Source organism: Mycobacterium sp. 29Ha, from assembly GCF_032883055.1.
In the GTDB taxonomy this organism is placed as follows: Bacteria; Actinomycetota; Actinomycetes; order Mycobacteriales; family Mycobacteriaceae; genus Mycobacterium; species Mycobacterium gallinarum.
In genome coordinates this window covers 1-42,645 of the sequence record NZ_JAMQTI010000040.1, presented here as the reverse complement: position 1 = coordinate 42,645, position 42,645 = coordinate 1, and the positions used below count along the sequence as shown (strand labels likewise).

Here is a 42,645-nt window from a genome sequence, read left to right as displayed (position 1 = left end):
TTTCTGATGAGGCAACGAATCACCGTTTCGCGCGCATTTCTGATGAGTCAACGCGATCGAAGGACGTCGACTTTTCGCAGGTATTTTCGGGGACCAACCCATGACCGCGCACGCCCTACGGTGCGGAACAGAATCCGGCTTACAGGCCAACTCATCCTCTTTCCATGGGACCTCACAGCCAGCATCTGTATACAAGAACTCAAGATCGTAGACAGGACACCGCGATGGCATCCGAAAGTTCCGCAGCACGCATCGCCGCACAGCTCAGGGCCGAGATCCTGCACGGGGACGTCGCGCCCGGCGCCAAGCTCGCCCAGGTCGGCCTCGCCGAACGGTTCGGCGTCAGCCGGATCCCGGTGCGCGACGCGTTGGCGCTGCTCGCCAGCGAAGGCCTGGTGCAGCCGCTGTCCAACGCCACCGCGATCGTCACCCGCATGTCGATCGAGGAACTGCAGGAGCTGTACGACCTGCGGCTGTCGATCGAGCCGAAGACCACCGCCATCGCCGTCCCACACGTCGGCCGCGCCGACATCATCTACATGCGAAGGCAGCTGGCGATCATGTCAGAGCCAACCGATGCGCGCACCTGGCTCGCGGCCAACACCGAATTCCACGCCGCGGTCTACCGCCGGTCCAACCGCCCGCGCACGATCGAACTGATCGAGCACTTGCGGCGCTTGACCGATCGCTACGTGTACCTGCACCTCGAGGTGATCGGTCAGACCGGGCACATCGGGAGCGAGCATGCGGAGATACTGGCCGCCGTCGAACGCGGGGATGCCGCCACCACGGCGCGTCTCATCGGCGACCACCTCGCGAAGGCGCACGACCACATACTCGACTACATCGTCGACCATCCCTCGGTGCTCGACCCGCACGCGGTGCTTTCGCCGTGACCGACGGCAAGGTGATTCGACAGGCCATGGCGATGCTGTCGATTCCGCACCGCGAGCTCATCTACCGGGCGTACTACCTCGGGCGCTCCACCGCGCAGATCGCCTCCGAGTACTGCACCACCGAACCCGCCGTGCGTACCGAGCTGCACGACGCGATGCTCGAGCTGCGCCGCATTCTGCACGGAGTCCACGCAACCGTCTGAGTCACGACTCCTAGCGAACGGACTTTCTCAGCTTCTTCAGTGCGGCGCCGAGGCTCTCCTCGGCTCGACGTGCGACTTCGGCTTCAAGCTGATAGAGCACCCCGTAGGTGAAGGTGTCCTCGCCGGCGGCGTGCGCGACGGCGGCCTCCTTGCTGAGGTGATTCCGGCTGACGACGCTGTCCTGATGATCGCCGAGCAACGACTGAATGGCCTTCGCGCGGTCGGACACCTTGTCGTCACCCGTCGCCGACGCCGTATACCGAAGTCGTTTGGCGCGCTTACGAATTCGGTGCAAAGCTTCGTCCCGCTCGGCGTCGGACTCGGCGGTGTCCGCTGCCTTGGCCGCTTTACGGACCTTCTTGTACGCGGCGTCGATGGTCAGCGTTGTGGGCTCTTCGTCACCGGGCGCCGGCGGTGGCGGGGGGGTGGCCACCAACGCCTCGAGAGCATCGAGCAGCCGGAAGTACCGATCGGAGCGCATCGCGATCAGCGATCGCCGGTGCCCCGCGGAGTAGCGCTTCTTCGCGCCGTCGACCAGTCGCTCGCGCACCGGACCGCGGATCAATTCCGCGGGCAGTTCGTCGAGTGCTTTCTCGTACTTCTCGGCGAGCACCTCGGCGTCGCGCGCCACACCCAGCACGGACGCCAGCTGGCGCAGTTCGTCGAGGATCCAGGCGTCGTCGGTGATCCCGAACGCGTCCTCGGACGACTGCAACAGACTGCGGATCTTGCGTGTCGTGACCCGCATCTGGTGTACGGAGTCGTAGACATCGGCGCGAACCGCCCGATCCCACTCCAGCAACTCGTCGACATGTCCGGCCACCGCCCGGTGGATCGGATCGTCCGGCAGCTCCGACGGCTCGGACTCGGCCGTCGATTCGAGTACCCGGGCCAGCTTGGAACCGTGCCCGGCAGGTACCGCGCCGGCATCCAGGAGCCTGTTCGCGAGCCGCTCCAGCAGTTCTCGATCGCCGCCCTCGGCGAGCTCGAGCTCCCATTCGCGCCACCGTTGTTCCGCGCCGTCCAGCCCGGCAGAGGCGGTGACCTGGTCATCGCAGAACTCCGCGAGCGCCACGCCGTCACGTCCGTAGAGCATGTCGACGGTGCGCTCGGTCGAGATCCGCGCCACGGGAGCCAACGGCCGGTCCCGCACGATGGCCAACACGACGTCGCGCAGCGCCTCCGGCACGTCGTCGCCCGAGCTGTCCAGCGGCTCCCGCACCTCGGTGCGGGCGTCGGCACCTGCGGGCAACTTGAGGTGCCATCCGGCGTCGGGGCCGCCGGTGCGCCGGCGCAACGTGATGCGGTGCGCGGCCAGGTCGCGGTTGGGGGTGTCGAAGTAGACGGCGTCGAGTTGCTGCACGGGAGAACGCTTCACCGACGCGACCGCCGAGAGCCCGTCGAATGACGGGGAGACGGTGGAGTCGACGACGTCGAACTTGCGCTCGACCTCCAGATAGCTCGAAGTGGATTTGCCCATGGTGCGGGCAAGACTGCCACATTCAGGTAAACGAGGAGGCCGGGGGAGAGGTTGAGCAGTTGGACAGCGGCGATAAGGTCCAGGGGTGACCGACTACGAGACGATCAAATTCGAGCCGTCCGGTGCCATCACCCGGATCACCCTGAACCGTCCCGACGCCGCAAACGGGATGAACGACACCATGACTCGCGAGCTCGCCGATGCCGCGCGGCGCTGCGACACCGCCGCGACGAAGGTCGTCGTGCTCACCGGTTCGGGTCGCTTCTTCTGCGCCGGAGGCGATCTGAAGTCCTTTGCGCCTGCGCCCGACAGGGGCCTGCACATCAAGGGCGTCGCGAACGATCTGCATCGCGCCATCTCGAGCTTCTCGCGGATGGACGCCGTGCTCATCACCGCGGTCAACGGCACCGCCGCCGGAGCAGGCTTCTCGATCGCGGTGACGGGCGATCTCGTCCTTGCCGCGGAGTCGGCGTCGTTCACGATGGCCTACACCAAGGTGGGGCTCTCGCCGGACGGCAGCTCGTCGTACTTCCTGCCGCGGCTCATCGGCATCACCAAGACCAAGGAACTGATGCTGACCAATCGCACTCTCTCGGCTCAGGACGCCGCACAGTGGGGTCTGATCACCGAGGTGGTGCCCGACGATCAATTGGCCGCGCGTGCCGACGCGCTGGCCGAAAAAATGGCGGCCACCTGCGCCGGGTCCAACGGCTCCGTGAAGGCACTGATGCTGTCGACGTTCAGCAGCGGTCTCGAGGAGCAGATGGAATTCGAGAGCCGGCTGATCGCCGAACGTGCCAACTCCGCCGACGGCCGCGAAGGCGTCGATGCCTTCATGGCCAAGCGGAAGCCGGAGTTCTCCTAGCTCGCGAGCCTGCGCGCCGAGTGTGGACTTGTAACACGCGAATCTGTGTAGATGCGTGCGGGTAACCCACGTTCGCGGGTGAAAAATTAGAAGGAGTGCTCTTCGGCGGGGAACGTCCCGCTCGCGACCTCGTCGGCATACTGCGTTGCGGCGCGGCTCAATTCGGCACCCACATCGCCGAAGCGTTTGACGAACTTTGCGGTCTTACCGCTCGTCATGCCGGCCATGTCCTGCCACACCAGCACCTGCGCATCGCAGTTGGGTCCGGCTCCGATGCCGATGGTGGGAATGGTCAGCTTGCCGGTGATCTGAGTGGCCAGTTCAGCGGGAACCATTTCGAGCACCACGGCGATGGCCCCGGCTTCCTGCACGGCGATCGCGTCGTGGACGGTCTGCTCGGCGCCGTCGCCGCGGCCCTGGACGCGGAACCCGCCCAGGCCGTTGACGCTCTGCGGGGTGAACCCGATGTGCGCGACCACGGGGATGCCGGCCTGGGTCAGGGTCGCGATCTGATCGGCGACGCGCTCGCCACCCTCGAGTTTGACCGCACCCGCACCGGTCTCCTTCATGAACCGGGTGGCCGTGGCAAGAGCCTGCTGCGGGCCCGCCTCATAGCTGCCGAACGGCAGGTCGGCGACCACCAGTGCGTGCGACGCGCCGCGGACGACGCCGCGGACCAGCGGGATGAGCTCGTCGGGAGTCACCGGCACCGTGGTGTCGTAGCCGTACACCACGTTGGCCGCCGAATCGCCGACCAGCAGGACCGGAATGCCTGCATCGTCGAAAATGCGGGCGGTGGAGAAGTCGTAGGCCGTCAGCATGGCCCACTTGTGGCCTTCTGACTTCCATTTCTGGAGGTGAAGGGTACGGACCTTCGTCCGCGGCTTCTCCGCGGCAGCGCCATAGACAATCTGCTCAGACATCGTTGTCCCTCACGGGTTGGTCGGGTCGATCCTCGAGGCCCATCCGGGTCCCCGGGTTCGTCTGACCTGTTCAGTCTGCCACTTCGGGCGCCGAAGTTGAAAGGCGCGTTGAGTGGATTTCCTCACACCGGGCTCAGCCCGGCCTAACATCGGCGGCATGCAACGGTTAAGCGGACTCGACGCCAGTTTCCTGTATCTCGAGACCGCGCAGCAACCGCTGCATGTGTGTTCGATCCTCGAGCTGGACACGTCGACCATGCCGGGCGGGTACACCTTCGACCGTTTCCGCGACGCGTTCGACCTGAGGATCAAGGCGATGCCGCAATTCCGGGAGAAGCTCGCCGACAGCAGGTTCAACCTCGACCATCCAGTGTGGGTGGAGGACAGGGATTTTGACGTCGACCGGCACCTGCACCGCATCGGTTTGCCCGCCCCGGGCGGTCGCCGCGAATTGGCCGAGATCTGTGGGCACATCGCCTCGCTGCAACTCGACCGCAGCCGGCCGCTGTGGGAGAAGTGGGTGATCGAGAACGTCGAGGGCACCGACCCGCAGGACGGCGGGCGCATCGTCGTGATGACGAAGGTCCACCACTCCGGTGTCGACGGGGTCTCGGGGGCCAACCTGATGTCGCAGCTGTGCAGCACCGAAGCCGATGCTCCGCCGCCCGATCCGGTGGACGGTCCTGGCGATGCGAGCTCCCTCGAGATCGCGGTCTCCGGCGCGGTCAAGTACGCCACCCGGCCGCTCAAGTTGATCAATGCGCTTCCGTCGACCCTGTCGACGGTCGTGGACACCGCCCGCCGCGCCCGCGGGGGCAACGCCATGACGGCCCCGTTCGTCGCTCCCAAGACCGCCTGGAACAGCAACGTCACCGGACATCGCAACGTGGCGTTCGCGCAGCTGGACCTCGAAGACATCAAGACCGTCAAGAACCACTTCGGGGTCAAGGTCAACGACGTGGTGATGGCGCTGGTGTCCGGTGTGCTGCGCAAGTTCCTCGACGATCGCGGTGATTTGCCGGAGAACTCGTTGGTCGCCATGGTGCCGGTGTCGGTGCACGACAAGTCGGACCGGCCCGGCCGCAACCAGGTGTCGGGCATGTTCTCCAAGCTTGAGACTCAGATCGAGGACCCAGCGGAGCGACTGAAATCCATCGCCGACTCGAATTCGGTTGCCAAACAACACAGTTCGGCGATCGGGGCGACCCTGCTGCAGGACTGGACCCAGTTCGCGGCGCCCGCGGTTTTCGGTGTCGCGATGCGGGTCTACGCCGCCAGTCGGCTGAGCGGGGCCAGGCCGGTGCACAACCTCGTCGTCTCCAACGTCCCCGGCCCGCAGGTTCCGCTGTACTACCTGGGCTGCGAGGTGGACGCCATGTATCCGCTGGGGCCGATTTTCCACGGCTCCGGCCTCAACATCACGGTGATGTCGTTGGCCGGCAAACTGAACGTCGGGATCGTGTCATGCCCGGAGTTGCTGCCCGATCTGTGGGACATGGCCGACGACTTCAAGGCCGCCCTCGACGAGTTGCTCAGCGCCACGCGATAGCCGCCTAGCCAGCGCGGATGTGCGGTCATGGCAGCATGTGGTGCCATGAGCCTGAAGATCGGCGTCCAAGTGACGGCGTTGATGTTGCTGGTCGCCGGTTGCACGAACTTGGTCGAGGGCCGCGGCATGGTCGCCGTGCCCCCGCCGGGAACGCCGATCGAATGGGGGGAGTGCGAGAACTCGTCCTCCGACGGCGAACCGGCCCCCGTCGGTGCCGAGTGCGGCATGTTGTCGGTTCCCGTGAACTGGGCCGAGCCTGACGGCGAGGTCGCGCGGCTGGCGATGATCCGGTTCAAGGCGACCGGAGACAAGATCGGCTCCCTGATCGTCAACCCCGGCGGTCCTGGCGAGTCGGGTGTCGCGGCGGCGACCAGCATGGTCGGGCTGCTGCCCGACAGCGTCCGCCAACGATTCGATCTGGTCGGCTTCGACCCGCGCGGCGTGGCCGCCTCCACGCCCGCAGTGTGGTGCAACTCTGACGCCGACAACGACCGGCTCCGCGCCGACCCTCAGGTGGACTACACGCCCGAGGGTGTCGAGCACATCGAGTCCGAAACCAAGGCGTTCGTTCAGCGCTGCGTCGACAAGATGGGCGACGAATTCCTTGCCAACGTCGGAACTGCCAGTGTCGTCAAGGATCTCGACGCGATGCGGGAGGCGCTCGGCGACGAGAAGCTGAACTATCTCGGCTACTCGTATGGCACCCGCATCGGCGCGCTGTACGCGGAGGCCTATCCGGACAAGGTGCGCGCGATGATCCTCGACGGCGCCATCGACCCCAACGCCGATCCCACCGAGGCCAACATTCGCCAGGCCAAGGCATTCCAGACAGCGTTCAACGACTACGCCGCCGACTGCGCCAAGGACGCGGACTGCCCGCTGGGCACCGATCCCGCCAAGGCGGTCGACGTCTACCGCAGCATGGTCGACCCGCTGGTGGAAGACCCGTTGAAGACGCGTGATCCGCGCGGGCTGAGCTACTCCGACGCGATCGTCGGCACCATCCTGCCGCTGTACTCGCCGAATCTGTGGCGCCACCTCACCCAGGCCCTCAAGGAGATCAAGCAGGGGGAGGGCGACACGATGCTGGCGCTGTCCGATCTCTACATGGGCCGCGACGAGAACGGCCACTACAACAACTCGACCGACGTCCGCGTGGCGGTCAACTGCGTCGACAAGCCGGCGGTGACCGACCGCGCCAAGGCCGTCGAGGAGGACCGGCGGGCCCGTGAAGCGGCGCCGTTCATGAGCTATGGCGAGTTCACCGGGCACGCTCCGCTCGGCACCTGCGCGTTCTGGCCCGTCCCTCCGACGACCGAACCGCACGAGATCAAGGTCGACGGGCTACCGCCGATCCTGGTGATCTCGACGACCAACGACCCCGCCACCCCGTACGAGGCGGGCGTCGACCTGGCGCGTCAGCTGGGCGGCACGCTGGTCACCTTCGTCGGCACTCAGCACACGGTGGGCTTCCAGGGCGAGGGCTGCATCGACGACATCGCGGCGAAATACCTGGTCGATCTCACGGTCCCGCCGGAGGGCGTCCGTTGCGAGTGAACATCACCGGTGTCACGGTTTCGGATCTGCCGGAGCTGTTACCGATGATGCGCGGCTATTGCGACTTCTATCGCGTGGATCCGTCCGATGAGCGGCTGCTGGCCCTGTCGAACGCGCTGATCGACAACCCAGACGAGGGTGTGCAGCTGATCGCGCGCGTCGACGGGACACCGCTGGGGTTCGCGACGATCTACTGGACCTGGCAGACGTTGTACGCCGCACGCGTCGGCGTGCTCAACGATCTGTACGTGGAGTCGGCGGCGCGTGGCACCGGCACCGGCCGGGCGCTGATCGAGCGGGGTCTGCAGCTGTGCCGCGACCGCGGTGCCGAGAAGTTGGTGTGGGAGACGGCCCCGGACAACGCGACGGCGCAGCGGCTCTACGACGGAATCGGCGCGTCGAAGTCGACCTGGCTGAGCTACGAACTCGACGCCTGACCGTACGCACTGCTGATCGAACCCGCCCGATTTACCTGCTCTTCGCGCAAGCGCTCATCGCCGTAACACAGATTTAACAGCCGGCGCATACCCTGCGGACATGGACCGGCAGAAGGAATTCGTGCTGCGCACGCTGGAAGAACGCGATATCCGCTTCGTCCGGTTGTGGTTCACCGATGTGCTCGGATACCTCAAATCGGTCGCCATCGCACCCGCCGAACTCGAAGGCGCGTTCGAGGAGGGCATCGGCTTCGACGGTTCGGCGATCGAAGGCTTCGCCCGGGTTTCCGAGGCCGACATGGTGGCACGGCCCGATCCGTCCACCTTCCAGGTGCTGCCGTGGACGTCCAGTGCCGGCGACCACCACTCGGCTCGCATGTTCTGCGACATCACGATGCCCGACGGTTCACCCTCGTGGGCGGACTCGCGCCACGTGCTGCGCCGCCAGCTGTCCAAGGCCAGCGACCTCGGCTTCTCCTGCTACGTGCACCCCGAGATCGAGTTCTTCCTCCTCAAGCCGGGTGAGTACGACGGCAGCGTGCCCGTCCCCGCCGACAACGGCGGCTACTTCGACCAGGCCGTGCACGACGCCGCGCCGAACTTCCGCCGCCACGCCATCGACGCACTCGAGCAGATGGGCATCTCGGTCGAGTTCAGCCACCACGAGGGCGCACCGGGCCAGCAGGAGATCGACCTGCGCTACGCCGATGCGCTGTCGATGGCCGACAACGTGATGACCTTCCGCTACGTCGTCAAGGAGGTCGCGCTCGGCGACGGGGTGCGGGCCACGTTCATGCCCAAGCCGTACTCCGAACATCCCGGCTCGGCAATGCACACCCACATGAGTTTGTTCGAGGGCGAGAACAACGCCTTCCACAGCCCCGATGACGTGTTGCAGCTGTCCGATGTCGCCAAGTCGTTCATCGCGGGCATCCTCGAACACGCCAACGAGATCAGCGCCGTCACCAATCAGTGGGTGAACTCCTACAAGCGGCTCGTCCACGGCGGCGAGGCGCCGACCGCGGCGAGCTGGGGAGCGGCCAACCGCTCGGCGCTCGTGCGGGTCCCGATGTACACACCGCGCAAGGCATCGTCGCGACGCGTCGAGGTGCGCAGCCCCGACTCGGCGTGCAACCCGTATCTGACCTTCGCCGTCCTGCTCGCCGCGGGGCTGCGCGGCATCGAGAAAAACTACGTGTTGGGCCCCCAGGCCGAGGACAACGTCTGGAACCTCACCCCCGAGGAACGCCGCGCGATGGGCTACAAGGAGCTGCCGGGCAGCCTCGGTGTGGCGCTGGGCGAGATGGAGAACTCCGAACTGGTCGCAGAAGCGTTGGGGGAGCATGTGTTCGACTACTTCCTGCGCAACAAGCGCGCCGAGTGGGAGAACTACCGCAGCCACGTCACGCCGTTCGAGCTCAAGACGTACTTGTCGCTGTAGCCGTCTGTAATCCAGCCCCTGGAGCTGGTGCGCTAACGTCGAGCCGTGGCCAAACCTGCGACGCAGCGACCGAAGCTGCCCAGCGTGGGACGCCTTGGGCTGGTCGAACCCTCGGCGCCCGCCGACCTCGATCGGCTGGGTTGGAACACCGATTCCCACGTCGAGTTGTTGTGGTCGTTGTCGCGCGCACCGGATGCCGACACCGCGCTCGCCGCGATGGTCCGTTTGGTCGACGCATTGGGCGACGGCTGGAGCGAACTCAATCAGCAACTGCTGACCGACCGCGGTCTGCGCGGCCGGCTGTTCAGCGTGCTCGGGTCGTCGCTGGCGCTCGGCGACCACCTTGTCGCCCACCCCGAGAGCTGGAAGCTGTTGGCCGGACGGGTGACGTTGCCGTCGGCCGAGGAGTTGCGCGCGATCTTCGGTGATCTCGCCGAAAAGGCAACGGACACAAGGGATGCGCTGCAACCGCTGCAAAGCCTGTACCGCGACCGGCTGCTGGTGCTTTCGGGTCTGGACCTGGCTTCGACCGTGGAAAACGAAGCCGTCCTGCCGTTCACGACGGTTGGTGAGCATCTGTCCGACCTTGCCGACGCGGCGCTCGGCGCAGCGTTGGCCGTTGCGCACAAGTCGGTGGGCGGCGAGATGCCACGGCTGGCCGTCATCGCGATGGGCAAGTGCGGTGCGCGCGAGCTGAACTACGTCAGCGATGTCGACGTGATCTTCGTGGCGGAGGGCTCGGCGGACCAGCTCGCGATCGCGACCCGGGTGGCCGGCGAGATGATGCGCTTCGCGGGTGATGCGTTCTTCGAAGTGGACGCCGCGCTACGTCCGGAGGGCAAACGCGGCCAGTTGGTTCGCACGCTGGACTCGCATGTCGCCTACTACCAGCGCTGGGCCAAGACGTGGGAGTTCCAGGCGTTGATGAAGGCGCGACCCGCCGTCGGCGACGCCGAGCTCGGCAAGCAGTACATCGACGCTTTGATGCCGATGGTGTGGACGGCGTGCGAGCGGGAAGACTTCGTCACCGAGGTGCAGGCGATGCGCCGTCGCGTCATCGACAACGTGCCGGCAGGCATGCGGACCCGCGAGATCAAACTCGGCCCCGGCGGGCTGCGTGACGTCGAGTTCGCGGTCCAGCTGCTGCAGCTCGTCCACGGCCGCCACGACGAATCGCTGCACGTGGCGTCGACGGTCAACGCGCTGGCCGCGCTCGGCAACGGCGGCTACATCGGCCGCGACGACACAGCGAACCTGACCGCGTCATATGAGTTCCTGCGGCTGCTCGAACACCGACTGCAGCTCCAACGGCTCAAGCGCACGCACATCCTCCCCGAGGATGACGACGACGAGGCGCTGCGCTGGCTGGCGCGGGCCGCACACATTCGCCCCGACGGCACCCACGATGCTCTCGGCGTGCTGCGCGAAGAGCTGAAGCGGCAGAGCATGCGGGTATCGCGGCTGCACGCCAAGCTGTTCTATCAGCCGCTGCTGGAATCGGTTGGCGCCTTCGGGATTCCGGAGGGACTCAGTGCCGACGCCGCCGAGCGTCAGCTGGCCGCGCTCGGCTATGAGGGGCCGCAGAGCGCGCTGACCCATCTGAGGGCGCTGACGGGCGAGGGCGGCCGCCGCGGGCAGGTGCAGCGGGTGTTGCTGCCGACGCTGCTGGACTGGCTGTCGGATACGCCCGACCCCGACGCCGGTCTGCTGTCGTACCGGCGGATCAGCGAGGCGCTGTCCGACGCGCGGTGGTACCTGTCGACACTTCGCGACGAGGGTGCGGTGGCCAAGCGGCTGATGCAAGTGCTGGGCACCTCGGCCTATGTGCCCGAACTGCTGATGAGGGCCCCTGAGGTCATCCAGCTCTATGCTGACGGCCCCAGCGGACCCAAGCTGTGCGAAGTCGAGCCGGAAGGGGTCGGCCGAGCGCTTGTCGCCTCGGCGGGGCGCCATGCCGACCCGGTGCGGGCCATCGCCGCGGCACGCACCCTGCGCAGGCGCGAGCTGGCTCGCATCGCGTCGGCCGACCTGCTGGGCATGCTCGAGGTGACCGACGTGTGCCAGGCGCTGACGTCGGTGTGGGTGGCCGTACTGCAGGCCGCGCTGGAGGCGGTGATCCGGGACAACACGGGCGAAGACGGCGCGCCCGCGCGTATCGCCGTGATCGGGATGGGCCGTCTCGGTGGCGCCGAATTGGGCTACGGGTCGGACGCCGACGTGATGTTCGTGTGTGAACCGAACGCGGGCTTCGAGGAGTCGGTCGCGGTCAAGTGGTCGGTGTCGGTGGCGGAGAAGGTGCGCACGCTGCTCGGCACGCCGTCCGCGGATCCGCCGTTGGAGGTCGACGCCAACCTGCGACCCGAGGGCCGCAGCGGTCCGTTGGTGAGAACGCTTGCCTCCTATGAGGCCTACTACGAGAAGTACGCGCAGACGTGGGAGGTGCAGGCGCTGCTGCGCGCGCACCGGGTGGCCGGCGATCCCGATCTAGGGGAGCGCTTCCTGTTGATGATCGACAAGACGCGGTATCCCGCGGGCGGTGTCTCGCAGCAGGCGGTCCAGGAGATCCGGCGCATCAAGGCGCGCATAGATGCCGAACGACTGCCGCGCGGCGCCGACCCGAATACGCACACCAAGCTCGGCCGCGGCGGACTCGCCGACATCGAGTGGACAGTGCAGCTGATACAGCTGCGGTACGCCCACAAAGTTCCTGCGCTGCACAACACTTCGACGCTCGAGGCACTCAACGCGATCGGCGCGGCCGAGCTGATCGCCGAGGGCGATGTCGAACTGCTTCGGCAGGCCTGGCTGACCGCGACGCGGGCGCGCAATGCGCTGGTGCTGGTGCGCGGGAAGGCGACCGATCAGCTTCCGGGGCCGGGACGTCAGCTCAATGCGGTGGCGCTGGCCGCCGGCTGGAAGAGCGACGACGGCGGCGAGTTCCTCGACAACTACTTACGTGTCACGCGTAGGGCAAAAGCAGTGGTACGAAAGGTGTTCGGCGAGTGAGCATGGACTTCGGGTTCGACGTGATCAGCGATGCGGAGTACGAGCGCCAACGCGCGCTCTACGGACCGCTGACGGAATCGGTGCGCAGGCTCATCGACGCCGGTTTGCATACCGAGGTCGACGAGGACACCGTGCGCGACGCCCAGGACAAGATCGACGCGTTGACCGCGCTGCTCGAAAGCAAGAAGCGCGCCGTCACGTCGACGCTGCGGCACGAGGCCACCGGGCGGCCGCTGGCGTGGGCCAATCCCGCTGTGGGACTGCGGAATGCGATCGCGCCACCGATGATCATCCACCACGAGGACGATGGACAGTGCTGGAGCGAATTCACCCTGAGCGGCGCCTACGAGGGGCCACCGGGATGGGTGCACGGCGGCATCTGCGCCCTGGTGCTCGACCACCTGCTCGGCGAGGCGGCCAGCGAGGGGCTGACCCAGCCGAAGTTCACCGGCACGATCTCACTGCGGTATCTGCGTGGCACGCCGCTGGGGCCGTTGCGCGCGGAGGCTTTTGTAGAGCGGTCCGAGGGTGTGAAGACTTTCGCCCGAGGCTATTTGAAGGATGCCGACGGCCCGACGGTCGAGGCGGAAGGCGTGTTCATTCGCCCGGCGTGGGCGCGTGACGCCGGATGAAGATCTATGTGAGCGCTGCCTTCCTCGACACCGGCGAAGTCGTCGAGGTCGCCAAGGCCGCCGATGATCTGGGCTACGACGGTCTGGGCATCCCAGACCATGTGATCAACCTCGAGACGCTGAAGACGCCGTATCCGTATACCAAGGACGGCAAGCGGCGGTGGGAAGCCTTCACCGACTGGCCGGACCCCTGGGTGCTGATCGGCGCCCTCGCCATGGTGACGACGCGGCTGCGTTTCGTGACGACCGTCTACCTGCCCGCGATGCGTGACCCGTACTCGGCGGCGAAATCGATTGGCACGTCGGCATTGTTGGCCGGTGGACGGTTGGAACTCGGCATTGGCGTCGGCTGGTGCGAGGAAGAGTTCACCCTCATGGGGCAGCAGTTCGCCCGTCGCGGTAAGCGCACCGACGAGATGCTCGCGCTGATGAAGGAGCTCTGGAAGCCGGGCTGGACCGAGTTCGACGGCGAGTTCTACCAGACCCCGCGGCTGGAGATGGAGCCGACGCCACCGCCCATTCCGATCTACGTCGGTGGTCTCTCCGACATCGCACTGCGTCGCGCCGCGAAACACGACGGCTGGATCGGCGACCTGATCAGTACCGACCAGGCGCTGATACGTGTGGAAAAGCTACGCGAGATGCGGGCCGCGCAGGGATTGTCGATCGACGACTTCGTCGTGATCACGCCGCTGACCGATGCGTTCACCCCCGAGCACTACGACCGCGCGCAGGCGGGCGGAATCGACGGGATCATCACGATGCCGTGGATGTTCTACTCGGGGCCGCTGGCCACCCTCGACGAGAAGATCGACGGTATGCGCAAGTTCCGCAAGGACATGGCGCTGGACTAGCGGCGGCGGAATCGGCTGAGCAGTCCGCCGCGGCGGACGGGCGCACCGGTTGCATGACCTGCCGGCGCGGCGGTTCCGGTGACCACACGGTTCGGCGCCACACCTCCGCCGCGGGCGCGACGGCGGCTGTCGACGGCCCAGGCGCCGCCTCCCGTGGTGGCGAGCAGCAGGAAGCCGAAGCAGTACAGGACGGCCAGTTCACCGCCATTGGCGATCGGCCAGAACGGTTGAGTCGCATCGCCCTTGAGGATGGGCCAGTGTGCATAGAAGTACGCGAATGCCATCTCCCCAGAGGCGATGAATGCCGCGATTCGAGTGAACAGCCCGAGGGTGATCAGGATACCCAGGACCAGTTCGATTAGGCCGGCCCACCAGTACGGGAAGGAGCCCGTTTCTATCGGCGCGGGCGCAGCGATCGGCCAGTCGAACAGCTTCTGCGTGCCGTGCATCATGAACATCAGGCCGAAGACGATGCGGAAAAGGCTCAAGACGGGTGAGGAGTAGCTGGCGAGACGTGCGTCCAGATTGGTCGTCATGTGCTGCAACCCTACGTGAGGACGGACAGGATTTTCACAGCTGAATGCCCAAAGGGCCGGCGGCGCAAACGCCACCGGCCCTTCGGTCAGAGCTCCTTGTTGCGAGCCGACTAAACGTCGTAGTAAAGGGCGATCTCGTAGGGGTGAGGACGGATCTGCACGGGCATGATCTCGTTCTCCCGCTTGTAGGAGATCCAGGTCTCGATCAGGTCCTCGGTGAAAACTCCACCCTCGGTGAGGTATTCGTGATCCTCTTCGAGCTTGTCGATCACCGCGGATAGCGATGTCGGAGCCTGCGGGATGCTGGCGGCCTCGTCCGGCGGCAACTCGTAGAGGTCCTTGTCGACTGGCGCCTGTGGCTCGATCTTCTTCTTGATGCCGTCCAGGCCGGCCATCATCATCGCCGCGAACGCCAGGTACGGGTTGCCCGAGCTGTCGGGGGCGCGGAACTCGAGACGCTTGGCCTTCGGGTTGTTGCCGGTGATCGGGATACGCACCGCGGCCGACCGATTGCGCTGGCTGTACACCAGGTTGATCGGGGCTTCATAGCCTGGGACCAGACGTTTGTAGGAGTTCACCGTCGGGTTGGTGAACGCCAGCAGCGACGGCGCGTGGTGCAAGATGCCGCCGATGTAGTGGCGCGCGGTGTCCGAAAGGCCCGCGTAACCCGACTCGTCGTGGAACAGCGGCTGGCCGTCCTTCCACAGCGACTGGTGGGCGTGCATGCCGGACCCGTTGTCACCGAACAGCGGCTTGGGCATGAAGGTCACCGTCTTACCGGCGGCCCATGCGGTGTTCTTCACGATGTACTTGAACAGCAGCAGGTCGTCGGCCGCGTGCAGCAGCGTGTTGAACTTGTAGTTGATCTCGGCCTGCCCGGCGGTGCCCACCTCGTGGTGGCCGCGTTCGATCTCGAAGCCCGCGTTCTGCAGATTGGTCGTGATCTGATCGCGCAGGTCGACGTAGTGGTCGTACGGTGCGACGGGGAAATAGCCGCCCTTGGGGCGCACCTTGTAACCGCGGTTGGGGGATCCATCGGCCTCGAACGGCTCGCCGGAGTTCCACCAGCCGGCCTCGGAGTCGATCTCGTAGAACGTGCCGTTCATCTTCGAGTCGAAGCTTACGGAGTCGAAGATGTAGAACTCGGCCTCGGCGCCGAAGTAGGCGGTGTCGGCGATTCCGGTGCTGGCGAGGTAGTTCTCCGCCTTGCGGGCCACGTTGCGCGGGTCGCGCGAGTACGCCTCGCGGGTGAACGGATCGTGCACGAAGAAGTTGAGGTTCACCGTCTTGGCGGCACGGAACGGATCGATGCGCGCCGTCTCGGGGTCGGGCAACAGCATCATGTCGGATTCGTGGATCGACTGGAAGCCGCGCACCGACGAACCGTCGAAGGCCAAACCGTCCTCGAAAACGCTCTCGTCGAACGCGGACGCCGGGATCGAGAAGTGCTGGACCACGCCGGGCAGATCGCAGAACCGGATGTCGACGTATTCGACTTCCTCATCCTTGATCAGCTTGATGACGTCGTCAGCCGTCTTATCTGCCACTGAGAACTCTCCTTATATCTGGTAACCCGCGCGTTGACGCTATGGACAGGATGTTGCACCGTCATCAACCTCATGTTGCGCCGAAGTTACGCAATGCCGCAGCGCATATCCTGACAGTATGACCCGTCCCCTGGGGTCCTGGCTGTCGGGTTCGGACCCGAGCGGCGAATCAGGAGCCAACGAATACCCCGGTCAGCGCCTCGGCCTGCCTCCGTCCGGTCCCGGATCGATCGCCGGCTTCGGCAGGCGCATCGCCGCGTTGCTGATCGATTGGTTCATTGCGTACGGGCTGGTCGGTCTTCTCGTCGCGGTCGGTCTGATGAACCAGCAGACCTTCCTCTACACCCCGCTGGGATCCACCTCCATCGCCGTGGTCTGGGTCGTGCTCGGCATCATCTCCGTGCGCCTGTTCGGCTTCACTCCGGGTCAGCTGGCACTCGGCGTGCGGGTGGCCTCCATCGACAATCGGATTCACGTCGGCCTCGGCCGCGCGACCGTACGCGGGATCCTGGTGTTCTTCGTCATCCCGGCGCTGTTCACCGACAGCGATCTGCGCGGCTACCAGGACCGCTTCACGGGCACGGCGGTCGTCAAGCGCTGATGCCTCAGACCTGGTGACGGATCTCGCCGTTCATCATGGTCATCGTGACCCGGGCCTGGTGAATGTCGTGCGGATCGACCTCGAGGATGTTCTTGTCGAGAACGATCATGTCGGCGAGCTTGCCGACCTCGAGCGAGCCCACCTTGTCGTCCAACCGGATCTGGTAGGCGGCACCCAGCGTGTTGGAGTGCACCGCCTCCTCGACTGACAGCCGCTGGTCGGCAGGTGGCAGCACTTCGGCGTCGGGGTCGCCGATCAATTGCCGTGTCACCCCGAGCTGTATTGAATCCAGCGGTTTGTAGGTCGAGTAGTACCCCGCCGCCGGCCAGTCGGTGCCGAACGAGATGCGGCCGCCGGTCTCCAACACGTCCCGCGCGCGGTACATCAGATCCTGGCGGGGCTTGCCGTACCGGGCCGCCATGTTCACCACGGTGTCCGGGTCGGCGGACATCCAGTTCGCGGAGAACTGGGCGACGACTCCGAGCTTGCCGAACCGCTGGTTGTCGGGGTCCTGAACATAGACCAGATGCGCGACAGTGTGTCGGCGGTCCCGGGGCGGGTTCGCCGCGATGGCCCGCTCGATGGAATCCAGCGCGACGCGTGCGGTCCGTTCACCACACGCATGGACGTGCACGTCGAATCCCGCGGCGTCGACTCCGCCGATCAGTTGATGCCACTGGTCTTCGCTGAACGGCGACGCCCCCGCGGAGTCGGGTTTGTCCGCGTACGGGTCGATCAGCCACGCCGTGTATCCGCCCTGCGTACCGTCACCGATGATCTTGACGGCGCCGACCTGGACCAGCTCGGTCGAGATCCGGTCGCGGATGTCGGTCAACTTGGCGGCCGCGTCGTCGACCGGTGGCGATTTGACGCTGTAGGACGCGACGACGCGGAACGGTAACGCGCCCCTGGACTCGGTGGCGGCATAGAGCTCGATCAACGCGCCCTGGTCGTCACCGATGGGTGGCACACCCGCGTCGAACACCGACGTGATGCCCGCCGCCGAAGCCTTCGGCAGCCACGCCTCCATGAGCTTTCCCATGGTCTCGGGGGAGATCGGCTCGATCGCGTTGACCAGACCGAGCACGGCATTGACTTCGAGGACGTAGCCGGTCGGTTCGCCGTTCTCGTCGCGGACGTAGTAGCTGAATCCGGGGATGGGGTCCTCGGATTCGCGGGTGATGCCCGCCGTCTCCAGCGCCTTGCTGTTGGCCCACAGGCTGTGCCCGTCGATGGCGAAGAAGAAGCCGGGACGGTCCGGCAGGACCTTGTCGAGGTGGGCGCGGGTCGGCCCCTCGGGGCCGAACATGTCTACGCGCCAACCGAATCCACGCACCGGGCCCTCGGGGTGGTCCTTGGCGTACTGGGCGATTGCGGCCAATGCGTCGGCTCCGGTCGGCACCTGCAGGTCGACGCCGGTGGTCAGGAATGCCCCGAGAAACGGGTGGATGTGGCCCTCCACGAACCCGGGCATGAGCAGTCGGCCCGCCAGATCGATGACCTTGGTGTCCGGTCCGGCAAGTGCCATCGCGCCCGCTTCGTCGCCGACGTAGCTGATCGCGTTGCCGGTGACGGCGACGGCCTCGGCCCATGGCGCCGCGGTCGACACGGTGTAGATCGGGCCGTTGCGGAACACGAAGTCGGCGTGATCAGGATCGCCGCCGGCCGACGTCTGCGGGGCCTCGGACCCGGGCTGGACCGTACACGCGCTGGCCGCTGTCACCGCGACCGTGACGGCGGCGGCCGTCAGCAGCGTGCGACGCGTCAGGTGTGTGCGACTAGTCCGACCGAAGGCAGCGAAGTGCGGTGCCCAATCGCACGCAGTGCACACCTGTTTCCCCCCGGACCGGTATCACTTCCTTCGGACAGTGCGTTGCACGCCGCGCATCTTGGCCTGTGCCGGCAACGGGCCCTTCGGCATCGCGGCTGGTCCGATCTTGCTGCCGAGCGCCGCCAGCCGCGACTCCAGTGAGTCCATCTGCTTGACGGTGATGTTCGCGGGCAGCTTGTTGAGGTGGCGTTCGAGCTTGGCGAGCGGAACCTCGTCCTCGCCGTTGCCGATCACGATGTCGTAGATCGGGACGTCGCCCACCAGGCGCGCGGTGCGTTTCTTCTCCTGAGCCAGCAGCGGCTTGACCCGCGACGCCGAACCCTCACCCACGAAGATCACGCCGGGACGTCCGATCACCCGGTGCACCGCGTCGAAATGACCGGTGGCCGCGACGCCGGGAGTGACCCGCCACTTGCCGCGCAGATTGTCCAGCGCCCACGCCGCCGCACCAGTCTGCCCTTCGGCCTTGCGGTACACCGACTTCTGCGCCCGGCGGCCGAAGATGATGAACGCGACGAGCGCTCCAAGCACCACGCCCAGCGGAATCATCAGGTACGTGGTGAACCCGCCGGCGAAGATTCCGAGGGCCACCGAGGCCGCCACGATCAGCACGAACGCGCCGATCATGTAGGGCAAGAGCCGCTTGTCCTCTTTGCGCTGAATCTGGAAGGCCTGCCACAGCTGGCTGCGGCGCTGCTTGGAGGCTGCCTTCCGGGCCGCCTTGGCTTCGGCCTTGGCCGCCTTGTTCGCGGCGGTGTTGCGGGGTTTTGCCATTTGTTCAGGATACGGACTGCGATGTCGCCGCCGAGGCGGCTCCGGAAGGCTTCGCGGGCCTTGCCGCGACGGCCTGTGCATAGAGGCGTCCGGCGCGGTACGACGACCGCACCAGCGGGCCGGCGAGCACACCGGCGAAGCCGAGCTCGGTGGCGAAGCCCTCGTGCTCGACGAACTCCTCGGGCTTGACCCAGCGCTCGACGGGGTGATGGCGCACCGACGGACGCAGGTACTGCGTGATGGTGACGAGGTCGCAGCCCGCCTCGTGCAGATCGGTCAATGCCGCGCGCACCTCGTCCGGTGTCTCGCCCATGCCGAGGATCAGGTTGGACTTGGTGACCAGACCGGCGGCGCGCGCCGCGGTCAGCACCGAAAGGCTGCGTTCGTAGCGGAAGCCCGGCCGGATCCGCTTGAAGATGCGGGGCACCGTTTCGACGTTGTGGGCCAACACTTCTGGCCGTGCTTGAAACACCTGAGCCAGCAGTTGCGGATCGGCGTTGAAATCGGGGATCAGCAACTCCACGCCCGTGTTCGGGTTCAGTTGCTTGATGGCGCGGACCGTCTCGGCGTACAGCCAGGCTCCGCCGTCGGGAAGGTCGTCGCGGGCCACCCCGGTGACCGTCGAATAACGCAGTCCCATCGCCTGCACGCTTTCGGCGACGCGGCGCGGCTCGTCACGGTCGAGTTCGGCGGGTTTGCCGGTGTCGATCTGGCAGAAGTCGCAACGCCGGGTGCACTGCTCGCCGCCGATGAGGAAGGTGGCCTCCCGGTCCTCCCAGCATTCGAAGATGTTGGGGCAGCCCGCCTCCTCGCAGACGGTGTGCAAGCCCTCGCGGCGAACCAGCGCCTTGAGCTCCTTGTACTCCGGGCCCATCCTGGCTCGGGTCTTGATCCACGGCGGCTTACGCTCGATCGGCGTCTCGGCGTTGCGCACCTCGAGACGCAGCAGCTTTCGGCCCTCCGGAGCGGCATGGCCGGCGACGTTGGACCCAGGAGCGGTTGTCACTGCGTCAATGCTACCGACAGGCGGCCGTCGAGGGCGGCATCGACGGCCGCGGCTACCGGCTCGATGACGTCGGCGACCCGGATCTGCCGGCCCAACTCGGCGGTCAACGAGGTGACCCCGGCATCGGAGATGCCACACGGCACGATCGCCGAGAACGCGGACAGGTCGCAATCGCAGTTCAGCGCGAACCCGTGCAGTGTCGTCGATCGCGACACCCGGATACCGACGGCGGCCACCTTGCGGGCCGGAGCGGCAGCCGATCTCGAGGAAGACCCACGCACCCACACGCCGGAGCGGCCCTCGATCCTGCAGGTCTCCAAGCCGAGGTCAGCGCACACCGTGATGAGCGACTCCTCAAGGCGCCGAACAAAATTCACCACGTCCAAAGGCTCGGCCAGTCCGATCACCGGATAGCCCACCAACTGTCCGGGACCGTGCCAGGTGATCTTGCCGCCGCGGTCGGTATCGATGACGGGAACGTCGGGCGTGCCGGGTCTTTCACTGGGCAGGGTGCGCTTGCCCGCCGTGTAGACCGACGGGTGTTCGAGCAGCAGCAGTGTGTCGGGGCCGCCTGCGACGCGTGCGTCGGCCAGCTCGCGCTGCAGCTGCCACGCCTGCCGATAGTCGACGGTGCCGAGTCGTTGCACGTCGATGGGTGTCGTCACCGACCGAATGGACACTGGCGCCATGTCTTTGACGGTACGCGTTAGCCGGCCTTCGGCGCGGTGGCGAACGCCAGCGCCTCGCCGATCGTGTTGTGGTGGAACTCGAATCCGGCGCGCTCCAGGGCGGCCGGAATGGCGCGCTGGCCTCCGAGCAGGCCTTCGTCGGCGAACTCACCGAACGCGGCCCGCAACGCGAAGCCGGGCACCATCAGCGGTGTGGGGCGATTCACTGCGCGTCCAAGGGCGGTGGTGAACTCGGCGTTGGTGACCGGCGCGGGTCCGGTCAGATTCACCGGACCCGACAACTCGTCCTTGGTGATCGCGAACAGTATCGCGCGCACCTCGTCCTCCAGGCTGATCCACGGCATGTATTGGCGTCCGTCGCCGAGTCGGGCACCCAGGCCAAGCGAGAACAGCAGTTTGAGGCGGCCGAGCACCCCGCCGGCATCCGTCAGGACCAGTCCACTGCGCAGCAGAACCACCCTGGCGCCGCTACTCTCGGCAGCCGCCACCGCGGCCTCCCAGTCCTGGCTCAATTGAGCCAGGAAGCCGTCGCCTGGGGGCGCGGTTTCGTCGACGGTGCGGCTGCCGGTATTGCCGTAGTAACCCACCGCGCTGGCGTTGACGAGCACGGGCACACCGGCTTCCGCAACCCCGGCGGACAACACCTCGGTCGGCCCGATACGGCTGTCGCGCAGGGCCTGCTTGAACGCGCCCGACCATCGTTTGTCGCCGACGTTCACACCGCACAGGTTCACCACGGCGTCGACCCCGGCCAGCGCGCCCGGGTCGAATTCGCCGGTGTCGGGGTTCCAAAACACCTCGTCGGGGTTGGACGGTGCGCGGCGCACGATGCGCAGCACCCGGCGATCGGTGGCCCGTAGGGCGTACACCAAAGCAGAACCGATGAGGCCGGACGATCCGGCAATCGCAATGACGGCGTCGGACACGACGGACGGCAGTCCTTCCCGGTCTTAGAGACCCAGATCGGCCTCGAACGCGCCGTCCTCGAGACGCCGCTTGATGGTGGTCACGAAACGTCCGGCGTCTGCACCGTCGATCAGCCGGTGGTCATACGTCAACGGCAGGTAGCAGATGGAGCGCACACCGATCGACTCGTTACCCGAATCGTCGACGATCACCCGCGGCCGCTTCACGATCGCGCCGGTGCCCAGCATCGCCGCCTGCGGCGGAACGAGGATCGGGGTGTCGAACAGCGCGCCCTGGCTGCCGATGTTGGTGATCGTGAACGTGCCGCCGGACAGTTCGTCTGGCTTGAGATTCCCCGAACGCGCGCGATCGGCGATATCGGCGATCGCGCGGGCCAACCCGGCCAGCGACAGGTCCCCGGCGTTCTTGACCACCGGCGAGAGCAAGCCCTGCTCGGTGTCCACCGCGAAACCGAGGTGCTCGGCGTCGTAGTAGGTGATCTCCTTGGACTCTTCGTTGTAGCTCGCGTTGACGTTGGGATGCGTCTTCAGCGCGTCGATCACCGCACGCGCGATGAACGGCAGGTACGTGAGGTTGACGCCTTCGCGCTCGGCGAAGTCCTTCTTCGCCCTGGCCCGCAGCGCCACCACCTTGGTCATGTCGACCTCGTGGGTTTGTGTCAACTGTGCTGTGGCTTGCAGGGATTCACGCGTCTTCTTCGCGGTGATCTGCCGGATCCGGTTGGCCTTCTGCGTCGTGCCGCGCAGATGCGCCAACGCGGGTGCCGGTGTGGCCGGCTGCTGCGGTGCGGCCGCCCGGGTCGCAGGCGTTTGTGCGGCCGGCTCGGCCGCCGGTGCCCGCTTGGCTTCGGCGGCGGCGAGGACATCCTGCTTACGGATGCGTCCGCCGACGCCGGTTCCCTTCACCGAGGCCAGGTCGACGTCGTTCTCGGCGGCCAGCTTTCGGACCAACGGCGTCACATATGGCGAGCCGTCACCAGACGGCGCCTCGGACTCGGGTTTCGCCTCCTGCTTGGGCTCCGCTTTGGGTTCTGGCTTTGGCTCGGGCGCTTGCTTGGGTTCGGGCTTTGGCTCGGGCTTGGCTTCTTGCTTGGGTTCTTCCTTGGGTTCCTGCTTGGCTTCTTGCTCGGGTTCGGGTTCGGGCTCCGGTTCGGGCTCGGGCTCCGGTTCGGGCTCAGCTGCTGCATCCGCGTCACCGATCTTGGCCAGCTCGCCGCCGACCTCGACGGTGTCGTCCTCTTCAGCGGTTATCGACACCAGCGTGCCCGCCACCGGCGACGGGATCTCGGTGTCGACCTTGTCGGTGGACACCTCGACGAGCGGCTCGTCGACCTCGACGGTGTCGCCGACCTTCTTCAGCCACCGGGTCACGGTGCCCTCGGTCACGGACTCACCGAGCTCGGGCATCTTCACCGACGTGGCCGAACCTGATGACTTGGCGGCGGGCTTGGATTCGGGCTTGGATTCCGGCTCGGGCGCTTCTTCTTCCTGCTCCTCAGCGGCGGGCTCCTCCGGCGCGGCAGGTTCTTCGGCAGGCTCGGGCTCTTCTTCGGCGGGCTTCTCGTCGGGCTCGGAGTCGGATCCGGAGTCATCATCTCCGCCTGATTCGCCCGCCTCGCCGATGACGGCCAACTCGCCGCCGACCTCGACGGTGTCGTCCTCCTGGGCCATGATCTTCTGCAGCACGCCGGCGGCGGGCGAGGGAATCTCGGTGTCGACCTTGTCGGTGGACACTTCCAACAGCGGCTCGTCCTGTTCGACCGTGTCTCCCTCTTGCTTGAGCCAGCGGGTGACAGTCCCCTCGGTGACGCTCTCACCGAGTGCGGGCATCTGAACGGAGATGGCCATGCGTTTGGGCTCCCTCGAACGGTCTGTCGCAGGTGGTCGATTTATCTGTTCCCATCCTGTCACGTCCGTACCAAGCTTTCGCCGCAGACTCGGTGAGCCGATGCTCTGGCACTATCGAAGGAGGTAGACGAAGGGAGCGCGGCCCGAGGTGGGTTTGTTCGACAGGTTCTCGCGCCGTGCGCGCAGGTCAAAGAGCGGCGGGGACGACCCGGCCGCGGATCTGAAGTACCTCCGCCAGTGGGTCGCCGACCACCACGGAGTCGAAGCATTTGTGGAACCGCGCACCACCGTCACCGACGTCACGGTCGTGCTGGTGGCTGCCGACGGTGAGTGGACGAGGAGACGTGCCGGGGGAGACGCCGGAGCGCGCAGGCTCTCCGACCGCCTCAAGATCCCGGTCTACGACGTGCAGAAGGTCGGATATCCACAACGGATGCGCGACTACGACGCTCGGCGACGGATCGAACGCAAACGTGCCGCCCGCGAGGAGCTGGAAGACCGCTGATGTGGGCCCACGCCCGAAGGGCAGGGACGCTTGCGCGAAGAAGAAACAGCACTGATACGGTACCGGCGGTCCCACTAACTCGCGGAGGTGCCATGAGAGCGACGGCGGAGGCTACTGAACGGCGCGTCGACAGCAGCGGCGGAGTTCAGATCGCGGTCTACGAAGACGGCAACCCCGACGGCCCGCCGATCGTGCTGGTGCATGGCTGGCCCGATTCGCATGTGCTGTGGGACGGCGTCGTGCCCCTGTTGGCGGACCGTTTCCGCGTCCTGCGCTACGACAACCGCGGAGTGGGGAGCTCGTCTGCGCCGAAATCGACATCCGAATACCGGATGTCTTGTTATGCCGACGATTTCGCTGCGGTGATCGGCACCCTCGCGCCCGGCGAGAAGGTGCATGTGCTGGCGCACGACTGGGGTTCTGCGGGCATGTGGGAGTACCTTGCCCGGCCCGACGCGAGCGAGCATGTCGCGTCGTTCACGACGCTGTCCGGCCCCAGCATCGATCACACGAACCGATTCGTGATGAGCAGCCTCAGGCGGCCTTACCAGCCGCGCAGGTTCGCGCAGGCGCTCGGCCAGTTGGGTCGGCTGACCTATATGGGTGCGTTTTCCGTCCCCGTGCTCGCGCCGATGGCTGTCCGCAGAGTCCTCGCCGATCGGGTCACCTGGATGCTGAAGAACCGTGACGGCATACCAGCCGACCAGGTGCACCATTCGCAGACTTACAAGACCGACGCTGTCAACAGCTTGAAGGTCTACCGCGCCAACTACTTCCGCGCATTCGTGCCCCCCAAGCGCGATCCCTATATCGACGTCCCGGTCCAGGTCATCGTGAATTCGAACGACCCGTTCATCCGGCCCTACGTCTATGCGGACACCCACAACTGGGTGCCGCGACTGTGGCGTCGCGACATCGGCGCCGGCCATTGGTCGCCGATGTCGCACCCGGCGACGGTCGCACGGTCGGTGCACCAGCTGGTCGACTTCCTCGAGGGCAAGCCGCCGAACAGAGAGCTGCGGCGCGCGCAGGTCGGCCGTTCCCGTGAACCGTTCGGTGACACGCTGGTGTCGGTCACCGGCGCAGGCAGCGGTATCGGACGTGCTACCGCCCTCGAATTCGCAAGGCTGGGCGCGGAATTGGTAGTCAGCGACATCAACGAGGCGGGCGCCAAGGAGACCGCCGCGGCGATCGTGTCTAGGGGCGGAGTGGCTCATGCGTACGCCCTCGACGTCGCCGATGCCGACGCCGTCGAGCAGTTCGCCGAGGAGGTGTGCGCGGAACACGGGGTGCCCGATGTCATCGTGAACAACGCGGGTGTCGGCCATTCGGGCATGTTTCTCGACACCCCCCGCGACGAGTACGACCGCGTGCTCAACATCAACTTCGGCGGAGTCGTCAACTGCTGCAGGTCGTTCGGTCGCAGGCTGGTCGACCGCGGCGCGGGCGGGCACGTCGTCAACGTCTCGTCGATGGCGGCGTATTCGCCGCAACAGTCGATGAACGCCTACTCCACCAGCAAGGCGGCCGTCTTCATGTTCGGCGACTGCCTGCGCGCCGAACTCGATGAGGCCGGTATCGGACTCACGACGATCTGCCCCGGCGTCATCGACACGAACATCGTCCACACCACGCGTTTCGACGTGCCCGCCAACAAGGCGGCGAAGGTCGAAGCGCGCCGCAAGCAGATCGAAAAGGCTTTTTCCGCAAGGCGTTACGGCCCGGAGAAGGTGGCCAAGGCCATTGTGTCGTCGGTGCGCAAAAACAAGGCGATCCGGCCCGTCGCGCCCGAGGCCTACATCGTCTATGGCGTTTCACGCCTGCTGCCGCAGGTGATGCGGAGCACCGCCCGCCGCAAGGTCCTCTAGCTAGCCTATTCGGTGAGTCAGCCGTTCTCGGCGATGTCTTCCAGGACGGCGAACATCGTCCGCGTCGGGACACCGGTGCCCCCCTTGCCGGTGTAGCCCCACGGCCCGCCGGTGTTGTACGCGGGCGCCGCGATGTCGATGTGCGCCCACTGCACCCCGTCGGCGACGAACTCGCGCAGATACGTTCCGGCGACGAGCATCCCGGCGTAGCGCGAACCGCTCACGTTGGCGAGGTCGGCCACCGTCGACTTGAGGTCGTCCTTGAGCTCCTCGGGCAGCGGCATCGGCCACGCGTTCTCACCAGCCTGCTGGCTGCGTGCGGCCACCCGATCGCGGAACTCCTCGCTGCCCATGACGCCCGGGGTGCGCGCGCCCAGCGCGACGGTCTGGGCGCCGGTGAGCGTCGACGTCTCGATCAGGTAGTCGGGGTTGTCCTCGCAGGCCCGCACGATCGCGTCGGCCAGGATCAGCCTGCCCTCGGCATCGGTGTTGAGCACCTCGACGGTGATGCCGCCGTACTGGGTGAGCACGTCGCCGGGCCGCTGCGCCGTCGCCGACGGCATGTTCTCGGCCATCGGCACCGTGGCGATGACGTCGATCGGCAGCTTCTGCTTGGCGGCCAGCACCACGGTGGCGATGACGGCTGCCGCGCCACCCATGTCAGAGGTCATGTGGTGCATGTTCGCGGCAGGCTTGATGGAGATGCCGCCGGTGTCGAAGGTGATGCCCTTGCCGACCAGCGCGACCGTCTTCGACTTCTTGCCCTTACCCCCGCGGTGGGTGAGCCGGACCAGCCGGGGCGGACGCGACGAGCCCTTGCCGACGCCGATGATCCCGCCGTAGCCCGCCTTGTCGAGCGCCTTATCGTCGAGCACCTCGACGTCCAGGCCCGCTGCCTTGCCCAAAGCCTCTGCGCGCTTGGCGAATTCGGCGGGGAAGAGGTGGCTGGGCGGGGTGTTCACGAAATCGCGCGCTGTCGCGACGGCGGTGGCGATATCCGTTGCCCTGGCCGCGGCCTCCTTGGTCTTGGTCTTCGTGTCGACCGTCAGCGCCGTGATGGTGCGCAGGCCGTTGTCCTTGGGAGAGGTCTTCTCGCTGCGGAAGTCGTTGAAGCGGTATGCCCCCAGGATCAGCCCCTCGATCGTGGCGCCCAGATCGATGTCCGACAGCGTGGTGACGACGTTCTCGACACCGTTCAGTGATCGCGCGGCGACGCCGGCGGCACGCCGGATCGTGTCCGCGGGCCACGCGTCGCGGTTCTTACCGAGCCCGACCGCCAGCACGCTCGCCACCGGCAGTGACGGCGCAACCACCCGGGTGACCTGGTCGGAGGCGCCTTTCGCGCCGAGGGCCTCGAGGGCCACCTCGATCTCACCGACCGCTTCGGCGTCGAGGAACGGGTTGCCGACGACCGTCGCCTTGGCGTCCTCATCGGAGCCGCTGATCACGGCGACGATCAGCACGGTGTCGTCGACCTTGCGTTTGGGCAGCGACGAACTGACGGTGACGGTGGGGACCTGAAAACCGGTGCTAGCTGGGCTCACGAGCGATAACCATATCGCTCACCGGGCGAGGTGCAGGTCGTAGGCCGCGACCGGCTCGTCGAAACCTTTGAGTGTCAACGGTTCCTGAGGAATGGCGGGCCATTCCGGCAGCTGGTCGCGGACGTCGGAGGAGGCCAGGATCTGGCCCGGGGCCGCCGCCGCGACGAGGCGGGCCGCCAGGTTCACCGGATTGCCGAAATAGTCGCCGTATATGCCCAGCACGGAGCCGTATCCGAGGCCGGCGCGCACCTTCAGGCCGGCCTCGCGGGCCCGAGGATGCTCGACGAGGTCCATCGCCACCTTGACCAGTAGCTCTGGTGTCGAGGTCACCCACATCACCTCATCCCCGATGAACTTCACCACCCGGCCACCGTCGGTGTGCACCGTGTCCGACACCGAGCCGCCGAACTCCATGAGCAGGTCGAACAGGTCGGTCGGGTCCATCACTTGCGTCAGTTGGGTGAAGCCGGTGAGATCGGCGAACCCGACGCCACACGTCACATTCGCCGACGCGTCGGTGATGACACCCTCGAAATGTGTTCTGGCACTGATGATGTGCTGTCGGAACACCGCATCGATCAACACGCCGAAGGTTTGGGTGATCTCCGTGATTTCGCGGTATGCCATCGCGGTGGTGAGTTCGTCGTTGCTGATCGCCATCAGCAGGTCGGGTTGCGCCATTCGCACCATCGTCCCGCCGGCCTCGGCGACCCGCGCCATCGCGTTGCCGAGAATCCGCAGAAAGGCGAGCGCCGGGTCGTCGCCGACCAGCTCCTTGATCGCCACCCACGTCGACAGCCCGTCGACGTCCAACTGACTCAGCGTGAGCGCGTCCGGGTCGGCGATGGTCAGTCCCAACGCAGTCCACGCGGTCGCCACCTCAGGCATCGACACGCCCAGCGCGTCGGCGGCCGTTCGCAGACTGTAGATCGGACGACCCGGCCCCTGCAGCGCGTCGCCGGCCAGGCCGAACAGCCGGCCTTGGCGCTCGGCCTCGACCATCTCGTCGGCCGAGAATCCCAGCTTGTTCAGGTAATCGATCAAAGCCGCCCGGCCGCGCGCATTGGCGATTCCTGCGGCTTCGAGCGCGTCGAAATCGACCACTACCCGAGTCTGCCAGCGTCGACGATCCCATTAGGGTGGATTTCCGTGACGAGCGAAGTCTTGCAGGGCCCCCTCGAAGAACGTCATCGCCAGCTCGGCGCCAGCTTTGCCGAGTTCGGCGGCTGGCTGATGCCGGTCTCGTACGCCGGCACCGTCACCGAGCACGCTGCCACGCGCAGCGCCGTCGGGCTTTTCGACGTGAGCCACCTGGGCAAGGCGCTGGTGCGCGGCCCGGGCGCGGCCGAGTACATCAACTCCGCCTTCACCAACGACCTGCGCCGCATCGGACCTGGCAAGGCGCAATACACGTTGTGCTGCACCGACTCCGGCGGCGTTGTCGACGATCTCATCGCGTACTACGTCTCCGACGACGAGATCTTCCTGGTGCCCAACGCGGCCAACACCGCCGCCGTCGTCGCCGCGTTGAAAGATCGCGCGCCTTCCGGGCTCACGATCACCGACGAGCACCGGTCGTATGCCGTGCTCGCGGTGCAGGGCCCCAAGTCGCCCGAGGTCCTCGGCGCGCTCGGGCTGGCCACGGACATGGACTACATGGGCTATGTCGACGCCGAATTCCGCGGTGTCCCCGTGCGGGTCTGCCGCACCGGCTACACCGGCGAGCACGGCTACGAACTGCTGCCCCCGTGGGATCGGGCCGAAGTCGTGTTCGACGCTCTCGTCGACGCGGTCGGTGCGGCCTCCGGAGAGCTGGCCGGCCTGGGCGCCCGCGACACCCTGCGCACCGAGATGGGCTATCCGCTACACGGCCACGAACTGTCGCTCGACCTGTCGCCGCTGCAGGCGCGCTGCGGCTGGGCCATCGGCTGGAAGAAGGACGCGTTCTGGGGCCGCGACGCGCTGCTGGCGGAAAAGGAAGCCGGCCCGCGACGGCTGCTGCGCGGGCTGAAAGCCGTCGGCCGCGGAGTACTGCGGCCCGACCTAACCGTGCTCGACGGCGACCGTCAGATCGGCGTCACGACATCGGGAACCTTTTCTCCGACTTTGAAAGTCGGCATCGCGCTCGCGCTCATCGACACCGACGCCGAGATCGCCGACGGGCAACACGTGTCGGTCGACGTCCGTGGCCGCGCGCTCGAATGTGAAGTGGTGTCTCCGCCATTTGTCAGCGCGAGGACGCGCTAGGCACCCGTTCGTCGAGCCGAAAACTCGGTAGTCAGCGGATATACAATCGCTGCATGACTGACGGCCCCCTCGAGTTCACGGTAGAGCGCAACGCAACTCCGGCGACCGACGAGGTACGGGCATCGATACTGGCCAATCCAGGATTCGGCCAGTTCCACACCGACCACATGGTGTCGATCGACTATGCGGAAGGCAAAGGCTGGTTCGACGCGCGGGTCGTCCCGTACGGCCCGATCGAACTCGATCCATCCGCGATCGTGTTGCATTACGCCCAGGAGATCTTCGAGGGTCTCAAGGCGTATCGGTGGGCGGACGGGTCCATCGTGTCGTTCCGGCCCGAGTCCAACGCCAGGCGGCTTAAGACCTCGGCGAAGCGGCTGGCGATTCCCGAACTGCCCGAAGAAGTGTTCATCGAATCGCTGCGCCAGCTGATCGCGGTCGACGAGCAGTGGGTGCCCGCGGCCGGCGGCGAAGAGTCGCTGTATCTGCGGCCGTACACCATCGCCACCGAACCGGGTCTCGGCGTGCGGCCGGCCAAGGAGTACCGCTATCTGGTCATCGCGTCACCGGCGGGGGCGTACTTCAAGGGCGGCATCAAACCGGTCAGCGTGTGGCTGTCGACCGAGTACGTGCGGGCCTGCCCAGGCGGCACGGGTGCGGCGAAATTCGGCGGCAACTACGCCGCATCGCTGCTGGCGCAGGCGCAGGCCGTCGAGCACGACTGCGATCAGGTCGTCTGGCTCGACGCGGCGGAACGCCGCTACGTCGAAGAGATGGGTGGAATGAACCTGTTCTTCGTGTTCGGCAGCGGCGGATCGGCGCGCCTGGTCACGCCCGAGCTGAGTGGCTCGATACTTCCCGGTGTCACGCGAGATTCGTTGCTGCAGTTGGCAAGCGATGCCGGATTCGCCGTCGAGGAACGCAAGATCGACGTCGACGAGTGGCAGAAGAAAGTGGCGGCGGGCGAGATCACCGAGGTGTTCGCGTGCGGCACCGCCGCGGTCATCACACCCGTCGCCCATGTCAAGCACGCCGACGGTGAGTTCACCATCGCCGACGGTGGTCCCGGCGAGATCACCATGGCCCTGCGCGACACCCTGACCGGAATCCAACGCGGCACCTTCGCCGACACGCACGGCTGGATGGCGCGCCTGAACTGAACGACAGGGGACCCCACCGCAGTGGGGTCCCCGTCGGTGAGAGTGGATCAGCCGAGAGCGGCCTCGTGCTCGGGGCAGTAGGTCGCCACGGCCGCGCCGACGAAGAACGCCGAGTCCTCCTGCACCAGATCGGTGGTGGTGGAGACGGAGTTGACGGCGTCGTAGAGCGAGTCGCCCTCGTCGAACATGACGCAGACGTCGTAGGCGAGGCTGACGGCCTCCTCGGTCGACGGCGGCTGGATGCCCTCGTCGGTGAGCACGCTGACGAACATGTCGTCGGTGGTGGTGGTCGCTCCTGCCATGCCCGCGCCGACGAGAGCGGCGATGCCCAGGCTGGAGGCGGCGGCGGCAGCGGCGATGGCGGCGGTGAGGTGACGGAGGGTGGGCATTGCGGTTCCTTTCGGTGGTCGAGCTTCCTGGTGGGGTAGGAAGAGACTCCGATGCCGCGCTTGACGAATTCTTGTCAGATTCTTGGAGGCGCTAGGACGGCCCGATCGCCAGCCCGACGGCGGCCACCGTTGTCGTGATCTCGACCGCCGCACCCAGCACATCGCCGGTGATACCGCCGAACCGGCGCACGCAGTGCGCGACGAGGGCGGCGCTGCAGGCCAACGCAACCAGCACGGCCACCGGACCCTGCCACGGCCGCGGGCCGGCCACTACGGCGGCCGCCGCGACCGCCACCACCCACAGCCCCGCCACCGCCGTCGGCTGGGTGCCCGCAACCATCCCGCCGAGTGAACTCCCCGCCGCGGCGGGTACCGAACGCCGGCACGCCAGCACCGCGGCGACCCGGCCCGCGGTCACCGCGACGATCACCCCCACGGGACCGCAGGCCGTGAACGCGAATGCCTGCGTCAGGAGGACGACCACCAACGCCGCGACGCCGAACGGCCCGGCCGACCCGTCGCGCATCACCGTCAAAGCCCTGGCGGGCGGGCCGTAGCAGCCGAGCCCGTCGGCGGTGTCGGAGAGCCCATCGGCGTGCAGCCCGCGGGTGGCGAGCAAAAGCACCGCGACCGCGAGCACGCCACCCAACGGATTCGCCGGGCCGAAGGCCCACTCCGACGCCCACACCGTCGCAGCGGCTGCGGCCCCCAATGCGATGCCCACCAGCGGCAGCGCGGTCAGCGCCCCCCGGCCGAACGGCGCCGTCGAACGCACCGGGAGCACGGTCCCGAATGCCAGCGCCCCGGCGACCGAACGGATCACTGCTTCGCGGGTGCCTGGGTGATGCCGGCTTCGTCGAAGGTCGCCATCGACGCCAGCGTCGCCACCGCGGCCCGCACGATCGTCAGCGCGACCGCGGCGCCGGTGCCTTCGCCGAGGCGCATCTGCAGATCGACGATCGGCTCGAGTTCCAGCTTGCGAAGCGCCTGCGCATGCGCGGGTTCGGTGGACCGGTGGCCGGCCTGCCACCACTGCCGGGCGCCGGGCGCGAGCTTGTCGGCCACCAACGCCGCGGCCGTCACCACGACACCGTCGAGCAGCACCGGCGTACGCCGGACCGCGGCCTGGGCGCAGAATCCCGCCATCGCCGCCAGGTCGGCCCCACCGCAGACCCGCAGCAGCGCAACGGGATCGCGTGCACCGCGGCTCCGAAACAATGCGTCCCTGATGGCGGCGGTCTTGCGGGCCCACCCGGCGTCGTCCACGCCGGTGCCCCGGCCGACCACCGCGACCGGTTCGGATTCGGTCAGTACGGCGATCAAAGTCGTTGCGGGCGTGGTGTTTCCGATGCCCATATCGCCGACGATGAGGATGTCCGCGCCTGCGTCGACCTCTTCGTCGGCGATCCGGCGTCCGGCATCGACTGCCGCCGCCACCTCGTCGTGGCTCAGCGCGTCCTCGACGGCGATGTTGCCGCTGCCGCGGCGCACCTTGTGTGCACCGATGGACGGCGCGAAGGGCTCGTCGGAATCGACGGCGATATCCACGACGCGCACGGTCGCGCCCGCCGCTTCGGCGAGGATGTTGATGGCGGCGCCGCCGGCGTCGAAGTTGGCGACCATCTGGGCGGTGACCTCGGCGGGAAACGCAGAGACCCCGGCCGCCGCGACGCCGTGGTCGCCGGCGAAAACCACCACCCGTGCCCGCTCGAACTGCCGGGGCGGACACGCACCCTGACATGACGCCACCCAGACCGAGAGGTCCTCGAGCCGACCCAGCGAGCCCGGCGGTTTGGTCAAGCGCTGCTGGCGGGCGCGCGCGGCGACGGCGACGTCGGGGTCGGGTGGTGAGACGGTCTCGAACTCGGTCACCCCGCGCCATCCTTGACGGTGACGGGTTGCCCGGCGATCACCAGCACCACGCGGTCGCACGCCGCGGCCAGTCGCTGATTGAGGGCGCCCAGTTCGTCGGCGAACCGCCGGCCTGACGCCGTGGCGGGTACGACCGTCAGCCCAACCTCGGGCGACACCAGGGCCAACGCAGAGTCGAACGAGTCCACCGCATCGACCAGGTCGTCGACGTCGGCCGACACGGATCCGTCAGTCCACGCGCCCGTGCGATCCATGGCCGCGGTCAGCCACGCTCCGATGTCGTCGACGACGGTCGGGGTGGGGTCTTCGCGCAACTGCGTTGCGATGTCGGCGGTTTCGACCGTGGACCAATTCGCGGGCCGGCGCCGGCGGTGTGCCTCCACCCGCGCCGACCACTCGACGTCCCCGTCCGCCGCGGGGCCGGTGGCCAGGTAGCGCACGGCCGCCGTCGCGTCGACCGATTCGGCGATCGCCGACTCCGCCCATTGCGATTTGCCCGACCGGATGCCACCGAGCACCAGGATGCGCACCAGGGTGTCAGGTTCCGTCAACTGACACGTGCGCCGCGTTCCACCTGCGGCCGGGGTGCGCGCATGCGGCGCAGCTGCGAAGCGCGGCTGGCCGCGTAAAAGCCTAATTTCCAACCGGATTCGGTGTTCTCGGGGAACCTTGCGTCCACCAACCTGTTGGCCTTGCGGCCCAGGATGAATCCGTCGATCACCATGATGAGGACCAGCACCAGCATCGCGGGGGAGACAAGCTGCTGCACCTGGACCGACGGCACCGAGAGCATCACGAAGATCAGCGCGAGCGCGGCAGGCATGAACAGGCCCAGCACGTTGCGGCGCGAGTCGACGATGTCGCGGACATACCGGCGGACCGGACCCTTGTCCCGGGGCAGCAGGTAGGCGTCGTCGCCGGCCATCATCTTCTCGCGGCGCTCAGCCATGTCGGCGCGGCGCGTGAGCTTCTCGGCCTTGCGCTCGTCCTTGCTCAGCTTGGTGCGCGCTTCCTTGCGGCGTTTGCGCGCCTCGGCGGCGGTCATCGGGGCGGGCGCCACCGGCCCGCGCTTGCGGGTGGCCTCGCTGCGCTTGGGTGTCGGACGGCCCTTGGGCGCGGTGGTCCCGGACTCCCCGGAACCTGCGGCAGTGTCCTCGAGGCCGGTTTCGGGGGTGTCTTCGGACACATCGGATTCCTGTCTGGAATCTCGTATCCGCGAGTTGTCTTTCTTTCGGCCCAGCAGGTTCACGCCTGCCAGATTAACTTCCGACCGCATCCGACGGCATACGTGCCCGGCGGGACCTGGGGACAAACTCGGGAATAGGGCCGGGACAAGGTACCGTTGAGCTAGTACGCCGCACATTTGATGAGGCTTTACAGGAGACGTAATGACTGTTCAGGGAGAGTCGGCCACCGGGACCGCCACCCATGGCGCGAAGTTGACCGATGCCGCCGCAGCCAAGGCCAAGGCGCTGCTCGACCAGGAGGGCCGCGAGGATCTGGCCCTGCGTATCGCCGTTCAGCCGGGTGGCTGCGCCGGGTTGCGCTACAACCTGTTCTTCGACGACCGGACCTTGGACGGTGACGTGACCGCCGAGTTCGGCGGCGTCGCACTGACGATCGACCGGATGAGCGCGCCCTACGTCGAGGGGGCCGTCATCGACTTCGTCGACACCATCGAGAAGCAGGGTTTCACCATCGACAACCCGAACGCCACCGGTTCTTGCGCCTGCGGCGATTCGTTCAACTGATTCAGTACTGCCCGGCCGTCCGCGGCAGATAAGAGCAGACCAGCACCTCGTCGCCCTGGGCGAGCAGTTGGGCCACGCCCTGCTGTTCGCCTTCAGCGCGTGGTTCGCCACGGCGCGAGGTGCCCGACGGCTCGACGCGCATGGTGAACAGCACCTGCGCCTGGTGGGGCGACCACATCACGATCTTGTCGATCGATGTCACCTCGGCGCGCCCGTATTGCTGCCGGAAGGCGTCGCTGGCCAGGCTGGCGAGCGCCAAGTCGGAGCGCTTCTCCTTGACCGCGTCGAACATCCCACACAACGTGTGCCTGGCGACGGTTTCGTCGTCGCCGTTGGTCATCGCATCCAGGTACTGCTGAATCGCGTTCTTGGCCGCCTCGTCGGACAACGTGCCCGAAGCCGACGAAGCCCCGTCGCCACCGCGGGTGGCAAGCACGATCCCCGTCACAGTGGCGGCGACGACGATAACCGCGATCAGCGCGCCCACGATCAGCGGCCAGCGCCGCTTTTTCGGGTACTGCACCGGCGGCGGGAGCATTCCCGGGTACGACGGCTGCGCATTCTCCGGATAGGGCTCCGCAAAGGGCTGTTGGGGAAATGGTTGCGGCCCGGTGTTCGGATACATTTGCGGGCCGGCCGGTCCAGCGCCGTATTCGGGCTGGTACGGACCCGACATATATTTGCTCCCCAGAAGTGTGCGTCGGAATTGGTCTGTCTACAGTGGCCCAACGGGCACTCGTACGCAGGTTAGCGCACGTTGGGCGGAGGCCCACTGAGTAAGGTTTATGTAGACGGCTTAATGAATGAAGGGTGTGACGTTTCGTGACCATTGCGGTAACCGGATCAATTGCGACCGACCATCTGATGCGGTTTCCCGGGAAATTCTCCGAACAACTCCTGCCCGAGCATCTGCAGAAGGTGTCGCTGAGCTTCCTGGTCGACGATCTGGTCGTCCATCGCGGTGGCGTCGCAGGAAACATGGCCTTCGCGATCGGTGTGCTGGGTGGGGACGTCGCGCTCGTCGGCGCCGTCGGACGGGACTTCGACGAGTACCGCACGTGGCTCGAGGCCGTCGGCGTGGACACCGGCAGCGTGCTCGTTTCGGATAGCGCATACACCGCGCGGTTCGTCTGCACGACCGACGACGCCATGGCGCAGATCGCATCCTTCTACCCCGGAGCCATGTCGGAGGCGCGCAACATTTCGCTGGCCGACGTCGTGAAGCGGGTCGGCACACCGGAATTGGTGATCGTCGGCGCCAACGACCCAGAGGCCATGTTCCTGCACACCGAGGAGTGCCGCAGGCTCGGTCTGGCGTTCGCAGCCGACCCGTCCCAGCAGTTGGCCCGGCTATCCGGTGAGGAGATTCGCAAGCTCATCGACGGCGCGACGTACCTGTTCACCAACGACTACGAGTGGGATCTGCTGCTGCAGAAGTCGGGTTGGAGCGAGGCGCAGGTGATGAGCCAGATCGGTATGCGCGTCACGACGTTGGGCCCCAAGGGCGTCGACCTCGTCGGCTCGAACGGCACCTTCATCCACGTCGACGTCGTCCCGGAGAAGCATCAGGCCGACCCGACCGGCATCGGCGATGCGTTCCGCGCCGGATTCCTCACCGGCCGCAGTGCCGGGCTGAGCGACGAGCGGTCAGCTCAGCTGGCCTCGCTGGTCGCCGTTCTCGTCTTCGAAGCGCCGGGGCCGCAGGAGTGGAGCTGGGACCGCGAGGAAGCGGTACAGCGGCTGAGCGACGCCTACGGAGCCGAGGCTGGCGCGGAAATCTCAGAGGCGCTTGGCGCCGACAGATAGTCGGAGGCGCTTGGCGCCGACAGATAGTCGGGTCGCTTCCTCTTACAGCTGGACGGGGTAGGTCGGCTCGCTGATCTGCGGGGTCACACTGTGCTCGACGAAGATGGCGTGCCACAGCATGAAGATCAGCACGGTCCACAGCCGTCGGCTGTGATCGCTTGTGCCGCTTCGGTGTTCGTCGAGCATCCGCGTGACCGCCGAGAGATCGACAAGCTCGCCTGCCCCTGACGTCGCGACCGTCCGATATGCCCAGTCCTGCAGCTCGCCTGCCTGCAGCCAGTGCCGGATCGGTACCGGGAAGCCGAGCTTCGGCCGGTTGAGCACGTGCGCGGGCACGATCGGTTCCAGTGCGCGGCGCAGCGCGAACTTGGTGGTGGTTCGGGTGATCTTCTGGTCCAGCGGAAGGCGCGACGCCACCGCGAAGACCTCTGGGTCCAGGAACGGCACCCGTAACTCCAGCGAGTTGGCCATCGTCATCTTGTCGGCCTTGACCAGGATGTCGCCACGCAGCCACGTGAACAGATCGATGTGCTGCATACGCGCCACCGGATCCCAGCCGTCGGATGCCGAGTACACCGGCGCGGTGACGTCCGTGTGCGTCCATTCCTGGCGGAAGCCGGGAAGGACCGCGCGCAGTTGTGCGTCCGAGAAGCTACGCGCGTTGCCGTAGTAGCGCTCCTCAAGCGTGAGCGATCCCCGGTGCAGCAGGCTTTTCCCGCGCATGCGGTCGGGCAGCGGTCGCGACGCGCGGCCGAGCGACCGTCGCACCGGTCGTGGCAGATAGTCAAATGGGCGCAGCGACAACGGTTCCCGGTAGATGGTGTAGCCACCGAACAGTTCGTCGGCGCCCTCACCGGACAGCACGACCTTGACGTGCTTACGGGCCTCGCGGGCAATGAAGAACAGCGGGACCAACGCCGGGTCGGCGACGGGTTCGTCCAGGTACCACACGATTTCGGGTAGCGCCGCGACGAACTCGGCCTGACTGACCACCTTGGTGACGTGCCGCGCGCCGATGGCTTCGGCCGAGGCAACGGCGACGTCGACCTCCGAGTAGCCCTCACGTTCGAACCCCGTCGTGAACGTGATCAGCCGCGGGTTGTGCCGCATGGCCAACGCCGCGATCGCCGTCGAGTCGATCCCGCCGGATAGGAACGCGCCCACTGTGACGTCCGCGCGCATGTGCTTGGCGACCGAGTCCTCCAGGACGGCGGTGATCTCGTCGTAGCGTGCGCGTTCGTCGCCGGACGTGAACCCGACCGCGGAGAACCGCGGCGTGAAGTACCGGGTGACCTCCGGAGGGTTACCCGGGCGCACGCGGGCATAACTGCCTGATTCGAGCCTGCGCACACCGCGGTGCAGCGTCTCGGGTTCCGGCACGTACTGCAGCACGGTGTAGTGCTGCACGGCACGTTCGTCGATACCGAGATCGATACCGACGACCCCGGCGAGATCCAGCAGACACTTCTTTTCGCTACCGAATACGGTGCCGCCCCCACCGGTCGCCATGTACAGCGGCTTGATGCCGAAAGGGTCGCGGGCACAGAATAATTCGCCCTCGACGGTGTCCCACAGCGCAAAGGCGAACATACCGCGAAGCCGGGTCAGCGCTTCGGTGCCCCAGTAGTGATAGGCGGCGACGATCGCCTCGCTGTCGCCGTCGGTGGCGAACACGGCGCCGTGCTCGGTGCGTAGTTGCTCCCGCAACTCGAGGTAGTTGTAGATCTCACCGTTGAACACCAGGACATACCGGTCCGGGGACTCCGGCGGGCCCCAGCGCAGCGGCTGGTGGCTGTGGGCGATGTCGATGATCGACAGCCGGTTGAACCCGAGCACCGTGGTGGGGTGCGCGGCGTCGTCGGACCACGTACCGGGTTCGTCAGGGCCGCGATGACGCATCAGGTGCGACGCGCCCGACACCGCGGCGACAAGGTCGCCGGATACCTCGGCGGACGGGTCGGTTACCAGGGCCAGCAGTCCGCACACCGCGCCAGTATGCCTAATGACTGACCTGTGTCGAGACCTGCGTCCGGAGGTGGTCTACGCTGCGTAGTATTCGGCTTTCTGTTCCGACTTCTAGGAGGCGCCAGCGTGACACCTCGCGGTGTGAAGGTGGTGGCGTTGTCAGTCGTCCTCGGCAGCATGACGGTGCTGCTCAGCGGGTGTGACTGGTCTACGGTTCTCGGCCTCGGCTGGCCCCGCGGCATCACCCCCGAGGCGCATCTGAACCGCGAGCTGTGGATCGGCTCCGTGATCGCCTCGCTGGTCGTCGGCGTGATCGTGTGGGGCCTGATCTTCTGGACTTCGGCGTTTCACCGGCACAAGAAGGGCGACACCGAGCTGCCGCGCCAGTTCGGCTACAACATGCCGCTGGAGCTGGTGCTGACCGTGGTGCCCTTCCTGATCATCTCGGTGCTGTTCTACTTCACCGTCGTGGTGCAGGAACGGATGCTGCAAAAGGAGCCCAATCCCGAGGTCGTCATCGACGTCACCGCCTTCCAGTGGAACTGGAAGTTCGGCTATCAGAAGGTCGACTACGCGGACGGTACCTTCAGCTACGAAGGCGCCGACCCGGAGCGCAAGGAAGCGCTCGCCTCCGGGCCTGAAGGGCTGGAGAGCCCGGAAGGCGGCGAAGCCGGTTCGCACGGCGGCGAGTTCGGCGCCATCGCGGGCAAGAACCCCGAGGACCGCACGTACCTGAACTTCAACGATGTCGAGACGCTGGGGTCGTCCACCGAGATCCCGGTTCTGGTGGTGCCGTCCGGTAAGCGCATCGAGTTCCAGATCGCATCCGCGGACGTCATTCACGGCTTCTGGGTGCCGGAGTTCCTTTTCAAGCGCGACGTGATGCCCAATCCCGAGGCGAACAACTCCGACAACATCTTCCAAATCAGCGAGATCAACCAAAACGGTGCGTTCGTCGGCCGGTGCACGGAGATGTGCGGCACCTATCACTCGATGATGAACTTCGAGCTGCGAGTGGTGTCGCCCAACGACTTCAAGGCATACCTGGAGCAGCGTGTCGACGGCAAGACCAACGCCGAGGCGCTGCAGGCGATCAACCAGGAACCCCTGGCGGTCACCACAAAGCCGTTCGACACCCGCCGCGGTGAGCAGGCACCCGAGCTAACGCAGGCCAGCAAGTAGGGGTAGGGACACCACATGCATATCGAAGCCAGGCTGTTCGAGTTCCTGACCGGATTCTTCGTCCTGTCTGCGGTTGTCTACGGCGTGCTGACGGCGATGTTCCAGTACGGCGGCGTTGAGTGGGCCGGTACCACCGCGCTGATTCTGACGGCGGGCCTGACCCTGATCACCGGTACGTTCTTCCGGTTCGTGGCCCGGCGCCTGGACACCAGGCCCGAGGACTACGAGGACGCCGAGGTCAGTGACGGCGCAGGCGAGCTGGGCTTTTTCAGCCCGCACAGCTGGTGGCCGATCTTCATTGCCCTGTCGGCGTCGATCACGGCCGTCGGGGTCGCGCTCTGGCTCCCATGGCTGATCGTGGCCGGCGTCTGCTTCGTGCTGACGACGGTCGGGGGCCTGGTGTTCGAGTACTACACCGGAGCCGAGAAGCACTGACGCTCGCCGGCTTCGCGTGGGCCCAGGCCGTCGCGAACGTCGCACCCGGACAAGGTCACAATCGGAGCACTACTTCGCCCGTTATCCGCGCTGTGAGATCCATCCGGATCGGGTGGTTGGATAATGTTGCCGAGGCACGGTCAGTCGCTTGTCGCGGACACGCGGCCGATTACGCCGCAGGTGTGAGTCGAGAAGGATAGGCGTAAATGAGCGGGCCGAACCCCCCGGATCACGAAGGGGACGATCTTCCTGGTCAGGGCAGCAGCCCCAGCGGGCCGGAGAGCAGTGAGACCGACGCCTACTCGCAGGCCTACTCGGCTCCTGAGTCCGAACAATTCACCAGCGGCCCCTACGTGCCCGCCGATTCCGGCCTGTACGACTACGACACCTACGAGCCGGGCGACCGGCTGGATCCTGCTGAGCCGCCGAGGTGGCCGTGGGTCGTCGGGGTGGTGGCCATCGTCGCCGCCATCGCGCTGGTCGTCTCCGTGTCCGTCCTGGTGACCCGGACCGACACCGACAACCTCTCGCAGCCCGAAACCTCGACGACCACACCGCCTCCGCCGCCGGTGCAGGACGAGATCACCACCACCACTCCGCCTCCGCCGCCGCCACCGCCGCCGCCGAGCGAGCCGCCCCCGCCGCCGGAGACCGTGACGGTCACCCAGGAGCCGGCCCCGCCGCCGCCTCCGCCACCCGCGGAGCCGCCTCCGCCGCCTCCTGAGACCGCGCCGCCGCCACCACCGACCACCACCCGCGCTGGACCACGTCAGGTCACATACTCGGTCACGGGGACCAAGGCGCCGGGGGACATCATCACGGTGACCTATATCGACGCTTCCGGCCGCAGTCGCACCCAGCGCAACGTCTACATCCCGTGGTCGCTCACCGTGACACCGATCTCACAGTCCGAGGTGGGCTCGGTCCAGGCGTCCAGCCTGTTCCTCGTGAGCAGGCTCAACTGCTCGATCACCACGAGCGACGGCACCGTGTTGTCGTCCAACACCAATAACTCCGCACAGACAGCCTGCTGATGCCTTACGCCACTGATCCCGTGGGGAGCCTGCATGCGCGCCCCAACCTCGAGCCCGGCGAGTTCGATCGCACCGACCGCATCCTGCTGGGCGCCTGTGCGGTCATATGGCTCATCGCGCTGGGCACGGCTGTCGCGGCCGTCGTGGCCCTCGTCGATCTGGGCAGCGGCCAGCAGGAGTCGTCGGACAGTTCGGGCACCCCGTGGCTGCTCTACGTCGTGATCGCGGTCTCCGCCGCGGTGATCATCGGCGCGGTGCCGCTGCTGATCCGCGCGCGCCGCGACGCGATGTCCGACGCCGAACCGCCCGCCCGTGACGCGTCGCGACCGGCTCCCGGCCGCCAGGACCTCGGCCGCGGTGACGCGACGCGCAGTGAGAGGCTGCGGATCTCCGGGGCACCGGTGGGCCGCATCCACAACGGCCCGGGTTATGCGGCTGCGGTCACGCACAGCACGTCACTGCCGGCTCCGCTGGTGGCGGCCATCGACCAGGTGTGGCTGCGTTGCGCTGTCCTGATCGCGTGCGCCATCGGCATCGCCATGGTCGTCATCGGCGTGGCGACCTACTTGATGGCCATCGAAAGCGACACCGCCGCATGGGTTTTCTTCGTGCTGAGCGGGCTTGTCACGCTGGCAATGCCGGCGATTCCATGGTTCTACCTGCGCGAGTTACGCGCTCTGCTGGACGGCGAGAGCGCGTAACTCCCGGTCCGGGGGCCAATTGACCCCGGACACCGGCGATTTCACCGCCGCGGGTCACCGCTCCGCATCGCTATCGACGTTCTGCAGCAGAAGCACGAGTAGACGTCTGCATTTCGTAGACAGCGTTCACCAGTACCGGCCATCACGCGCTCTGCTGGACGGCGAGAGCTCAGTGGTGCCCGTTGGACCCGTTCGACGAGCCGTTCGACGAGCCGTTGGACGAGCCGTTGCGGTCCTGGTGCTCGCGCAATGCGGTGAGCGCCCTGCGGTGAGCCGTGTGCTCGGCCTCGACGAGAGCGTCGTTTTCCGACAGCGGATCTCCCTTGAGGAAGCTGCCGCTGCCCGGAGCGCCGGCGAAGCCGAGCTTGTTCATCCGCTTTGGAACCGCTGCGCCCTGGTACTCCAACGGAATTGGGTGACCGTCGGAGTCGACGGGGCCGAGCGGCTGATGCAGCTCGATGTAAGCGCCGTGGGGCAGCCGCTTGATGATGCCGGTCTCGATGCCGTGCTCGAGCACCGCACGGTCGCTGCGCTGCAGGCCGATGCACCACCGGTAGGTGACGTAGTACACGATTGCGGGCAGCA

General features: G+C 66.8%; 40 protein-coding genes and 1 pseudogene. 21 read left to right on the top strand and 20 right to left on the bottom strand.

Annotated features, from left to right (window positions below):
• The first annotated feature begins 224 nt into the window (after positions 1–224).
• A complete protein-coding gene (locus M1248_RS31665; RefSeq protein WP_163729363.1) occupies positions 225–896 on the top strand; it encodes a GntR family transcriptional regulator in 672 nt (223 codons plus the stop codon).
• Complete coding sequence (locus M1248_RS31660) at positions 893–1,099, top strand: sigma factor-like helix-turn-helix DNA-binding protein (RefSeq protein ID WP_317150738.1); 207 nt, start codon at positions 893–895, stop codon at positions 1,097–1,099. The genes M1248_RS31665 and M1248_RS31660 overlap by 4 nt, the downstream gene beginning before the upstream one ends.
• Before the next feature lie 10 nt (positions 1,100–1,109).
• Here the strand turns inward: M1248_RS31660 and M1248_RS31655 are convergent, their stop codons facing one another.
• On the bottom strand, positions 1,110–2,579 hold the full coding sequence (locus M1248_RS31655; RefSeq protein ID WP_317150737.1) for a CYTH and CHAD domain-containing protein: 1,470 nt from the start codon (positions 2,577–2,579) through the stop codon (positions 1,110–1,112).
• Positions 2,580–2,664: 85 nt separating this feature from the next.
• On the opposite strand from M1248_RS31655, the gene M1248_RS31650 reads away from it, so the two are divergent.
• Positions 2,665–3,444 carry an enoyl-CoA hydratase/isomerase family protein gene (locus M1248_RS31650; protein ID WP_317150736.1) on the top strand — a complete coding sequence of 260 codons (780 nt, stop codon included), beginning with the start codon at positions 2,665–2,667 and terminating at the stop codon, positions 3,442–3,444.
• 86 nt (positions 3,445–3,530) lie between these two features.
• On the opposite strand, the gene panB is transcribed toward M1248_RS31650, so the two are convergent.
• Positions 3,531–4,367 carry a 3-methyl-2-oxobutanoate hydroxymethyltransferase gene (gene panB / locus M1248_RS31645; protein WP_317150735.1) on the bottom strand — a complete coding sequence of 279 codons (837 nt, stop codon included), beginning with the start codon at positions 4,365–4,367 and terminating at the stop codon, positions 3,531–3,533.
• Positions 4,368–4,524: 157 nt separating this feature from the next.
• Between panB and M1248_RS31640 the strand changes: the two genes are divergently transcribed.
• The 7 genes from M1248_RS31640 to M1248_RS31610 all read left to right on the top strand — a co-directional run bounded on the left by M1248_RS31640 (position 4,525) and on the right by M1248_RS31610 (position 13,843).
• Positions 4,525–5,916: a wax ester/triacylglycerol synthase family O-acyltransferase gene (locus tag M1248_RS31640; RefSeq protein WP_317150734.1), complete on the top strand. Its 1,392-nt coding sequence runs from the start codon at positions 4,525–4,527 to the stop codon at positions 5,914–5,916.
• A gap of 45 nt (positions 5,917–5,961) precedes the next feature.
• Positions 5,962–7,473: an alpha/beta hydrolase gene (locus tag M1248_RS31635; protein ID WP_317150733.1), complete on the top strand. Its 1,512-nt coding sequence runs from the start codon at positions 5,962–5,964 to the stop codon at positions 7,471–7,473.
• Positions 7,470–7,910, top strand: a complete 441-nt coding sequence (locus M1248_RS31630) for a GNAT family N-acetyltransferase (RefSeq protein WP_232076530.1) — start codon at positions 7,470–7,472, stop codon at positions 7,908–7,910. Before M1248_RS31635 ends, M1248_RS31630 begins: the two co-directional genes overlap by 4 nt.
• 100 nt (positions 7,911–8,010) lie before the next feature.
• The gene (glnA, locus tag M1248_RS31625; RefSeq protein WP_163729348.1) at positions 8,011–9,351 is read left to right on the top strand and encodes a type I glutamate--ammonia ligase; all 1,341 of its coding nucleotides are present in this window, start codon (positions 8,011–8,013) and stop codon (positions 9,349–9,351) included.
• Positions 9,352–9,396: 45 nt separating this feature from the next.
• Positions 9,397–12,357, top strand: coding sequence for a bifunctional [glutamine synthetase] adenylyltransferase/[glutamine synthetase]-adenylyl-L-tyrosine phosphorylase (locus M1248_RS31620; protein WP_163729346.1), 2,961 nt, complete (start codon positions 9,397–9,399; stop codon positions 12,355–12,357).
• 2 nt (positions 12,358–12,359) lie between these two features.
• A complete protein-coding gene (locus M1248_RS31615) occupies positions 12,360–12,989 on the top strand; it encodes a PaaI family thioesterase (RefSeq protein WP_163737282.1) in 630 nt (209 codons plus the stop codon).
• Complete coding sequence (locus tag M1248_RS31610; RefSeq protein ID WP_317150732.1) at positions 12,986–13,843, top strand: TIGR03619 family F420-dependent LLM class oxidoreductase; 858 nt, start codon at positions 12,986–12,988, stop codon at positions 13,841–13,843. Before M1248_RS31615 ends, M1248_RS31610 begins: the two co-directional genes overlap by 4 nt.
• On the opposite strand, the gene M1248_RS31605 is transcribed toward M1248_RS31610, so the two are convergent.
• On the bottom strand, positions 13,840–14,379 hold the full coding sequence (locus tag M1248_RS31605; protein WP_163729342.1) for a DoxX family protein: 540 nt from the start codon (positions 14,377–14,379) through the stop codon (positions 13,840–13,842). The two genes, M1248_RS31610 and M1248_RS31605, sit on opposite strands and share 4 nt — an antisense overlap.
• 110 nt (positions 14,380–14,489) lie before the next feature.
• Positions 14,490–15,926, bottom strand: a complete 1,437-nt coding sequence (gene glnA / locus M1248_RS31600) for a type I glutamate--ammonia ligase (RefSeq protein WP_163729340.1) — start codon at positions 15,924–15,926, stop codon at positions 14,490–14,492.
• A gap of 118 nt (positions 15,927–16,044) precedes the next feature.
• On the opposite strand from glnA (M1248_RS31600), the gene M1248_RS31595 reads away from it, so the two are divergent.
• Positions 16,045–16,527, top strand: a complete 483-nt coding sequence (locus tag M1248_RS31595; RefSeq protein WP_163729338.1) for an RDD family protein — start codon at positions 16,045–16,047, stop codon at positions 16,525–16,527.
• 4 nt (positions 16,528–16,531) lie between these two features.
• Here M1248_RS31595 and M1248_RS31590 read toward each other — a convergent pair whose 3' ends face one another.
• Genes M1248_RS31590 through sucB form a run of 6 tightly spaced genes read right to left on the bottom strand, consistent with a single transcriptional unit; the run spans position 16,532 to position 23,601 of the window.
• The gene (locus M1248_RS31590) at positions 16,532–18,358 is read right to left on the bottom strand and encodes an amidohydrolase (protein ID WP_317150731.1); all 1,827 of its coding nucleotides are present in this window, start codon (positions 18,356–18,358) and stop codon (positions 16,532–16,534) included.
• A gap of 21 nt (positions 18,359–18,379) precedes the next feature.
• Positions 18,380–19,132, bottom strand: coding sequence for a DUF4191 domain-containing protein (locus tag M1248_RS31585; protein ID WP_083125426.1), 753 nt, complete (start codon positions 19,130–19,132; stop codon positions 18,380–18,382).
• Positions 19,133–19,136: 4 nt separating this feature from the next.
• Positions 19,137–20,138 carry a lipoyl synthase gene (lipA, locus tag M1248_RS31580; protein ID WP_163729334.1) on the bottom strand — a complete coding sequence of 334 codons (1,002 nt, stop codon included), beginning with the start codon at positions 20,136–20,138 and terminating at the stop codon, positions 19,137–19,139.
• Positions 20,135–20,827, bottom strand: coding sequence for a lipoyl(octanoyl) transferase LipB (gene lipB / locus M1248_RS31575; protein WP_163729332.1), 693 nt, complete (start codon positions 20,825–20,827; stop codon positions 20,135–20,137). Before lipB ends, lipA begins: the two co-directional genes overlap by 4 nt.
• Before the next feature lie 17 nt (positions 20,828–20,844).
• Positions 20,845–21,753, bottom strand: a complete 909-nt coding sequence (locus M1248_RS31570; protein ID WP_163729330.1) for a TIGR01777 family oxidoreductase — start codon at positions 21,751–21,753, stop codon at positions 20,845–20,847.
• Between the two features lie 24 nt (positions 21,754–21,777).
• Positions 21,778–23,601: a 2-oxoglutarate dehydrogenase, E2 component, dihydrolipoamide succinyltransferase gene (gene sucB, locus M1248_RS31565; RefSeq protein WP_317150730.1), complete on the bottom strand. Its 1,824-nt coding sequence runs from the start codon at positions 23,599–23,601 to the stop codon at positions 21,778–21,780.
• A gap of 148 nt (positions 23,602–23,749) precedes the next feature.
• Between sucB and M1248_RS31560 the strand changes: the two genes are divergently transcribed.
• Entirely contained in the window at positions 23,750–24,106 is a 357-nt protein-coding gene (locus M1248_RS31560) for an oxidoreductase (RefSeq protein ID WP_163729326.1), read from the top strand.
• Between the two features lie 92 nt (positions 24,107–24,198).
• Positions 24,199–25,974 carry an SDR family oxidoreductase gene (locus M1248_RS31555; protein WP_163729324.1) on the top strand — a complete coding sequence of 592 codons (1,776 nt, stop codon included), beginning with the start codon at positions 24,199–24,201 and terminating at the stop codon, positions 25,972–25,974.
• Positions 25,975–25,991: 17 nt separating this feature from the next.
• On the opposite strand, the gene M1248_RS31550 is transcribed toward M1248_RS31555, so the two are convergent.
• Together M1248_RS31550 and M1248_RS31545 are read right to left on the bottom strand one after the other, a co-directional pair.
• Positions 25,992–27,518, bottom strand: coding sequence for a leucyl aminopeptidase (locus M1248_RS31550; protein WP_317150729.1), 1,527 nt, complete (start codon positions 27,516–27,518; stop codon positions 25,992–25,994).
• Positions 27,519–27,536: 18 nt separating this feature from the next.
• Complete coding sequence (locus M1248_RS31545; protein ID WP_163729322.1) at positions 27,537–28,622, bottom strand: adenylate/guanylate cyclase domain-containing protein; 1,086 nt, start codon at positions 28,620–28,622, stop codon at positions 27,537–27,539.
• A gap of 45 nt (positions 28,623–28,667) precedes the next feature.
• Here M1248_RS31545 and gcvT point away from each other — a divergent pair, with 45 nt between their 5' ends.
• Entirely contained in the window at positions 28,668–29,765 is a 1,098-nt protein-coding gene (gcvT, locus tag M1248_RS31540; RefSeq protein ID WP_197905529.1) for a glycine cleavage system aminomethyltransferase GcvT, read from the top strand.
• Between the two features lie 53 nt (positions 29,766–29,818).
• Entirely contained in the window at positions 29,819–30,925 is a 1,107-nt protein-coding gene (locus M1248_RS31535; RefSeq protein WP_163729320.1) for a branched-chain amino acid aminotransferase, read from the top strand.
• Positions 30,926–30,972: 47 nt separating this feature from the next.
• Here M1248_RS31535 and M1248_RS31530 read toward each other — a convergent pair whose 3' ends face one another.
• The 5 genes from M1248_RS31530 to M1248_RS31510 all read right to left on the bottom strand — a co-directional run bounded on the left by M1248_RS31530 (position 30,973) and on the right by M1248_RS31510 (position 34,435).
• Positions 30,973–31,314, bottom strand: coding sequence for a DUF732 domain-containing protein (locus M1248_RS31530; protein WP_163729319.1), 342 nt, complete (start codon positions 31,312–31,314; stop codon positions 30,973–30,975).
• A gap of 91 nt (positions 31,315–31,405) precedes the next feature.
• Positions 31,406–32,137 carry an adenosylcobinamide-GDP ribazoletransferase gene (locus tag M1248_RS31525; protein ID WP_317150728.1) on the bottom strand — a complete coding sequence of 244 codons (732 nt, stop codon included), beginning with the start codon at positions 32,135–32,137 and terminating at the stop codon, positions 31,406–31,408.
• Complete coding sequence (gene cobT / locus M1248_RS31520) at positions 32,134–33,186, bottom strand: nicotinate-nucleotide--dimethylbenzimidazole phosphoribosyltransferase (protein WP_317150727.1); 1,053 nt, start codon at positions 33,184–33,186, stop codon at positions 32,134–32,136. Before cobT ends, M1248_RS31525 begins: the two co-directional genes overlap by 4 nt.
• Positions 33,183–33,716 carry a bifunctional adenosylcobinamide kinase/adenosylcobinamide-phosphate guanylyltransferase gene (locus M1248_RS31515; protein WP_163737273.1) on the bottom strand — a complete coding sequence of 178 codons (534 nt, stop codon included), beginning with the start codon at positions 33,714–33,716 and terminating at the stop codon, positions 33,183–33,185. The genes cobT and M1248_RS31515 overlap by 4 nt, the downstream gene beginning before the upstream one ends.
• A 17-nt stretch (positions 33,717–33,733) precedes the next feature.
• Positions 33,734–34,435 (bottom strand): DUF3043 domain-containing protein, encoded by a 702-nt coding sequence (locus tag M1248_RS31510; protein ID WP_232076116.1) that lies wholly within the window; start codon positions 34,433–34,435, stop codon positions 33,734–33,736.
• 139 nt (positions 34,436–34,574) lie between these two features.
• Here M1248_RS31510 and M1248_RS31505 point away from each other — a divergent pair, with 139 nt between their 5' ends.
• Positions 34,575–34,937 carry an iron-sulfur cluster assembly accessory protein gene (locus M1248_RS31505; protein WP_163729311.1) on the top strand — a complete coding sequence of 121 codons (363 nt, stop codon included), beginning with the start codon at positions 34,575–34,577 and terminating at the stop codon, positions 34,935–34,937.
• A 1-nt stretch (position 34,938) separates the two neighbouring features.
• Here M1248_RS31505 and M1248_RS31500 read toward each other — a convergent pair whose 3' ends face one another.
• A complete protein-coding gene (locus M1248_RS31500; RefSeq protein ID WP_163729309.1) occupies positions 34,939–35,613 on the bottom strand; it encodes a hypothetical protein in 675 nt (224 codons plus the stop codon).
• A 146-nt stretch (positions 35,614–35,759) separates the two neighbouring features.
• On the opposite strand from M1248_RS31500, the gene M1248_RS31495 reads away from it, so the two are divergent.
• Positions 35,760–36,743, top strand: coding sequence for a carbohydrate kinase family protein (locus tag M1248_RS31495; RefSeq protein WP_317150726.1), 984 nt, complete (start codon positions 35,760–35,762; stop codon positions 36,741–36,743).
• 42 nt (positions 36,744–36,785) lie between these two features.
• On the opposite strand, the gene asnB is transcribed toward M1248_RS31495, so the two are convergent.
• On the bottom strand, positions 36,786–38,729 hold the full coding sequence (asnB, locus tag M1248_RS31490; protein ID WP_163729305.1) for an asparagine synthase (glutamine-hydrolyzing): 1,944 nt from the start codon (positions 38,727–38,729) through the stop codon (positions 36,786–36,788).
• A gap of 156 nt (positions 38,730–38,885) precedes the next feature.
• On the opposite strand from asnB, the gene M1248_RS31485 reads away from it, so the two are divergent.
• The 4 genes from M1248_RS31485 to M1248_RS31470 all read left to right on the top strand — a co-directional run bounded on the left by M1248_RS31485 (position 38,886) and on the right by M1248_RS31470 (position 42,060).
• On the top strand, positions 38,886–39,890 hold the full coding sequence (locus M1248_RS31485; RefSeq protein ID WP_232076528.1) for a cytochrome c oxidase subunit II: 1,005 nt from the start codon (positions 38,886–38,888) through the stop codon (positions 39,888–39,890).
• Between the two features lie 15 nt (positions 39,891–39,905).
• Entirely contained in the window at positions 39,906–40,325 is a 420-nt protein-coding gene (locus M1248_RS31480) for a cytochrome c oxidase subunit 4 (protein WP_083125446.1), read from the top strand.
• 206 nt (positions 40,326–40,531) lie between these two features.
• Positions 40,532–41,359, top strand: a complete 828-nt coding sequence (locus M1248_RS31475) for an MmpS family transport accessory protein (protein WP_317150725.1) — start codon at positions 40,532–40,534, stop codon at positions 41,357–41,359.
• Positions 41,359–42,060 (top strand): DUF2561 family protein, encoded by a 702-nt coding sequence (locus M1248_RS31470; RefSeq protein WP_163729299.1) that lies wholly within the window; start codon positions 41,359–41,361, stop codon positions 42,058–42,060. The genes M1248_RS31475 and M1248_RS31470 overlap by 1 nt, the downstream gene beginning before the upstream one ends.
• Positions 42,061–42,229: 169 nt before the next feature.
• On the opposite strand, the pseudogene M1248_RS31465 reads toward M1248_RS31470, so the two are convergent.
• A pseudogene (locus M1248_RS31465) lies at positions 42,230–42,645 on the bottom strand (cytochrome b); the annotation flags it as partial.

What these genes read in the sequence shown, in the direction of transcription:
- M1248_RS31665 (WP_163729363.1), top strand. Translation starts at nt 225, where the DNA reads ATGGCATCCGAAAGTTCCGCAGCACGCATCGCCGCACAGCTCAGGGCC.
- M1248_RS31655 (WP_317150737.1), bottom strand. Translation starts at nt 2,579, where the DNA reads ATGGGCAAATCCACTTCGAGCTATCTGGAGGTCGAGCGCAAGTTCGAC.
- panB (WP_317150735.1), bottom strand. Translation starts at nt 4,367, where the DNA reads ATGTCTGAGCAGATTGTCTATGGCGCTGCCGCGGAGAAGCCGCGGACG.
- M1248_RS31640 (WP_317150734.1), top strand. Translation starts at nt 4,525, where the DNA reads ATGCAACGGTTAAGCGGACTCGACGCCAGTTTCCTGTATCTCGAGACC.
- M1248_RS31635 (WP_317150733.1), top strand. Translation starts at nt 5,962, where the DNA reads ATGAGCCTGAAGATCGGCGTCCAAGTGACGGCGTTGATGTTGCTGGTC.
- glnA (WP_163729348.1), top strand. Translation starts at nt 8,011, where the DNA reads ATGGACCGGCAGAAGGAATTCGTGCTGCGCACGCTGGAAGAACGCGAT.
- M1248_RS31615 (WP_163737282.1), top strand. Translation starts at nt 12,360, where the DNA reads ATGGACTTCGGGTTCGACGTGATCAGCGATGCGGAGTACGAGCGCCAA.
- M1248_RS31610 (WP_317150732.1), top strand. Translation starts at nt 12,986, where the DNA reads ATGAAGATCTATGTGAGCGCTGCCTTCCTCGACACCGGCGAAGTCGTC.
- M1248_RS31605 (WP_163729342.1), bottom strand. Translation starts at nt 14,379, where the DNA reads ATGACGACCAATCTGGACGCACGTCTCGCCAGCTACTCCTCACCCGTC.
- M1248_RS31595 (WP_163729338.1), top strand. Translation starts at nt 16,045, where the DNA reads ATGACCCGTCCCCTGGGGTCCTGGCTGTCGGGTTCGGACCCGAGCGGC.
- M1248_RS31585 (WP_083125426.1), bottom strand. Translation starts at nt 19,132, where the DNA reads ATGGCAAAACCCCGCAACACCGCCGCGAACAAGGCGGCCAAGGCCGAA.
- lipB (WP_163729332.1), bottom strand. Translation starts at nt 20,827, where the DNA reads ATGGCGCCAGTGTCCATTCGGTCGGTGACGACACCCATCGACGTGCAA.
- sucB (WP_317150730.1), bottom strand. Translation starts at nt 23,601, where the DNA reads ATGGCCATCTCCGTTCAGATGCCCGCACTCGGTGAGAGCGTCACCGAG.
- M1248_RS31555 (WP_163729324.1), top strand. Translation starts at nt 24,199, where the DNA reads ATGAGAGCGACGGCGGAGGCTACTGAACGGCGCGTCGACAGCAGCGGC.
- M1248_RS31535 (WP_163729320.1), top strand. Translation starts at nt 29,819, where the DNA reads ATGACTGACGGCCCCCTCGAGTTCACGGTAGAGCGCAACGCAACTCCG.
- M1248_RS31530 (WP_163729319.1), bottom strand. Translation starts at nt 31,314, where the DNA reads ATGCCCACCCTCCGTCACCTCACCGCCGCCATCGCCGCTGCCGCCGCC.
- M1248_RS31505 (WP_163729311.1), top strand. Translation starts at nt 34,575, where the DNA reads ATGACTGTTCAGGGAGAGTCGGCCACCGGGACCGCCACCCATGGCGCG.
- M1248_RS31500 (WP_163729309.1), bottom strand. Translation starts at nt 35,613, where the DNA reads ATGTCGGGTCCGTACCAGCCCGAATACGGCGCTGGACCGGCCGGCCCG.
- M1248_RS31485 (WP_232076528.1), top strand. Translation starts at nt 38,886, where the DNA reads ATGACGGTGCTGCTCAGCGGGTGTGACTGGTCTACGGTTCTCGGCCTC.
- M1248_RS31480 (WP_083125446.1), top strand. Translation starts at nt 39,906, where the DNA reads ATGCATATCGAAGCCAGGCTGTTCGAGTTCCTGACCGGATTCTTCGTC.
- M1248_RS31475 (WP_317150725.1), top strand. Translation starts at nt 40,532, where the DNA reads ATGAGCGGGCCGAACCCCCCGGATCACGAAGGGGACGATCTTCCTGGT.
- M1248_RS31470 (WP_163729299.1), top strand. Translation starts at nt 41,359, where the DNA reads ATGCCTTACGCCACTGATCCCGTGGGGAGCCTGCATGCGCGCCCCAAC.